The organism is Amycolatopsis keratiniphila, assembly GCF_000400635.2.
In the GTDB taxonomy this organism is placed as follows: Bacteria; Actinomycetota; Actinomycetes; order Mycobacteriales; family Pseudonocardiaceae; genus Amycolatopsis; species Amycolatopsis keratiniphila.
Genome location: NC_021252.1, coordinates 735,778 through 791,974, shown reverse-complemented (window position 1 = coordinate 791,974; position 56,197 = coordinate 735,778). Strand labels below are relative to the sequence as shown.

The 56,197-nt window shown below is 68.5% G+C and carries 56 protein-coding genes (2 of these 56 running past the window's edge); 26 read left to right on the top strand and 30 right to left on the bottom strand.

Going from position 1 to position 56,197, the window contains the following annotated elements; translation table 11 throughout:
- Positions 1-1,470, bottom strand: the 5' portion of a protein-coding gene (guaA, locus tag AORI_RS44865) for a glutamine-hydrolyzing GMP synthase (protein ID WP_016331177.1). 87 nt of this gene lie to the left of the window's left edge; only the first 1,470 of its 1,557 coding nucleotides appear in the window; its start codon is at positions 1,468-1,470; its stop codon lies beyond the left edge, outside the window.
- Positions 1,471-1,596: 126 nt separating this feature from the next.
- On the opposite strand from guaA, the gene AORI_RS44860 reads away from it, so the two are divergent.
- From AORI_RS44860 to AORI_RS44850, 3 genes are read left to right on the top strand one after another with little or no spacing between them, the layout of a single operon-like run.
- Positions 1,597-2,133 (top strand): DinB family protein, encoded by a 537-nt coding sequence (locus AORI_RS44860; RefSeq protein ID WP_043847895.1) that lies wholly within the window; start codon positions 1,597-1,599, stop codon positions 2,131-2,133.
- A 44-nt stretch (positions 2,134-2,177) separates the two neighbouring features.
- Entirely contained in the window at positions 2,178-3,212 is a 1,035-nt protein-coding gene (locus AORI_RS44855; RefSeq protein WP_016331175.1) for a zinc-dependent alcohol dehydrogenase family protein, read from the top strand.
- Positions 3,213-3,231: 19 nt separating this feature from the next.
- The gene (locus tag AORI_RS44850; protein ID WP_016331174.1) at positions 3,232-4,677 is read left to right on the top strand and encodes an aldehyde dehydrogenase family protein; all 1,446 of its coding nucleotides are present in this window, start codon (positions 3,232-3,234) and stop codon (positions 4,675-4,677) included.
- Here the strand turns inward: AORI_RS44850 and AORI_RS44845 are convergent.
- Genes AORI_RS44845 through AORI_RS44830 form a run of 4 tightly spaced genes read right to left on the bottom strand, consistent with a single transcriptional unit; the run spans position 4,674 to position 9,005 of the window.
- Positions 4,674-6,113, bottom strand: a complete 1,440-nt coding sequence (locus AORI_RS44845; RefSeq protein ID WP_043847894.1) for an FAD-binding oxidoreductase — start codon at positions 6,111-6,113, stop codon at positions 4,674-4,676. The two genes, AORI_RS44850 and AORI_RS44845, sit on opposite strands and share 4 nt — an antisense overlap.
- Before the next feature lie 38 nt (positions 6,114-6,151).
- The gene (locus AORI_RS44840) at positions 6,152-6,946 is read right to left on the bottom strand and encodes an ABC transporter ATP-binding protein (RefSeq protein WP_016331172.1); all 795 of its coding nucleotides are present in this window, start codon (positions 6,944-6,946) and stop codon (positions 6,152-6,154) included.
- The gene (locus AORI_RS44835; protein WP_016331171.1) at positions 6,943-8,001 is read right to left on the bottom strand and encodes a FecCD family ABC transporter permease; all 1,059 of its coding nucleotides are present in this window, start codon (positions 7,999-8,001) and stop codon (positions 6,943-6,945) included. The genes AORI_RS44840 and AORI_RS44835 overlap by 4 nt, the downstream gene beginning before the upstream one ends.
- Positions 7,998-9,005, bottom strand: coding sequence for a FecCD family ABC transporter permease (locus AORI_RS44830; protein ID WP_046199752.1), 1,008 nt, complete (start codon positions 9,003-9,005; stop codon positions 7,998-8,000). Before AORI_RS44830 ends, AORI_RS44835 begins: the two co-directional genes overlap by 4 nt.
- Positions 9,006-9,058: 53 nt before the next feature.
- Here AORI_RS44830 and AORI_RS44825 point away from each other — a divergent pair, with 53 nt between their 5' ends.
- Positions 9,059-10,042 (top strand): ABC transporter substrate-binding protein, encoded by a 984-nt coding sequence (locus tag AORI_RS44825; RefSeq protein WP_016331169.1) that lies wholly within the window; start codon positions 9,059-9,061, stop codon positions 10,040-10,042.
- Between the two features lie 19 nt (positions 10,043-10,061).
- Here the strand turns inward: AORI_RS44825 and AORI_RS44820 are convergent, their stop codons facing one another.
- Together AORI_RS44820 and AORI_RS44815 are read right to left on the bottom strand one after the other, a co-directional pair.
- Positions 10,062-10,784, bottom strand: coding sequence for a maleylpyruvate isomerase N-terminal domain-containing protein (locus AORI_RS44820; protein ID WP_016331168.1), 723 nt, complete (start codon positions 10,782-10,784; stop codon positions 10,062-10,064).
- Between the two features lie 9 nt (positions 10,785-10,793).
- The gene (locus AORI_RS44815) at positions 10,794-12,500 is read right to left on the bottom strand and encodes a GMC family oxidoreductase N-terminal domain-containing protein (protein ID WP_016331167.1); all 1,707 of its coding nucleotides are present in this window, start codon (positions 12,498-12,500) and stop codon (positions 10,794-10,796) included.
- Between the two features lie 77 nt (positions 12,501-12,577).
- On the opposite strand from AORI_RS44815, the gene AORI_RS44810 reads away from it, so the two are divergent.
- Entirely contained in the window at positions 12,578-13,141 is a 564-nt protein-coding gene (locus AORI_RS44810) for a DinB family protein (RefSeq protein ID WP_016331166.1), read from the top strand.
- A 120-nt stretch (positions 13,142-13,261) separates the two neighbouring features.
- On the opposite strand, the gene AORI_RS44805 is transcribed toward AORI_RS44810, so the two are convergent.
- The 3 genes from AORI_RS44805 to guaB form a co-directional block, all read right to left on the bottom strand.
- Positions 13,262-14,395 carry a GuaB3 family IMP dehydrogenase-related protein gene (locus tag AORI_RS44805; RefSeq protein ID WP_016331165.1) on the bottom strand — a complete coding sequence of 378 codons (1,134 nt, stop codon included), beginning with the start codon at positions 14,393-14,395 and terminating at the stop codon, positions 13,262-13,264.
- Positions 14,396-14,546: 151 nt separating this feature from the next.
- Complete coding sequence (locus AORI_RS44800) at positions 14,547-15,017, bottom strand: DUF3574 domain-containing protein (RefSeq protein ID WP_016331164.1); 471 nt, start codon at positions 15,015-15,017, stop codon at positions 14,547-14,549.
- An 81-nt stretch (positions 15,018-15,098) separates the two neighbouring features.
- Positions 15,099-16,610, bottom strand: a complete 1,512-nt coding sequence (gene guaB / locus AORI_RS44795; protein WP_016331163.1) for an IMP dehydrogenase — start codon at positions 16,608-16,610, stop codon at positions 15,099-15,101.
- Positions 16,611-16,745: 135 nt separating this feature from the next.
- On the opposite strand from guaB, the gene AORI_RS44790 reads away from it, so the two are divergent.
- Positions 16,746-17,132, top strand: coding sequence for a DUF5319 domain-containing protein (locus AORI_RS44790; RefSeq protein WP_005166667.1), 387 nt, complete (start codon positions 16,746-16,748; stop codon positions 17,130-17,132).
- 91 nt (positions 17,133-17,223) lie between these two features.
- On the opposite strand, the gene AORI_RS44785 is transcribed toward AORI_RS44790, so the two are convergent.
- The 5 genes from AORI_RS44785 to AORI_RS44765 form a co-directional block, all read right to left on the bottom strand.
- On the bottom strand, positions 17,224-18,171 hold the full coding sequence (locus AORI_RS44785) for an anti-sigma-D factor RsdA (protein WP_016331162.1): 948 nt from the start codon (positions 18,169-18,171) through the stop codon (positions 17,224-17,226).
- Entirely contained in the window at positions 18,172-18,744 is a 573-nt protein-coding gene (locus AORI_RS44780) for a sigma-70 family RNA polymerase sigma factor (RefSeq protein WP_026467317.1), read from the bottom strand.
- Between the two features lie 381 nt (positions 18,745-19,125).
- Complete coding sequence (locus AORI_RS44775; protein WP_003073605.1) at positions 19,126-19,722, bottom strand: response regulator transcription factor; 597 nt, start codon at positions 19,720-19,722, stop codon at positions 19,126-19,128.
- 140 nt (positions 19,723-19,862) lie between these two features.
- Complete coding sequence (locus tag AORI_RS44770; RefSeq protein WP_016331161.1) at positions 19,863-20,702, bottom strand: hypothetical protein; 840 nt, start codon at positions 20,700-20,702, stop codon at positions 19,863-19,865.
- Positions 20,703-20,711: 9 nt separating this feature from the next.
- The gene (locus AORI_RS44765; protein WP_016331160.1) at positions 20,712-21,626 is read right to left on the bottom strand and encodes a MerR family transcriptional regulator; all 915 of its coding nucleotides are present in this window, start codon (positions 21,624-21,626) and stop codon (positions 20,712-20,714) included.
- A 230-nt stretch (positions 21,627-21,856) separates the two neighbouring features.
- On the opposite strand from AORI_RS44765, the gene AORI_RS44760 reads away from it, so the two are divergent.
- The gene (locus AORI_RS44760) at positions 21,857-22,177 is read left to right on the top strand and encodes a WhiB family transcriptional regulator (protein ID WP_007031108.1); all 321 of its coding nucleotides are present in this window, start codon (positions 21,857-21,859) and stop codon (positions 22,175-22,177) included.
- 332 nt (positions 22,178-22,509) lie between these two features.
- Here the strand turns inward: AORI_RS44760 and groL are convergent, their stop codons facing one another.
- Both groL and groES read right to left on the bottom strand, forming a co-directional pair.
- Positions 22,510-24,123, bottom strand: coding sequence for a chaperonin GroEL (gene groL / locus AORI_RS44755; protein WP_016331159.1), 1,614 nt, complete (start codon positions 24,121-24,123; stop codon positions 22,510-22,512).
- Positions 24,124-24,223: 100 nt separating this feature from the next.
- A complete protein-coding gene (gene groES, locus AORI_RS44750; protein ID WP_007031106.1) occupies positions 24,224-24,517 on the bottom strand; it encodes a co-chaperone GroES in 294 nt (97 codons plus the stop codon).
- A gap of 809 nt (positions 24,518-25,326) precedes the next feature.
- Between groES and AORI_RS82745 the strand changes: the two genes are divergently transcribed.
- The 13 genes from AORI_RS82745 (at position 25,327) to AORI_RS44695 (ending at position 36,387) form a co-directional block, all read left to right on the top strand.
- Positions 25,327-26,817 carry a reverse transcriptase domain-containing protein gene (locus tag AORI_RS82745; protein WP_123798268.1) on the top strand — a complete coding sequence of 497 codons (1,491 nt, stop codon included), beginning with the start codon at positions 25,327-25,329 and terminating at the stop codon, positions 26,815-26,817.
- Positions 26,807-27,376: a hypothetical protein gene (locus AORI_RS83220; RefSeq protein WP_123798266.1), complete on the top strand. Its 570-nt coding sequence runs from the start codon at positions 26,807-26,809 to the stop codon at positions 27,374-27,376. Before AORI_RS82745 ends, AORI_RS83220 begins: the two co-directional genes overlap by 11 nt.
- Positions 27,377-27,446: 70 nt before the next feature.
- Positions 27,447-28,685 (top strand): helix-turn-helix domain-containing protein, encoded by a 1,239-nt coding sequence (locus AORI_RS44745; protein WP_043847892.1) that lies wholly within the window; start codon positions 27,447-27,449, stop codon positions 28,683-28,685.
- 5 nt (positions 28,686-28,690) lie between these two features.
- Positions 28,691-29,251: a flavoprotein gene (locus AORI_RS44740; RefSeq protein ID WP_043847891.1), complete on the top strand. Its 561-nt coding sequence runs from the start codon at positions 28,691-28,693 to the stop codon at positions 29,249-29,251.
- A 105-nt stretch (positions 29,252-29,356) separates the two neighbouring features.
- Positions 29,357-29,653: a hypothetical protein gene (locus tag AORI_RS44735; protein ID WP_016331156.1), complete on the top strand. Its 297-nt coding sequence runs from the start codon at positions 29,357-29,359 to the stop codon at positions 29,651-29,653.
- Between the two features lie 18 nt (positions 29,654-29,671).
- The gene (locus AORI_RS44730; RefSeq protein ID WP_016331155.1) at positions 29,672-30,133 is read left to right on the top strand and encodes a hypothetical protein; all 462 of its coding nucleotides are present in this window, start codon (positions 29,672-29,674) and stop codon (positions 30,131-30,133) included.
- Between the two features lie 294 nt (positions 30,134-30,427).
- The gene (locus AORI_RS44725; protein WP_016331154.1) at positions 30,428-30,685 is read left to right on the top strand and encodes a hypothetical protein; all 258 of its coding nucleotides are present in this window, start codon (positions 30,428-30,430) and stop codon (positions 30,683-30,685) included.
- Positions 30,663-30,917 carry an AMED_5909 family protein gene (locus AORI_RS44720; protein ID WP_016331153.1) on the top strand — a complete coding sequence of 85 codons (255 nt, stop codon included), beginning with the start codon at positions 30,663-30,665 and terminating at the stop codon, positions 30,915-30,917. The genes AORI_RS44725 and AORI_RS44720 overlap by 23 nt, the downstream gene beginning before the upstream one ends.
- Positions 30,918-31,225: 308 nt before the next feature.
- A complete protein-coding gene (locus AORI_RS44715; RefSeq protein WP_016331152.1) occupies positions 31,226-32,782 on the top strand; it encodes an FtsK/SpoIIIE domain-containing protein in 1,557 nt (518 codons plus the stop codon).
- Positions 32,779-33,165, top strand: a complete 387-nt coding sequence (locus AORI_RS44710) for a hypothetical protein (protein WP_016331151.1) — start codon at positions 32,779-32,781, stop codon at positions 33,163-33,165. The genes AORI_RS44715 and AORI_RS44710 overlap by 4 nt, the downstream gene beginning before the upstream one ends.
- Entirely contained in the window at positions 33,165-34,784 is a 1,620-nt protein-coding gene (locus AORI_RS44705) for a replication initiator (protein WP_016331150.1), read from the top strand. The genes AORI_RS44710 and AORI_RS44705 overlap by 1 nt, the downstream gene beginning before the upstream one ends.
- A 14-nt stretch (positions 34,785-34,798) precedes the next feature.
- Positions 34,799-35,002, top strand: coding sequence for a helix-turn-helix transcriptional regulator (locus tag AORI_RS44700; protein ID WP_016331149.1), 204 nt, complete (start codon positions 34,799-34,801; stop codon positions 35,000-35,002).
- Entirely contained in the window at positions 34,999-36,387 is a 1,389-nt protein-coding gene (locus AORI_RS44695) for a tyrosine-type recombinase/integrase (protein ID WP_043847890.1), read from the top strand. Before AORI_RS44700 ends, AORI_RS44695 begins: the two co-directional genes overlap by 4 nt.
- A 333-nt stretch (positions 36,388-36,720) precedes the next feature.
- Here the strand turns inward: AORI_RS44695 and AORI_RS44690 are convergent, their stop codons facing one another.
- Entirely contained in the window at positions 36,721-37,359 is a 639-nt protein-coding gene (locus tag AORI_RS44690) for an HAD family hydrolase (RefSeq protein WP_016331147.1), read from the bottom strand.
- A 142-nt stretch (positions 37,360-37,501) separates the two neighbouring features.
- Here AORI_RS44690 and AORI_RS44685 point away from each other — a divergent pair, with 142 nt between their 5' ends.
- Positions 37,502-39,397 (top strand): N-acetylmuramoyl-L-alanine amidase, encoded by a 1,896-nt coding sequence (locus AORI_RS44685; RefSeq protein WP_016331146.1) that lies wholly within the window; start codon positions 37,502-37,504, stop codon positions 39,395-39,397.
- Between the two features lie 15 nt (positions 39,398-39,412).
- Here AORI_RS44685 and AORI_RS44680 read toward each other — a convergent pair whose 3' ends face one another.
- The gene (locus tag AORI_RS44680) at positions 39,413-40,801 is read right to left on the bottom strand and encodes a glycosyltransferase (RefSeq protein ID WP_016331145.1); all 1,389 of its coding nucleotides are present in this window, start codon (positions 40,799-40,801) and stop codon (positions 39,413-39,415) included.
- Positions 40,801-41,304, bottom strand: a complete 504-nt coding sequence (xrtP, locus tag AORI_RS44675) for an exosortase P (RefSeq protein ID WP_016331144.1) — start codon at positions 41,302-41,304, stop codon at positions 40,801-40,803. Before xrtP ends, AORI_RS44680 begins: the two co-directional genes overlap by 1 nt.
- A gap of 430 nt (positions 41,305-41,734) precedes the next feature.
- Here xrtP and AORI_RS44670 point away from each other — a divergent pair, with 430 nt between their 5' ends.
- From AORI_RS44670 to wecB, 3 genes are all read left to right on the top strand, one after another.
- Complete coding sequence (locus AORI_RS44670; protein ID WP_043847889.1) at positions 41,735-42,511, top strand: choice-of-anchor P family protein; 777 nt, start codon at positions 41,735-41,737, stop codon at positions 42,509-42,511.
- Between the two features lie 21 nt (positions 42,512-42,532).
- Positions 42,533-42,712: an LPXTG cell wall anchor domain-containing protein gene (locus tag AORI_RS44665; RefSeq protein ID WP_007031099.1), complete on the top strand. Its 180-nt coding sequence runs from the start codon at positions 42,533-42,535 to the stop codon at positions 42,710-42,712.
- A 105-nt stretch (positions 42,713-42,817) separates the two neighbouring features.
- The gene (gene wecB, locus AORI_RS44660; RefSeq protein WP_016331142.1) at positions 42,818-43,969 is read left to right on the top strand and encodes a non-hydrolyzing UDP-N-acetylglucosamine 2-epimerase; all 1,152 of its coding nucleotides are present in this window, start codon (positions 42,818-42,820) and stop codon (positions 43,967-43,969) included.
- Here wecB and tsaD read toward each other — a convergent pair.
- From tsaD to tsaB, 3 genes are read right to left on the bottom strand one after another with little or no spacing between them, the layout of a single operon-like run.
- Positions 43,966-45,012, bottom strand: coding sequence for a tRNA (adenosine(37)-N6)-threonylcarbamoyltransferase complex transferase subunit TsaD (tsaD, locus tag AORI_RS44655; RefSeq protein WP_016331141.1), 1,047 nt, complete (start codon positions 45,010-45,012; stop codon positions 43,966-43,968). The two genes, wecB and tsaD, sit on opposite strands and share 4 nt — an antisense overlap.
- The gene (gene rimI, locus AORI_RS44650; protein WP_016331140.1) at positions 45,012-45,491 is read right to left on the bottom strand and encodes a ribosomal protein S18-alanine N-acetyltransferase; all 480 of its coding nucleotides are present in this window, start codon (positions 45,489-45,491) and stop codon (positions 45,012-45,014) included. The genes tsaD and rimI overlap by 1 nt, the downstream gene beginning before the upstream one ends.
- Positions 45,488-46,147, bottom strand: a complete 660-nt coding sequence (gene tsaB / locus AORI_RS44645) for a tRNA (adenosine(37)-N6)-threonylcarbamoyltransferase complex dimerization subunit type 1 TsaB (protein WP_016331139.1) — start codon at positions 46,145-46,147, stop codon at positions 45,488-45,490. The genes rimI and tsaB overlap by 4 nt, the downstream gene beginning before the upstream one ends.
- Before the next feature lie 346 nt (positions 46,148-46,493).
- Here tsaB and AORI_RS44640 point away from each other — a divergent pair, with 346 nt between their 5' ends.
- Both AORI_RS44640 and AORI_RS44635 read left to right on the top strand, forming a co-directional pair.
- On the top strand, positions 46,494-47,915 hold the full coding sequence (locus AORI_RS44640) for an acyl-CoA synthetase (RefSeq protein ID WP_016331138.1): 1,422 nt from the start codon (positions 46,494-46,496) through the stop codon (positions 47,913-47,915).
- Positions 47,912-49,243 carry a carboxyl transferase domain-containing protein gene (locus AORI_RS44635; protein WP_016331137.1) on the top strand — a complete coding sequence of 444 codons (1,332 nt, stop codon included), beginning with the start codon at positions 47,912-47,914 and terminating at the stop codon, positions 49,241-49,243. Before AORI_RS44640 ends, AORI_RS44635 begins: the two co-directional genes overlap by 4 nt.
- A gap of 73 nt (positions 49,244-49,316) precedes the next feature.
- Here AORI_RS44635 and tsaE read toward each other — a convergent pair whose 3' ends face one another.
- From tsaE to AORI_RS44600, 7 genes are all read right to left on the bottom strand, one after another.
- Entirely contained in the window at positions 49,317-49,781 is a 465-nt protein-coding gene (tsaE, locus tag AORI_RS44630) for a tRNA (adenosine(37)-N6)-threonylcarbamoyltransferase complex ATPase subunit type 1 TsaE (RefSeq protein ID WP_016331136.1), read from the bottom strand.
- On the bottom strand, positions 49,781-50,878 hold the full coding sequence (locus AORI_RS44625) for an alpha/beta fold hydrolase (protein ID WP_016331135.1): 1,098 nt from the start codon (positions 50,876-50,878) through the stop codon (positions 49,781-49,783). Before AORI_RS44625 ends, tsaE begins: the two co-directional genes overlap by 1 nt.
- Positions 50,875-52,014, bottom strand: a complete 1,140-nt coding sequence (gene alr / locus AORI_RS44620) for an alanine racemase (protein WP_016331134.1) — start codon at positions 52,012-52,014, stop codon at positions 50,875-50,877. Before alr ends, AORI_RS44625 begins: the two co-directional genes overlap by 4 nt.
- Positions 52,015-52,042: 28 nt before the next feature.
- A complete protein-coding gene (locus tag AORI_RS44615; RefSeq protein WP_016331133.1) occupies positions 52,043-53,134 on the bottom strand; it encodes an ABC transporter ATP-binding protein in 1,092 nt (363 codons plus the stop codon).
- A gap of 4 nt (positions 53,135-53,138) precedes the next feature.
- Complete coding sequence (xylB, locus tag AORI_RS44610; protein ID WP_016331132.1) at positions 53,139-54,566, bottom strand: xylulokinase; 1,428 nt, start codon at positions 54,564-54,566, stop codon at positions 53,139-53,141.
- Positions 54,556-55,371 (bottom strand): DeoR/GlpR family DNA-binding transcription regulator, encoded by an 816-nt coding sequence (locus AORI_RS44605; protein WP_016331131.1) that lies wholly within the window; start codon positions 55,369-55,371, stop codon positions 54,556-54,558. Before AORI_RS44605 ends, xylB begins: the two co-directional genes overlap by 11 nt.
- Before the next feature lie 266 nt (positions 55,372-55,637).
- Positions 55,638-56,197: the 3' end of a bifunctional ADP-dependent NAD(P)H-hydrate dehydratase/NAD(P)H-hydrate epimerase gene (locus AORI_RS44600; RefSeq protein ID WP_016331130.1), read on the bottom strand. It continues 880 nt past the right edge of the window; 560 of the gene's 1,440 nt are visible here — the last part of the coding sequence; its start codon lies off the right edge, out of view; its stop codon occupies positions 55,638-55,640.

Genomic DNA, 56,197 nt, shown 5'->3' with positions numbered 1-56,197 from the left:
CGAGATCCGCTCCAGGACCTCGTACGGCAGCCGCGTCCAGTCCGCGGTCATCGCGTCCTCCGACGACACCGGCCGCAGCACGATCGGGTGCCCGTAGGTCCGCCCGTCGCCCTGGACACCGACGCTGCGGACGTCGGCCAGCAGCACCACCGGGCACTGCCAGATCTCGCCGTCGAGCCCGGCCGCGGTGAGCTCCTCGCGCGCGATGGCGTCCGCCGCGCGCAGCGTCTCGAGCCGCTCGGCGTCGACGGCGCCGATGATCCGGATGCCGAGCCCCGGCCCGGGGAACGGCTGCCGCTGCACGATCGTCTCCGGCAGCCCGAGCTCCAGCCCGACGCGCCGCACCTCGTCCTTGAACAGCAGGCGCAGCGGCTCGACGAGCTCGAACTGCAGGTCGTCGGGCAGCCCGCCGACGTTGTGGTGGCTCTTGATGTTCGCCGCGCCCTCACCGCCGCCGGACTCGACGACGTCCGGGTACAGCGTGCCCTGGACCAGGAACTTGTAGTCGCCCTCGGCCTTGAGGTCACGCTCGGCCTGCTCGAACACGCGGATGAACTCGCGACCGATGATCTTGCGCTTCTCTTCGGGGTCGGTGACCCCGGCCAGCGCGTCGAGGAACCGGTCCCGCGCGTCGACGGTCACCAGGTTGACCCCGGTCGCGGCGACGAAATCGCGTTCGACCTGGGTGCGCTCGCCCGAGCGCAGCAGGCCGTGGTCGACGAACACACAGGTCAGCCGGTCACCGATGGCCCGCTGGACCAGCGCGGCGGCCACGGCGGAGTCGACACCGCCGGAGAGGCCGCAGATCGCGCGGCCGTCGCCGACCTGCTCGGCGATGCGCTTGACCTGGTCGTCGACGATGGACGACGTCGTCCACTGCGGCTTGATGCCCGCGATGTCGTGCAGGAACCGGCGGAGCACCTCCTGGCCGTGCGGCGAGTGGTGCACCTCGGGGTGGTACTGGACGCCGGCGAAGCGGCGCTCGACGTCTTCGAACCCGGCGACGGCGGCGCCGTCACTCGAAGCGGTCACGGTGGCGCCCTCAGGAGCCTTGGTGACGCTGTCGTTGTGGCTCATCCACGCGGGCTGGTTGCTCGGGAGACCGGCGTGCAGGACGCCGCCCTCACCGGCGACGCGGACCTCGGTGCGGCCGAACTCGCGGATCCCGGTCGGCTCGACGGTGCCGCCGAGGGCCTGTGCGAGCACCTGGTGGCCGTAGCAGATGCCGAGGATCGGCACGCCCGCGTCGACCAGCCCGGGGGCGAGGGCGGGCGCGTTCTCCGCGTACACGCTGGAAGGACCACCGGAAAGGATGATCGCGGCGGGGTCCTTGGCGAGGATGTCCTCGGCGGTGGCGGTGTGCGGAACGACCTCGGAGTAGACCTGCGCCTCACGCACCCGGCGCGCGATCAGTTGCGCGTACTGCGCCCCGAAGTCCACGACGAGTACCGGACCGGTGGGACTGGGCACCTGAAACCTCCAGATCAGAGCAGTACGCTTCCCCACCATCGTCCCAGGTGGGCCCGGTCACCCCGCCGCCAACCCCCTCACGATTCAGGACAGCGGATGACCGCGTGGCGGCCTAGCGTCCGGGACATGGGCATCGACTGGAGCAAGGAACTCTCCGAACAACTCGACTGGCACTGGAAACAACACCTGCGCCCTCGGCTGGAGACCCTCACCGACGACGAATACTTCTGGGAACCCGTCGAGGGCTGCTGGACGATCCGGGTAGGCAAGAGCGGAGAGATCGACATCGATTGGGCGTATCCGGAGCCGTCTCCGCCGCCGGTCACGACGATCGCCTGGCGCCTCGCCCACATCATCGTCGGCGTGTTCGGGATGCGGAACGCTTCGCATTTCGGTGGCCCTCCCGTCGACTACCAGACGTTCCCCTACGCGGCCTCCGCCGAAGAAGCGCTGGAGCAGCTCGACGACGCCTACGCGCGCTGGCGTGACGGCGTCCGCGGCCTCACCGCCGAAGACCTCGAACGCCCCTGCGGCGAGGCTGAGGGCCCGTACGCGGACTACCCCTTCGCGGCCCTCGTCCTGCACATCAACCGGGAGGCCATCCACCACGGCGCCGAAATCCTCCTGCTGCGCGACCTCCACCGATCGCGTTTAGCGGGCTAAACGCGACGCGCCCATACTGGGGCCAGCCGAGGAAAGGACCCGTCTTGCGAGCGACTCTCATCTACGGCGCCGGTGACGTACGCGTCGAGACCGTCCCGGACCCGAAGCTGAGCGAACCGACCGACGCCCTTCTCCGCGTCGTCCGCTCCTGCATCTGCGGCAGCGACCTCTGGCCGTACGGCAGCATGCCCGCACGCGACCGCGGCGTCCGGATCGGCCACGAGTTCCTCGGTGTCGTCGAGGCCGTCGGCTCCGATGTCACCACGCTCAAGCCGGGAGACCTGGCCGTCGCGCCCTTCGTCTACTCCGACAACACGTGCCAGTTCTGCCGCGAGGGCCTCCACACCTCTTGTCTTCACGGCGGCAACTGGGGCGCGAAGGGCGTCGACGCCGGCCAGGGCGAGGCCGTCCGCGTCCCGCAAGCCGACGGCACGCTCGTGAAACTGCCGCACACCGAAGACGACGATCTGCTCGCCTCGTTCCTCACGCTCTCCGACGTGTTCGCGACCGGCCATCACGCGGCGGTCAAAGCGGGCGTGAACGAGCGCACCACCGTCACTGTCATCGGTGACGGCGCCGTCGGTCTCTCCGCGGTTCTCGCGGCCAAGCGGCTCGGAGCCGAGCGCATCATCCTGATGGGCCGCCACCGGACCCGCACGGACCTCGGCCGCGAGTTCGGCGCGACAGACGTCGTAGCCGAGCGCGGCGACGAAGGCATCGAGAAGGTCCGAGAGCTGACGAACGGCGAAGGCACGCACACCGTCCTCGAATGCGTCGGCACGAAGCCCGCCTTCGAGATGGGCGTCGGCGCCGTCCGCCCCGGCGGCACGGTCAGCCGCGTCGGCGTGCCGCAGTACGCCGAGGGCCCGATCGGCCCGTCGCTCTTCCGGCGCAACATCACCGTCACCGGCGGCGTGGCGCCCGCGCGCCACTACATTCCCGAACTGCTCGACGACGTCGTCGAGGGCAGGTACCAGCCGGGCAAGGTCTTCGACCGGACCATCGGGCTCGAAGAGGTCCCCGACGGTTACCGGGCGATGGCGGACCGCGAAGCGCTCAAGGTGCTCGTCAAGCCCTGACTGGAATACCTTGTCACCCATGGACATGATCACCCCGGAGCCGCGCCCCGCCTGGATCGCCGGACGCCCCGAGCAGGGCGCTTCGACGCTCACCGTGCACCACCCCTTCGACGGAAGCGAAGTCGCCACCGTCGCGGTGCCCGGCCCTGATCAGGTCGAACGAGCGGTGAGCGCGGCGGTGAACGTCGCGAAGGAGTTCCGGGGTTCCTCGGCGCACAGCCGTGCCGCGGCGCTCGACCACGTTTCGCGGGTCATCGCCGGCCGGGCCGAGGAGATCGCCGAGGTCATCACCGCCGAGAACGGCAAGCCGCTCAAGTGGGCGGAAGCCGAGGTGCGGCGCGCGGTGTCGGTGTTCCGGATCGCCGCCGAGGAGGCCCGCCGGTTCAGCGGTGACCTGCAGCGGCTGGACACCGACCCGGCGGGCGAAGGCAGGCTGGCGCTCACCCGCCGCGTCCCGCGTGGCCCGGTGCTGGGGATCGCGCCGTTCAACTTCCCGCTGAACCTGGTGGCGCACAAGGTCGCGCCGTCGCTCGCGGTCGGCGCGCCGATCATCGTCAAACCCGCGCCGCGGACGCCGCTGGCCGCGCTGATCCTCGGCGAGATCCTGGCCGAGACCGATCTGCCGGAGGGCGCGTTCTCGGTGCTGCCGCTCGGCAACGAGGAGACGTCGGCGCTGGTCGCGGATCCCCGGCTGCCGGTCGTGTCGTTCACCGGCTCGGGTCCGGTCGGCTGGTCGATCGCGGACGCCGCGCCGCGCAAGCATGTCGTGCTCGAACTCGGGGGCAACGCGGCCGCCGTCGTGCTCCGCGACTGGCCGGATCCCGAGGGCGCGGCGGAGCGGATCGCGACCTTCGGCAACTATCAGGCCGGGCAGTCCTGTATCGCCGTGCAACGCGTCATCGTCGAACGCGAGGTCGCCGAAGAGTTCGTGCCCGCCCTGGTGGAGGCTGTGAAGGCCCAGCGGACCGGCGACCCGTACGACAAGAACACCGACGTGGGCCCGGTCGTCGACGAGGCGGCCGCGGAGCGGATCGTGGCCTGGATCGACGAGGCCGTCGCCGCGGGCGCGAAGATCCTCACCGGCGGCAAACGGGACGGAGCCACGGTGGAGCCGACCGTGCTCACCGACGTCCCACCGTCCACAAAGGCCTGGGCGGAGGAGATCTTCGGCCCGGTGCTCGCGGTGTCCATTGTGGATGGTGTAGACGAGGCTTTCGCGTCGGTCAACGAATCCGCCTACGGCTTGCAGGCCGGAGTGTTCACCCGCGACGTCCATCTCGCCTTCTACGCGTCGACGGAACTCGAAGTCGGCGGCGTGATCATCGGCGACGTCCCGTCCTACCGCGCGGACCAGATGCCGTACGGCGGCGTCAAGGGATCGGGCGTCGGCAGGGAGGGCGTTCTCGCCGCGATGCACGACCTCACCGAGGAACGGGTCACCGTCTTCACCGGCATCGACCTCTAATCCGGGGTGACGGCCTGCGCGAATCCGAAGACCTTGTCCGGGTCGTAGGTTTTGGCCACCTGCTTGAGACGGGTGACATTGCCGCCGTAGTACGCCGTCATCCAGTCGGGCAGGGCGGGGTCGATGTAGTTGACGTAGCCCCCGCCCAGCCCGAGCCCCGTCACCACTTCCGCGACGGAATCCGTTGCCACGGAACGGTTACGCGTGTCCGCCTGGCTGTAGATCTGCACACTGCCGATCGCCTTCCGATGCCAGAACGCGGTGGCGTCCGGCGCGACGTCGGCGACGGCGCCGCCGAGACCGTCGACCAGGAGATCCATTCCGCGCCTGCCCTTGAGCACGGAAGTCAGCTTCGCGGGATCGGCCGGTTCTCCGAGTATTCGCGATGAGGCCACAAAGGACTGTCGGCTTTCACCGCCGGAGAAGTACTTCATCGCGCCGAGATAGTCGAGCTGCTTGACCGAACGCGTCGCGCCGGGAAATCCGTCCAGTAACTTGCCCAAGGAAGCGGAATCGCCGACATAGCAACCTGAAACGCGCGCACCGACCGGCGATCCCCCGGACAGCACGACGTTCGCCCACAACTCCGGCGGCGCTTCGGGAAGCCACCGCTGCCACTCGGCGAGCACATCGTCCGCGCTGCCCGCCGGAAAGCGCAGCGAGAACACCGAAACGGCAGAAGGTGCCGGATCGGTGCGAAAGGTGAACGAGGTGACGACACCGAAGTTGCCTCCTCCCCCACCGCGCAACGCCCAGAACAGCTCGGGCTCGGACTCCGCCGACGCCGTCCGCAGTTTCCCGTCCGCCGTGACGACTTGCGCGGACACCAGGTGATCACAGGTGAGGCCGTATTTCCGGGCGAGGACCCCGATCCCGCCGCCGAGCGTCAGCCCGGCGATCCCGACACTGGGACAGGAACCAGCGGGCAGGCAACGTCCCGCGGCGCCGAGCGTCGCGTAGACGTTCTTCAGTTTCGCGCCCGCGCCGATCACGACCTGTTCACCTTGGACGTCCACTGAGGACATTCCACCGAGGTCGATCATCAAGCCACCGTCGGGAACCGAGTAGCCCGCGTAACTGTGGCCGCCGCTGCGAGCGGCGATCGGAACTCGCCGTGCCGCGGCGGAAACGGCTTCCTGCACGTCTTCCGGTTTGGCGCAGTTCGCGATCGCGGCGGGTTTGAGCCCGTCGAAGGCCGGGTTGAACACGCGTTTGGCGTTGTCGTAGCCGGATTCACCCGGCAGGAGAAGGGAGATCTTGTTCCGCAGCGCGGCCCAGTCCGGCGGGCCGGACGGTGGCGTGACCCCGGTACTCGGCGGCAACGACGTCCCGGGCGCGGAACTGGGCGCCGCCCCAGGAGGCGCGGCCGAGCACGCCGTCGCGGCCACTCCGGCCACGGTCGCACCGGCGAGTTTGAGGAACGCCCTTCTCTCCATGCCCGTTTAGACGCATCGCGGACGGGCAGGTTGCGACGCTACGCCCGAAGGTGTGCACTCACCGGCACGACCAGCGGTGTACCGGACACCGGATCCTCCATGACCTTCGCCGACAGGCCGAAGATCTCGTCGAGGAGCGGCTCGGTGAGCACTTCCGCGGGCGGGCCCTGCGCGACGATCCGGCCGCCGCGCATCGCGACCAGCTTGTCCGCGTACCTGGCGGCGAGGTTCAGGTCGTGCAGCACCATCACCACGGTGGTCCCGCGTTCCTTGTGCAGCCGGTAGACCAGGTCCAGCACGTCGATCTGGTGCGCGAGGTCGAGGTAGGTGATCGGCTCGTCGAGCAGGAGCAGCCCGGTCTCCTGGGCGAGTGTCATCGAGATCCACGCCCGCTGGCGCTGCCCGCCGGACAGCTGGTCGACGACCCGGCCCGCGTACTCGTCCATCCCGGTCAGCCGCAGCGCCCGCTCGATCGCCTCGTCGTCGGAGGAGGACCACTGCCGGTACCAGCTCTGGTGCGGATGCCGACCGCGCCGGACCAGGTCGGAGACGGTCAGTCCTTCGGGGGCGGACGGCGTCTGCGGCAACAGGCCGATGATCTTGGCGACCTCACGCGTGGGCAGCTTGTCGATCCGCTCGCCGTCCAGCAGTACCGCGCCCTGACGTGGCTTGAGCAACCTCGCCAGCGCACGCAGCAGCGTGGATTTGCCGCAGCCGTTGGGGCCGATGATCGCGGTGACGGTCCCGTCGAGGACGTCGAGGTCGAGCCCGGTCACGACGGGCGTTTCGCCGTAACCGAGTTCCAGCTCCCGGGCACGCAGTCTGGCGTTCACGCGCGCTCCTCCTTACGGCTGCGGATGAACAGGAAGATCAGGTACGGCGCACCGAGGATCGCCGTCAGCACGCCGACCGGGAGCCCGGACAGGACCGGGGTCACCCGCACCACGAAGTCCGCGCCGACGGTCAGCAGCGCGCCGAGGATCATCGATCCGAACAGCGGCGGCTGCGCCGAGCGGACCAGCCTCAAGGCGATCTGCGGGGTGGCCAGCGCGACGAACGTGATGGGCCCGGCGGCCGCGGTGGCGACGGCGGCCAAGGCCGCACCGAGCAGCAGCAAGGTGCCTCGGGCGGCGTCGACCCGGATGCCGAGGCCGCGCGCGGTGTCGTCGCCGAACTGAAGCCCGCCGATGGTGTGCCCGGCGATCAGCGTGACCGGCGCGAGCACGGCCAGCGCGAGCAGGACCGGGCCGACCGATTCCCAGCCGACGTCGGCCAGGCTGCCCACGATCCACGTCGTCGCGCGTGCCGCGTTGTCGACGTCTCCGACGGTCAGCAGCCAGTACACGAGGTTGTAGCCGACGGCGGACAGCGCGATGCCGATCAGGACCAGGCGGTAGCCGTCGATCCCGCGCCGCCACGAAAGGGCGTACAGCAGGATTCCCGCGATCACGCCGCCCGCCAGGCCGGCGAGCGGGACGCCCAGCGTGCTCGCCAGGCCGCTGACCTGGCCACCCGTACCGCCGGCGACGATCACGCCGACCGCACCGACCCCCGCGCCCCAGGTGATCCCGAGGATGTCCGGGCTGGCCAGCGGATTCCGGGCGATGGTCTGGAAGAGCGCCCCCGAAAGGCCGAGGGCGGCGCCGACGCCGATCGCGGTCAGCGTGCGCGGCATCCGCAGGTCGAAGATGATCCCGCGTTCGCGCGCGGTACCGCCGCCGAACAGTGTCTTCAGGACGTCGCCGAGGCCTATGTGTGAGGTGCCGATGCCGATGTTCAACGCCGCGACCAGCACCAGCGCGATCGCCGCGAGGGTCGCGACGGCGAGCGTCCTCGGCCGGACCGTCCAGGCCGCCGGGCCGAGCGAAATCACCTTGGGAGCCGTCATATCCGTGCCAGGCCCTTCTTGCGGACGAGGTGGACGAACACCGGCACGCCGAGCACCGCCAGCATGATGCCGACCTCCAGGCTGTCCGAGGCGACGACGCGGCCGAGAAGGTCCGCGGCGAGCAGCAGGATCGCGCCGAGCACGGCCGAGAACGGCACCAGCCAGCGGTAGTCGGGTCCGCTGATCGCCCGCGCGAAATGCGGGACGAGCAGCCCCAGGAACGCGATCGGCCCGCAGGCGGCGACGGCGGCTCCGGTCAGCAGCGTGATCGCGGCGACCCCGAGCAACCGCGTCCGGCCGACCCGCCGCCCGAGCGCGACCGCGACGTCGTCACCGAGCGCGAGCGTGTTCATCCCCGGCGTGTTGATCACCGCGAGAAGCAGGCCCGCGGCCACGAAGGGGGCGATCTGCCCGATCATCGCGGGATCCCGGCCCGCGATCGAACCCACATGCCAGAAGCGGTACGTCTCCATCCCGCGGTCATCGCCGAGCACGATCGCGGAGATGACGCCGTTGAGCAGAGCGCTCACCGCGGCGCCGGCCAGCGCGAGCGTCACCGGTGTGGCGCCCCGGCCGCCCACGGCGCCGAGCAGGAACACCACGGCGCTCGCGACGAGGGCGCCCGCGAAGCCGAACCAGATGAACGCGTAGAGGTCGTCGATGCCCAGCACGACGACGGCGAGCACCACCGCGAACGCCGCGCCCTGGGTGACGCCGAGCAGGCCGGGATCCGCGAGCGGATTACGGGTGTGGCCCTGCATGAGCGCCCCGGCCGCGCCGAGCGCGAGTCCCGCTAGGACACCAAGCAGCGTGCGAGGCACCCGCAACGAACGGACGATCAGGTGATCCGGCACACCGGTGGGATGGAAGATCGCGTCCCAGACCACACCCAAAGGAATCGAACGCGCACCGAGGGCGACACTCGCGACGCAGATCACAGCCAGAAGGGTGACCAGCAGTGCTCCCGCTGTCGCCTTTCCAACACGAACTTCCACTGTGGACATCCGCCATCCTATGCTCCGGTTAGGAAAGCCTAACCGCAGAGAAAGAGTGCCCCATGACCCCACCCCGGCGCGCAGTCGTCGCCTTCGCCGTGACCGCCTGCCTGGCACTCTCCGCTTGTGGTGGCGGAGCACAGGAATCCGCCTCCACCGGCACCGGCCAAAGTGGATTCCCGCGCACCATCGACCACGTGATGGGCTCGACCACGATCGACAAGCAGCCCGTCACCGTCGCGGCGCTGGACTCCAGCTACGTGGACGCGACGCTGGCGCTCGAGACGAAGGTCGTGGCGTACACCAAATATCGCAACTACGACAAGCTGCCGGACTACCTGGGCGACGACCGCAAGTACGCCGAGGGCGCGAAGGAGATCGGCGCGCTCGAAAGCCCGGACATCGAGAAGCTGTACGACATCAAGCCGGATCTGATCGTGTCGGCGAAGGTGCGCCACGAGAAGTTCTACGCCGAGTTCGGCAAGGTCGCGCCCACGGTGTTCAGCCAGACCACCGGCGCCACCTGGAAGGACAACGTCCGGATGCTCGGCAAGGCGCTGGGCAAGGAAGCCTTGGCGGAGCAGAAGATCAAGGCCTACGAAGAGCGTGCCCGCAAGGTCGGTGACGCGATCAAGGCCAAGCTCGGCAAGCCCGCCGCCGTGTCGGTGGTCCGCTTCGTCGAAGGCGAGCCGACCGTGCGGCTCTACAGCAGCGCGTCGTTCCCCGGGACCGTGATGGCGGACGCCGGGTTCCAGCGGCCCGCCGGACAGCCGGACAACAAGACGAAGATCTCCAACGACCTGAGCCAGGAAGAGATCGGGAAGCTCGACGCCGAATCGATCTTCGTCGCCACCTACGCCGACGAGACGAAGCAGGCCGAAAGCCCCAAGACGAAGTTCCAGTCGAACCCGCTTTGGGGCACCCTCAAGGGAAAGGTGATCGACGTCAACGACACCACCTGGTTCACGTCGGTCAGCCTGCAGGGCGCGCACGCCATGCTGGACGACATCGCGAAGCAGTTCGGCGTGGATTCGTTCCGCGCTTAGTCCTTTGTGGACCGCGCCGTCACAACCAATGCGGCAGCGGCGGCGCGGTACCGTCCAAAGTGGATCCATCGCTACGGCCGGTGATCCACGCCAGGACCTCACCCGGGGAGCCGGTCAGCGTGACCGGCTCTCCGGTGCCCATCCGCCATTCGTGACGCGTCCCGTCTTCGCCGACGGCGACCAGCAGAACCGAGGGCAGTTCGCCGCCGTACATGCCTATGGCGTTGCCGACGACGATCTCGAACTCGTCGCCGAGCAGCTCCGCGACGCGCGCGAAGTCGTAGCCGAGATCGAGATCCGCCAAGTGGATGGCGGTCTCGGAGAGCCTGAGCCACAGCACGAACTCCGCCGGGATCTCACGCCCCTGCCGGGCGCGGACGCGGACCGGCCACGCGTCGTCCGGCATGCTCGCCGCGACTTCGACGAACCGCGCCGCGGACGCGACGACGTCTTCGGCGATCTCCTCGGCGGACCGGTACGCACCCTTCTCGATGTCGTCGTCCCTGGCCGCCTCACCGGCGTACATCGGCGTCTCGACACCCGATTTCGCCCAGGTGAGCAGGTTGACCAGGCCGTCGGCGTTGCGCGCCAAGTGGGACAGCAGATGCGCACGCGTCCAGCCGGGCAATCCGCTGGGAGCGTGGACGGCCTCCTCATCGAGCCCGCGCGTCAGCCGCGCCCATTCGTCGTGCAGGGCGCGGACGCGGTTCAGCAGCGCGTGTGCGCGTTCGGAGGCGGTCATTCCCCCAATTTAGCGCCGAAGCGCCGCCGGCGCGGCCGCCGGAACCGCGGGATTCTTCGGCGCGATCGGTTCGAGCCGCGCGTACGGTGAGTCCTGCGACGGCCTGCTGTCCGTTTCGCCCTTGTTGGGCCAGAACGAGAAGGCCCGCTCGGCCTGCGCGGTGATGGTCAGTGACGGGTTCACGCCGAGGTTGGCCGTGATCGCCGATCCGTCCACAATGGACAGGCCGGGATAGTTGAAGACCCGGTGGTACGGGTCGATCACGCCGTTCTCGGGCGCCGTGCCGATCGGTGCGCCGCCGATGAAGTGCGCCGTCAGCGGGATGTCGAAGATCTCGCCCCAGGTGCCGCCCGCCATACCGCCGATACGCTCCGCGGTGCGGAGGTTGGCCTCGTGCCCGGCGGGGATGAAACTGGGGTTCGGCTCGCCGTGGCCCTGTTTGGACGTGTACTTGCGACGGCCGAAGAGCCCGCGCTTGGTGTACGTGGTGATGGAGTTGTCGAGGCTCTGCATCACCAGCAGGATCACCGTGCGTTCGCTCCAGCGGTAGCCGTTGAGCAGCTTCACGGTCTGGACGGGGTGCTTGACCATGAAGTTCACGGCCTGGCGCCAGCGCGGGACCGCCGAGTCGCCTTCGGTGGCGATGGTCTGGAGCAGGCTCATCGCGTTGCTGCCCTTGCCGTAGCGGACGGGCTCGATATGCGTGTTGTCGTCGGGGTGGATCGACGACGTGATCGCGACGCCGCGGCTGAAGTTCCGCTCCTCGTCCACCGAGGTGCGGGCGGCGCCGATGATGGCCTCGGAGTTGGTGCGGGTCAGCTCGCCGAGACGCGGCGAGAGCTTCGGCAGCTTGGCGGTGTCGCGCATGCTGTGGAGCAGGTTCTGCGTGCCCCACGTACCGGCGGCGAGCACCACCTGCGCGGCGGTGAGCTTGTGCCGGAACCTGCGCGAGGTGGTCCCGGTCTTCTTGATGCTCACCTCGTACCCACCTGCGTTTAGCGGGCTAATCGCGCTCACGGTGGTGAGGGGGATGACCTTCGCGCCGTCCTTCTCCGCGAGGTACAGGTAGTTCTTGACCAGCGTGTTCTTGGCGCCGACGCGGCAGCCGGTCATACAGGAGCCGCATTCGGTGCAGCCGGTGCGCGCCGGGCCCGCGCCGCCGAAGTACGGGTCCTCCGCGCGTTCGCCCGGCTTGCCGAAGTACACGCCGACGGGCGTCGGGTGGTACGACTCCGGCACGCCCATGTCCTCGGCGACACCCTTCATGACGACGTCGGATGGCGTGACGCTGGGGTTGGTGACGACGCCCAGCATCCGGCTGGCCTGGTCGTAGTGCGGGCCGAGCTCGGCCTCCCAGTCGGTGATGTGCGACCACTGCGGGTCCACGTAGAACGGCTTCAGCGGGCGGTACAGCGTGTTCGCGTAGACCAGCGAGCCGCCGCCGACGCCCGCGCCGGCGAGCACCATGACGTCCTTGAGCATGTGGATGCGCTGGATGCCGTAGCAGCCGACCTGGGGCGCCCAGACATAGCGGCGAAGGTCCCAGGAGGTCTTCGCGAACTCGTCGTCGGCGAAGCGGCGCCCCGCCTCGATGACGGCGACGCGGTAGCCCTTTTCGGTCAGGCGCAGGGCGGCGACACTGCCGCCGAACCCGGAGCCGACGACGATCACGTCGTAGTCGAAGTCGTCTTCAGTGGTGGTGTTACTCGCAGTCACACCCTCGACTGTAACCCCGGCCACCCCTTCTGACCAGAGGTAAGTTACTCGCCGGTTACCTTCCACTCGGATGGTGCATGCTCGGAGTCGTGATCGACGATTTCGCGAAGGAATACCTGCACAGTGATCTGCGAGAGATCCGTGAAGCGATGCTCCGGAAGCTCGACGGACTCTCCGAATACGACATCCGGCGTCCGCTGACGTCGACGGGGACCAACCTTCTCGGCCTGGTCAAACACCTGGCGGCGTGGGAGGCCCGCTACTTCGGCGAGGTCTTCGATCGACCGTTTCCCGGGGCGATCCCTGAGCGCGGGACCGACCTGTGGGCGACCGAGCGCGAAACCCGCGAGGAGATCATCCGTTACTACCGGCGCGTCTGGGAGCACTCCGACGCGACCATCGCCGCCCTTCCCATCGACGCGCCCGGACGCGTGCCGTGGTGGCCGAGGCCCGACGTGATGCTGTTCAACATCCTGGTCCACATACTCACCGAAACCAGCCGCCACGCCGGGCACGCCGACATCCTGCGAGAGCAACTCGACGGCTCCGTCGACCTGGCCCCCGCCAAGGACCCGGCCTTCTGGGAATCCCGCCGCGCCGAAATCACCCGCGCCGCCCAGGCTGCCTCAGAGCGCCTTTAGCGGGCTAAACGCGAAACTGGTGGGGCGCATGGGGCGGTTGTGACTACTGGGGCACGTGAGCACAGACCGGCCCGGATCGCGTTTAGCGGGCTAAACGCGATCCGGGCCGGGGAGCGAGCGTCAGCGGCGAACGGTCAGGCCCACCCGCTGGAACTCCTTCAGGTCCGAGTAGCCCGTCTTCGCCATCGCGCGGCGAAGCGCGCCGAAGAGGTTCACGACGCCCTCGGCGTCCGAGGACGGCCCGAACAGCAGCGTCTTCAGGTCGACTGCGTAGTCCGGCCCCAGTGCCACGCGCGAACGCGGCAGCGACGGGTGCGCGGCCGCCGACGTCCAGTACAGCCCCTGCCCCGGCGCCTCGGAGGCGGCGGCCAGCGGCGCGCCCAGCATGACCGCGTCGGCACCGCAGGCGATGGCCTTGGCGATGTCGCCGGACGTGCTCATCCCGCCGTCGGCGAGCACGTGGACGTACCGGCCGCCGGTCTCGTCGAGGTAGTCGCGGCGCGCGGCCGCGGCGTCGACGATCGCGGTCGCCATCGGCGTCCCGATCCCGAGCACGCTGTCGGTGCTCGTCACGCCGCGGCTGGCCCCGTGGCCGACGATGACGCCGGCCGCGCCGGTGCGCATCAGGTGCATCGCGGTGCGGTAGTCGCTGACGCCGCCCGCGATCACCGGGACGTCGAGCCGTCCGATGAAGTCCTTCAGGTCCAGCGGCTCGGCGTCGCGCTGGACGTGCTCGGCCGAGATGATCGTGCCCTGCACGACGAGGATCTCGACGCCCGCCGCGAGCAGATCCGGCGTGAGCTCGGCGGCGTGCTGCGGGCTGACCCGCGCCGCCACGGTGACCCCGGACTCGCGGACGGTCTTGATCGCCTCGGTCAGCAGGTCCAGCCGGATCGGGGCGGAGTGCAGCTCCTGCAGCTCACGCACGATCGCGGTCGGGTCCTCGGTGTCCTCGGCGGCCCGGACGAGGCGGAAGATCGCGTCCTCGACGTTCGGGTGCCGCGCCCAAAGCCCTTCGGCGTTGATGACGCCCAGCCCGCCGAGCTCGCCGACAGCCACCGCGGTTCCCGGCGACACGATCGCGTCGGTGGGGTGCGTGACCAGCGGCAGCTCGAACCGGTACGCGTCGATCTGCCAGGCGGTGGACACGACCGAAGACGACCGGGTGCGCCGCGACGGCACGATCTCCACGTCATCGAGGTCATACGCCCGCCGCGCGGTGCGGCCCATGCCGATCTCGACCAGATCCCGCACGTCAAGTCCCTTCTCACCGACGACCGTTACACCCCATTGTCGCTAGGCCGCGTGGGTGACCTGCGCACGGGGCACCCGAACCGGGCCGGAAGTCACACCAGCCCCAGGTGCCCCACCCGTTTCGCGTTTAGCCCGCTAAAGGCGCTCCGGGTCAGAACGAGACCTTCTCCACGGAGTCGGTCCGCAGGACGGATTCCTGCGAGAAGGCCTTCTTGTAGTCGGTCCGGATCTCTTCGATCTCGCGGTTCGCGTCGCGATCGCTGAAGGGGTACACGACGACGATCACCTTCGACTTCTCCCGCGAGATGACACCGTCCGAACCGCGCCACTGCCCGCGTCCGGTCAGCTCGGTGAACCCGTCCGGGAACCTCGGCGTGACGGCCTTGTCGGTGAACGCGGTGAACTCGGCGTCGGTCAGCTCCCCGCCGCCCGGCTTCGTCGTCCCGAAGTACAGCTCGGTGCGCTTCCACAGCTCACCCGGCGACGACTGGAGAGCGGCCGCCTCGGGTGCGGAAGGCGCGGCGGAAGCGGTGGGGACGGCGGAAGCCGCCACCCCGCCACCGAGGCCGAGGGCGGCGGCGGCGAAGACGGCGAGCGCGGTCCGGCGCGACGTGAAAGACATCGGGTTCCTCCCAGGAGACTTGATCAGCGGGCCAAGTCTCCCGGGAACGGAACCGGATGGGTAAGTGTCCTAAGGGGCGGACTAACGGGTGGTGTAGTTCGGCGCCTCGACGGTCATGGTGATGTCGTGCGGGTGGCTCTCCTTGAGCCCGGCCGCGGTGATCCGCACCAGCTGCGCCTCCTGCAGCTCGGGGATCGTCGACGCACCCGCGTAGCCCATACCCGACCGCAGCCCGCCCACCAGCTGGTGGACGACGTTCGCGAGCGGCCCGCGGAACGGGATCCGCCCCTCGATGCCCTCGGGGACCAGCTTGTCCTCGCTCAGCACGTCGTCCTGGGCGTAGCGGTCCTTCGAGTACGACTTCGCCTCGCCGCGCGACTGCATGGCGCCCAGCGAGCCCATGCCGCGGTAGGTCTTGAACTGCTTGCCGTTGACCAGGATCAGGTCACCGGGCGATTCGGCGGTGCCGGCGAGCAGGCTGCCGAGCATCACCGTGGACGCGCCGGACGCGATCGCCTTCGCGATGTCACCCGAGTACTGGATGCCGCCGTCGCCGATCACCGGGATCCCGGCCGGGCGAGCCGCCTGGTCGGCCTCGTAGATCGCGGAGATCTGCGGCACGCCGACCCCGGCGACGATGCGGGTGGTGCAGATGGAACCGGGACCGACGCCGACCTTGATCCCGTCCGCGCCCGCGTCCACCAGCGCCTGCGCGCCGGCCCGGGTCGCGACGTTGCCGCCGACGATGTCGACGGTTTCGCCCAGTTCCTTCTTCAGCAGCGCGACGGTCTCGACCACGGCGCGGGAGTGCCCGTGCGCGGTGTCGACCATCAGCACGTCCACCCCGGCATCGGCCAGCGCCATCGCGCGCTTGTGCCCGTCCGGGCCGACCCCGACGGCGGCACCGACGATCAACCGGCCGTTGGTGTCCTTGGAGGCGTTGGGGTACTGCTCGGTCTTGACGAAGTCCTTGACCGTGATCAGCCCGCGCAGCTTGCCGGCACCGTCGACGATGGGCAGCTTCTCGATCTTGTGGCGGCGCAGCAGCCCGAGCGCGGCCTCCGCGGTGACGCCGACCTGCGCGGTGACCAGCGGCGGCTTCGTCATCACCTCGTGCACCGCGCGGGTGTGGTCGACCTCGAACCGCATGTCGCGGTTGGTGATGATGCCCACCAGCGTCCCGGCGGCGTCCGTGACGGGCACGCCGGAGATCCGGAACCGCGCGCACAGCGCGTCGACCTCGGCGAGGGTGTCCTCGGGCGAGCACGTGACCGGGTCGGTCACCATGCCCGCTTCGGAGCGCTTCACGACCTCGACGGCGGCCGCCTGGTCGTCGATCGGGAGATTGCGCTGCAGCACGCCCATCCCGCCCTGGCGGGCCATCGCGATGGCCATCCGGCCTTCGGTGACGGTGTCCATGGCGGCGGAGACCAGCGGGATGTTCAGGGTGACGTTGCGCGAGAGCCGGGTGCGGGTGCTGACCGCACTGGGCACCACGTCGGACTCGGCCGGCAGCAGCAGCACGTCGTCGAAGGTCAGCCCGAGCATGGCGAACTTGCTCGGGACGGGGGCGGTGACGCTGTCGCTGGTCATAGCAGGCGTAGGGCCTTCCTAGCGGTGATAAATGGGAGCCGCCGTGGCTGGTGGCCTCGTGGCGGGGGCCTGCCCCTCATGATATCCGGGCCGGGCGGCCGCCCGGCCCGGGTGGGCGCCCGGTAGCGTGCAGGCGTGCCGCAAGATGCGTTGCCCCCAGACCCGTTCGCGGATGACCCGGACGACCCGGCCCGCGCGTTCATCGACGACGCCGACCGGCTCGACGAGCCGATCAGCGACGAAGAGCGCACCGAGTTGCTGGCCGACCTCTCCGATCTCGCCGTCTACCAGGCGCTTCTCGAACCGCGCGGAGTACGCGGGATCGTGGTCGACTGCGGTGAATGCGACGAACCCCACTACCACGACTGGCATCTGCTGCGCGCCAGTCTCGAGCAACTGCTCGCCGACGGCCGTATGCGGCCGCACGAGCCCGCGTTCGATCCGAACCCCGGTGACTACGTGAGCTGGGACTACTGCCGCGGCTTCGCGGACGGTGTCACGGCCAACGAGAGCGCCTACTGAGCGCGTTTAGCCCGCTAAACGCGATTTGAGCCGGACAGAGAGAGGGCCTGGTGAGAGGGATCTCACCAGGCCCTTTCGGCGTTCTGGGGTGTTACGGCGTCTCGACCGCGCCCGCGGGAGCCTGCGCTCCGGCGCCCGGCGACGGCTCGTTCCGCGAGCCGCCCGGGTCGTTGCCCGAGGCCGGCGGCGTGGTCGACGTCGTGGGCGGCGGGGGCTCGCTGGTCGTGGTCGGCGGAGTCGGCGAGGGGGTCGTGGTGCCCGGCAGGCTCGTGCCGGGGTTGCCGCCTCCCGGCAGCGAAGTCGGCGGAGCCGTCGGCTGCGTGGTGGGCTGCGGGGTGGTCGCGACCGGAGTCTGCGTCGGCGGCTGCTGATCCGGCGGCAGCGGCTGCTGCCCGGGGTTCTGCAGCTGAGCGCTCAACTGACGGTGCTGTTGGAGCAGCTGATCGCGGTTTTCTTCGTCGGTCACCTGGTTCAGCGCGGCCTGAGCCTCGTCGAGCGCCTTGCGGGCGTCGTCGAGGCGCCCGCCGGCGAGCGCGAGGTTGGCCTTCTCGAGATCGAGTTTGGCCGCTGCGGCGGCCTCGACCGACCGGGCGTGGTCGGCGTAAAGCACCTTGGTCAGGCCCCAGAGAGTGTCACCAGGCTGCGCGTCCTTCGCGGCGAGACCGGTACCGGCGAAGGCGATGGCCAGGACGGCCGCGGCGGCGGCCACCGGGACCAGCAGCCGGCGTCTTCCCCCGTGTTTGCGGGCGATCGCGGCGCTCTTCACGGTGACGACGGCGGTGTCGACGTCGACGAGTTCCGCGAGCGGTTCGCTGTCGATGTCGCGCCGCCAGGCCAGTAGCAGGGCGTTGAGCTCTTGATCGCCGAGGTCGTCGGCCATCTTCGGATCCGAGCCGCCGAGAGCGTCGAGCAGCGCGTCGTCGGCCTGGACGGCCGAGAGATCAGCTGCGAACTCGGCTTCCGAGGGCGTCAGCCCTCTTTCGAAAGCCGTCAGTTCACGATCGGTCCCAGGGGAGAACCGACGGTCGCGATCGGTCACTCAGATCACCTCCTCAGCGGCCAGAACCTTACGTAGGCGCGCGAGGGCGCGATGCTGGGCCACCCGGACGGCGCCGGGGGTGGACCCCACGGCCTCTGCCGTCTCTTCGGCGGACAATCCCACGACAACCCGCAGGACCACGATCTCACGCTGTTTGTCGGGAAGGACGCGCAGCAGCTGCGACATGCGCTCGTTCAGCTCGCCTTGGAGAGCACGCTGCTCGGGACCGACGCCGCCCTCGACCTCGTCGGGGACTTCGGCGACCGGCTCGGCGCGGTTGCGGGCCGCGGCGCGATGCGCGTCGGCCACCTTGTGCTGGGCGATCCCGTAGACGAAGGCCAGGAACGGGCGGCCCTGATCACGGTACGAAGGCAATGCCGTGAGCACCGCGAGACACACCTCCTGAGCAACGTCGTCTGCGGAAGCGAACGAACGCTCCTGCCTGCCAACCCGAGCGCGGCAGTACCGCACTACCAAAGGACGGATGGCCGCCAGCAACCGCTCGACCGCTTGAGGATCACCCTCAACAGCAGCGGCGACCGGCTCATCCAGTCCGTCCCCCACATTGGCCATCGCAGACAACAGTCCCAGTGTTACGTATAGGCGTGCAAAGAGTCCGGCGCGTGACTTCGGAGACCACTACCGGTGACAGCTACCGTACCGCCCGGGTCCGCCGCCTTCACTGACGGCCGTCATCGGCGCGCCGCCCTTCCGGCGAGCGCGCTGAACCCGGGTCTTCCTGGTTCCCTTCGCTCGTAGTCGAACTTTCAACGAGCCGGAACGCAGTGGGGTACGACGGTCCGCCCGGAGGCGGACTCGCTCGGGCAAGAGTGCCTGAGCGTCGAACATAAATGCGCGAAGCGTGACAGGGAACACAGGTACGGGCCAGGGGTACTCCCCCGGCCCGTTCGTCACCCGTTGTGCAATCTGACCGATGAAATCAGGAAAGCGTTGTCAGGAAACAAGTCCACGGCGGAATCCGTGGGCGACCGCCTGTGCGCGGTCACGAACGCCGAGCTTGCGGAACAAGCGGCGCGCGTGGGTCTTCACGGTGTCTTCGGACAGGTACAGCTCGCGGCCGATCTGTCCGTTGCTCTTGCCCTGGCTCATCCCGCGAAGCACCTGGAGCTCGCGCTCGGTGAGCTGGACACCGGGGTCGGACGGCTGGCGCGGCGCCGGCACCGAGGTGCTGGCGAGCGTGTGCGCCAGTGCGGCGACCAGTTCGGGACGCGAGGCGTCCCAGCGCAGGTAGCCGCGCGCGCCGCCGGCGATGGCGGCGGCGATGCTGCCCGCGTCGTCCGGGGCGCCGAACACGATCACGTTCGCTTGGGGGTTCGCAGAGACGAGCCGCCGGGTGGCTTCGACGCCAGTCGGGACAGCGCGCTGGGTTCCCACCAGCACGACGTCGACCGGCTGACGGGAGTACCGGGCCAGCAGCTCGTCACCGTGCGCTACGCAGTCGATGCGACTGACCCCTGGGACCGCGGACATCACTCGAGTGAGCCCTTCGCGGACACTGCGTCGGTCGTCGCAGATCAAGACCGTCGTCACGGGGTTTCCTTCCTGCAGCCGGGTGACATTCCACTTCCCCTATCGGACGCTTTAGCCCGAACCTTGACACGATCCGGTGGCTTTTTTTGAAAGTTCTTAGCCCGGTTGCCGGAATGGGCCCTCCAACAGGCTAGACGCCCTCAGAGGGGGACCCACGGAGATTCCCGGGCAAGCCACCTCCCGCAAGGATCCGCATGCCGTAACACTGCGTGCAACAGTTCGGCACTTCTGGATCGATACTCATCGGCGTGTCCTGCCCCGAAGTCCGCCTCGAGCAGGCACGCCACCCACAGAAGTGAATTGAATTCGTATTTCTCGGCGGTTTCGCGCGCGCTCTCTACCAGCGCTTTCGCGCGATCCCGCTCAGCGGAACCGCGATTCGCGATCGTCACGGCGAGTACAAGGCTCGATTTGACGACATGTCGGCACGCGCCCCTGGCACGCGCGGTTTCCAACGCCATTTCCGCGGGCGCGACGGCCGCCCCGGAAATGTTACCCGCCAGTTCGATTTCCGCGCCCACCCAACCGGCCCTGGTCCGGGTCCGCCAGTTGCCGCAGTGCACGCCCGCACGCGCGAGCAACCGCCGGGCCGCGGTCAGCCTGCCGCGCCCGAGGTTGTCCGCCGCGAGCCCCAGGAGGGCGTCCGCACGCGCTCCCTCGGCGTCCAGACCGTCGGGGTCGGGCTCACCTTGCGGCTCCGTGATCACCAGAGCGAGCGCCTCGCCGTCGAGGACGAGGGCCGCCGCGTGCCCGCCGAGCTGCCGCCGATGCGATGCCAGCGTGCTCGCGGCCAGCGACGCGAACACCGGGCTGCCGCTCGCGCGCAACCCGTTCAGCAGCGTGGCCGCCGCCGCGTACCGGCCGCGGGCTCCGAGCCCGATCGCGGCGAGCAGCCGTCCGCGAGGCGACGCGGGCACCGCGAACGGGTTCGGCGGCGGCACGCCGTCACCGAACGCGGCGGACCGCAAGGACGATTCCATGCGTCCTTTCTATCGCCTCGCACCGACAAGAACGTGCTCGATCCGGTCGGCTGCGGTCGTCAGTTCGCCGAGCAGTTCGATCTTGTCCGGGAGGGTGGCGGGATCCCAGCCGGGACCGCACGCGAACAGCCTGCTGCGCTGACGGCCGCGGGACACCCTGGCGAACAGGCGCGGGTCCGCGGTCGCACGACGGCCGGACCACAGGACGACCGCCGCCGGGACGCTGCGGCGGACGGTCACGGCGAGCACTTCGGCAGGCAGGGAGGCTCCGAACAGCTGGGTGCCGATCCGGCGTCCCGCCAGTGCCGCGGCGAGCGCGTACATCGGCATGTTGTCGCGCTCGTCCGGGACGCAGGTCAGCAGGACGGGTCGTTGGTTACGCGGTTCGCGGAGCACCGGCGTGGCGCGGACGAGGGCGGCGTACACGCATTCGGCGAGCAGATACTCGACCTCCGCACCGGCGCTCACGCCGCGCCAGCGCGCGCCGAGCGCGGTCAGCACCGGCGACACGACGCCCGTCCAGGCGGGCAGGACGCCGAGTTCGCGGATCGTGTCGGCGAGCATGCGCTGCACCGCCCCGAAATCCATCGCGAGCGCGGCCGTGCTCAAACGTCTGGCGAGGCGGGACGGGACGTCGTGGTCCTCCGCGGCCGGTGCGGTGGTCTGCTCCGCCACTTGGACGACGGCGGTCTCCTGAGGCTCTGTCGCCGTCCTGGGCATTTGCTCGAGCGCGTACTTCGCCGCTTCGGCCGTCGAGGCGCCGCGAAGGAGGGCTCGCTGCATCAGTTCGAGACGGCCGATGTCGGAGCTGCCGTAGCGGCGGTGACGGCCGTTGGTGTGGCGACTCGGTCCTACGCCGTATCTGCGATCCCAGGTGCGCAGGGTGGACGGTGCGACCCCGAGCCGGCGAGCGACGGAGGCCACCGGCAGGGTGGGTTCTTCACTGCTGGTCCGAGATCCCACTCGACCCAATATCCAGGCAGGCCGGGGCAGGGGCAACCGGAGCGGAAAGTACGGCTCACACATCCGGGGGATGCCTAACGGCTGAATCGTCTTGAATCTCTTGAACAAGTATTGGCGCGCTTCTAACGTTACCGCCGTTGCACCGAATGGAGTATCCGCAGCGCAGCAGAGCAGGTAAACGCTTCGACCGGATGACGGAGGCGGTCAGGATGGCGGACACACGCAGGCTCCCGGGGCCCAACGCGGATGTATGGGACTGGCAGCTCGAAGGGTCGTGCCGAGGCATGGACAGCGCGTCCTTCTTTCACCCTGACGGCGAGCGCGGGCCGGCCAGAGCCCGTCGCGAGGCGCGGGCCAAAGCCGTGTGCCTGGCTTGCCCGGTACTGGCGATGTGCCGGAACCACGCACTCGCCGTGCACGAGCCGTACGGGATCTGGGGCGGGCTGTCGGAATCGGAACGCGAGCACATCATCAAGGCGGACAAACGCACATTGAGCATGTCGAACGGCTGATCCGGCCGAGTCGGCAACGCGGAAGGGCGGCATCCGGGTGGGGTGCCGCCCTTCCGCATCTCCGGGCCCCGGATCGCGTTTAGCCCGCGAAACGCAGGTCGGCGCGGCCGGGCACCCGCGCGACCCCGGATCGCGATTAGCCCGCGAAACGCAGGTCGGCGCCGGGGGCCCGTCAGATCGCAGTTAGCCCGCGAAAGTCGCCCTGCCCGCGGTCGCACCCCCACGCGGCCGGATCGCAGTTAGCGGGCTAAACGCGATCCGGGCTGGGGAAGGGCGGGCAAGCAAAACGGGGCGGCACTCCGACTGGAGTACCGCCCCGCTTCAGGGTGGAACTAGTGCGCGTGGCCGTGACCGGCCGCGGCGGGCTCCTCCTCGGCCGGCTTCTCGACGACGGAGCTCTCCGTCGTGAGCACGAGCCGGGCGATGGAAGCGGCGTTCGCCACCGCGGACCGGGTCACCTTGACCGGGTCGACGATGCCGGCGGCCAGCAGGTCGGTGAGCTCACCGGTGGCGGCGTTGAAGCCGTGGCCCCAGTTCTGCTCCTGGACCTTGTTCACGATGACCGCGCCCTCGTGGCCCGCGTTGGTCGCGATCCAGAACAGCGGGGCGGTCAGCGCGTCGCGGACGATGCGCACACCGGTCGCTTCGTCGCCCTCGAGGCCGAGGCCACCGTCGAGCGCCTTGACCGCGTGCACGAGCGCCGAGCCACCGCCGGGCAGGATGCCTTCTTCGACGGCCGCCTTGGTCGAAGCCACGGCGTCCTCGATGCGGTGCTTGCGCTCGTTCAGCTCGGTCTCGGTGGCCGCGCCGACCTTGATCACCGCGACACCGCCGCCGAGCTTCGCCAGCCGCTCCTGCAGCTTCTCGCGGTCCCAGTCGGAGTCGGTGTTCTCGATCTCCTTGCGGATCTGCGCGACGCGCGCCGCGATGTCGTCCTTGGTGCCGGCACCGTCGACGAGCGTGGTGTCGTCCTTGGTGACGACGATCCGGCGGGCGTTGCCCAGCTGGGCCAGCGTGGTCTCGGACAGCTTGTGCCCGATCTCGGCCGAGATGACCTCACCACCGGTGACGACCGCGAGGTCGTCCAGGAACGCCTTGCGGCGGTCACCGAAGAACGGCGCCTTGACCGCGACGGCGGTGATCGTCTTGCGCAGCGAGTTCACGACGAGGGTGGACAGCGCTTCGCCGTCGACGTCCTCGGCGATGATCAGCAGCGGCTTCTTGGCCTCGACGACCTTCTCCAGCACCGGGAGCAGGTCGGCCAGCGCCGAGATCTTCTCGCGGACGAGCAGGATGTAGGCGTCCTCGAGGATCGCCTTCTGCTCCTCCGGGTTGGTCGCGAAGTGCGCCGACAGGAAGCCCTTGTCGAACTGGACACCCTCGGTGATCACGAGCTCGGTCGCCAGCGTGGACGACTCCTCGATCGTGATGACGCCGTCTTCACCGACCCGCTCGACGGCCTCGCCGAGCAGGGCGCCGATGGCCGCGTCACGCGAGGTGACGGTGCCGACCTGGGCGATGTTGTCGCGCCCCTTGACCGGGGTCGCCTTCTCCTTGAGCACCGCGATGACCTTCTCCGCGGCGGCCTCGATGCCACGGCCGACCGAGGTCGGGTTGGCACCGGCGGCGACGTTGCGCAGGCCGACCTTCACCAGCGACTGCGCCAGCACGGTCGCGGTCGTGGTGCCGTCACCGGCGACGTCGTTGGTCTTGGTGGCGACGCTCTTGGCGAGCTGGGCGCCGAGATTCTCGAACGGGTCGTCGAGCTCGATCTCGCGAGCGACGGTGACGCCGTCGAGGGTGATGGTCGGGCCACCGAACTTCTTGTCGAGCACGACGTGGCGACCGCGCGGGCCGAGGGTGACCTTGACCGCGTCGGCGAGCTTGTTCACCCCGCGCTCGAGCGCGCGACGAGCGTCCTCGTCGAAACTGATCTGCTTGGGCATGGCCTGTTCCGCTTACCTTCCAGTTCTAAAGCTCGGAAAACACGAACGCCCCGTTCCCCGGCAATGCGGGGCCCGGGGCGTCATGCGCTGAGAGCGGACGTCAGTTGATGACGGCCAGCACGTCGCGAGCGGAAAGGATCAAGTAGTCCTCACCGTTGTACTTCACTTCGGTGCCGCCGTACTTGGAGTAGATGACGACGTCGCCGACGGAAACGTCGAGCGGGACGCGGTTGCCCTTGTCGTCGATGCGGCCCGGGCCCACGGCCAGAACCTTGCCCTCCTGGGGCTTCTCCTTGGCGGTGTCGGGGATGACGAGGCCGGAAGCGGTCGTCTCCTCGGCCTCACTCGTCTGGACAACGATCTTGTCCTCGAGCGGCTTGATGTTCACGCTCACCGGGTTGACCTCCACGGTCGTCGAAAGCGTTGGCAGGATGAGTTACGGCTCCTACCACCCCCGCCGTCGCGGGTGCCGGGGCGTGTTCGGGCCGTGCAATTAGCACTCTAGCCATGTGAGTGCCAGCTTCGCAAGGAGGGCCCCCTCACCCTGCGGAAACTTTGCCTCCGGGCGCCTGACCGGCCGTTTTGTTCCGTCAGGGTTCCGTGCCGCTCTCGATCGCGCTCGCCTGCTCACAGTCAGTATGCCCACTGCCGGAGCAGCCTCGGCCCGCTGTCTGCCGGTCTCCTACTCGCTCCTGAGCGTCTGCCGCCATGCTCCTGACTGGGCTGCGAACGGTCACAGATGAGCGGCGGCTCTCCTCCTCCGTCTTCCTCGCCCCTGCCATCGTTAGCGCCGGGTCGACGGTGTCAAGGGTGGGCGAAGCTCATCGCGAAGCGACGCCGTAGGCGCCCTTGATGGCGGCGGGTCGGGGTTAAAGGATCGCGTGCGAGGGATGGCCGCCGAAGGGGACGCGTGCCGTAACGCTGATCGACTTCGCCGCGACGTTCGCCTCATGTGGTTCGACGTCTGCGCCGCTGTCGGCGGTGCGTGCACCTGGCCGAGCTTCCGGCGGGCCGCCCGGCGACCGGCGGCCGAAGCGGAGCGGCAGGCCGTCCGTGTCGCCTCTCGGGCGAGCCCGCCGAACGCGAGGTGACGTACGCGCCGCCGACGGCGGCGCCTTGATCCCATAGAGCCAAGTTCGGCAGGTGTCGCGGCCATCTGACCAAACGACGCCTCGCAAACATCACGAACGAAAGGGACCTCGATTGAAGGCCTCCGAAGAGACTCTCGGAAAATTAGAAATCAAAGCTAGCGCCGAAAAGGTCGCCAATGGACATTTTGACCGGTTTCCACCGCTGGTCATGGATCGCTGCCTATCGAAGGATGTAAGCTCATTAGCCAACCACGTACACAGCCAGGCCGGAATGGGATACCCAATAGCGGCTGAAGTTTTGGCGATGCCCCGCCGCCGATTTGGCGCAAGACCCGTAACCATGACATCACCAACAGTTCGAACACTCTACAATTCCTTGGTCGATTTTTTGACGAAAGAGTCGAATGTTTCCGATCGCACCAACGATAAATGGACAAGTCATGAACAGTTCGGTGTTCCCACTGGGAGCACCGATGACTTTTATCTAGTCGACATCGATATAGCCTCCTGCTACGAATACGTTGAGCATGACTCGCTCGCCAGGCAACTCTCGATGGAAAGCTCAGATGTCGCAGAGATAAAGACGCTTACCTCCCTTCTCGGCGAAATCATGGAGCGTCCGCGAGGGCTTCCGCAATTAAGCCCACAGAGTGACGTCCTAGCCGACATATACCTCAGCGTTATCGAGCGAGAGATTGCACGAGAAGGTTACCGCGTCTCGCGAATTGCCGACGACTTTAAGATCATGACCGGAAGCTGGAGCGACGCAAATCAGATAATTGAGGTCGTAGCCGAGCGTGCGCGAACACTGGGACTCGTACTCTCTACAGAGAAGACCAACATACGCCGATCCCATACAGTTCTTGGCAGCCGCCAGGAGGAGGCAGAATTTCTCAACAAGCACTTCGATATGGCACGAACCCCCACCGTCGACTTTATTTTTGGCCCATATGGAGAACCCGAAAGCGTGGAGATTCCCCAGGGAACATTGGACGTAATACGTGGCGCCATGTGGTACATAGTCGACGAGTGGTACCGGAAACGGAATACGACAGCAACCACCTTGCATGCAAAGCACATAGGGAACGCATTGACGCTCTTGTCGCGACACGTCGACAGACTGGACGACGACATCCTAAAGGAAATCGTTTTTCGCATGCCCATTCGACTCGACAGCGTTTGCCGCTATCTTATGTCTCGCCAGAATGAGGTTGAGGAGAATTGGAAGTCACTTCGGACTCTAGCTTCGATGGGCAGACAGAGCGCTTGGGCAAAGATCTGGCTACTTCACACAGCAGACTCACTGACAGTCCCCAGTCAAGGGGCAGGCCGGTGGGCCATCGACTGGACCAAGACTTTGGCTAACGACCGACACGAAACAGTCCGATCCGAAGCGGCCTGGACCCTGAGCGGCTGGAAGTCTATCGACCAATCAGAAGTTGCGCGCTTATTTGGTCGCGCCTCAGGAATGACCAGGCCCGCTATCGCCGCCGCAGCCGGTCGCATGAAGGTCAAGCTACAGAGTCCAGTGGGTCAAGCCATTCTAGGAGACTCGCGACTTATGAACCCAGCCTACAAGTGGGGCGAAAACGGTGGAGCCTGACGAAGTATTAAGCAGACGTGCCGAGTTGTCACTTCAACGCATCGGCCATCTAGCGTACGTTGCAAAAGCAAGCAGCGAGATGCCCATCGGCGCACTCAGTTTAGCAATAGCAACTGAGGTTGAAACGTTTACCGACCACCTCCTGGAAGATCTAATAGAACTTTCCTCACTAAAAAGCACTGGCTTTGGCGCCCAATTGGTAAAGTCGGTGGGTAGCCAGTTCTATCAATCATGGCCAGAACGCAAGAAGTGGCTCAAGAGCTTTGGCGTATGGGTCAGCCCGGACCGCGAACAGGAGTTGTTCTCCTTAGCAGACTTGAGGAATTCCATGGCGCATGGAGCGGGGAGATTGACCAAGTTTCAGAAGCGGGAATTCTCTAGCCAAATGTCCCTAGAGTCAAATCTTCACAAGAACCTTGATTTCATAGTTGAAGGCGGACAACTTCATTCAGGATACAAATCAATGGATTATATCGTCAGAGTTGGGCGCGCATATTTGACCGAGCTTGACGATAAGTCCTGCGCGAAATTTCCAGCGCTTCGCAAGGCGAGCTATTAGCGTTAGTTTTGACTGCATAGCGACAATCTTCGATCGCCGCCGAGAGTCACCTGCTGTTAGCCTTGAGGGCATGCGTGGCGCGGGTGATCAGCTCAGCATCGGGGAGCGTATTGCCTTCTACCGGCGGCGGCGTGGTCTGTCGCAGGCGGTTCTTGCTGATCTGGTGGGCCGCACTGAGGACTGGCTGAGCAAGATCGAGCGCGGGGAACGCGAGATCCGGCGCTTGGACGTGCTGGCCGACGTGGCGCGGGGCCTGCGGGTGACGCTGGGAGACCTTCTCGGCGAACCGGTGCTGATGGAGGACGAGGACAAGAACGACGACGTCCCGGCCATCCGCGATGCCCTGATGGCACCGAGGCGCCTGTCCCGCACCTTGTTCTCTTCGGCCATGTCGCCGGAGTACATCGACCCGGCCCCGGTGGCTCAGCTCGTGGAAGGTGCGTGGTCCAGCTATCAGAAGGGCGACCTCGGTCGCGTCGTCGCGGCTCTGCCGGGTCTGATCAAGACCAGTCAGGGCATGGAGTCCGCCTCGGCCGATGACGCGGCCTACCGGCGGGCCTGCGCTGCGGTGTCGGCACGCGTCCACCACCTGGCCGCAACCACGCTGAGCAAGATCGGTGAAGCCGACCTCGCGTGGATCGCGGCAGAACGCGCCATGCAAGCGGCCGACGAAGCGGATGACCCGCTGGTCCTGGCCTCCGCTGCCCGTTCCGGCACACACGCGCTCCTGGCCGTCGGCCGGTTCGACGACGCGCTTGAGCTAGGCGACGTCGCCGCGAAGTGGCTGGTCCCGAGGATGCGCGACGGTGATCCAGCGGCACTGAGCCTCTACGGGATGCTCTACCTGCGGACGGCCGTCGCCGCTGCCCGGCAACAAGACCGAGCGACAGCCAACGAGCTGCTGTCTCACGCAGGCCACGCGGCTGATCAGCTCGGCGTGGACGCGAACCACTGGCAGACCGGGTTCGGCCCGGCCAACGTCGAGCTACACCGACTGTCGGCCGCGCTGGATCTCGGCGATATCTCGCAGGTGATCGAGTCGGCTCCGAGGATCAGCGTCGACCATCTGCCGGTGGAGCGGCAGGTCACGCACTTGATCGACTTCGCGCGGGCGTTGAGCCTGGTCGCGAAGGATGACGAGGCGTTGTCGGCGCTGCTGACGGCGGAACAGAAGGCACCGGGGATCGTCCGACACAGCACGGCGGTGCGGGAGGTCGTGCGGTCGATGTATCGCCGTGCCCCGGCGACGGCTGGTAAGAAGTCCTCGCCCTTGTTGGCGTTGGCTGAGCGCTGCGGCGCGGTGAGGTAGGTCGGGTGGCGTCGCGTGTTCTGGGCCTGGTCGGCTCGGGTGCTGGTGGTGTTGAGGACCTTCTCCCGCGCGTGATCCAGCCCCTCCAAGAGGACGGCTGGACGGTCGCGGTGACCCTGACCCCTACGGCTGGGCGCTGGCTGGACGAGAACGGCGGCCGCGCTGAGATCGAGGAAGCCACCGGATTGCCGGTCCGGGTCGAGCCCCGCACGCCGGCCGAAACCAGCCCGCATCCCGCCCCGGACTGCTACCTGGTCGCGCCCGCCTCGGCGAACATGGTCGCCAAACTCGCGATGGGCATCGCCGACAACCAAGCCCTCACGCAGGTCAACGAGGCCATCGGAACCCTGAACCTGCCGGTCGTCGTCTTCCCGCGCGTGAACGCCGCGCACGCTCGTCACCCGTCCTGGGAAACCCACATCAACGCGCTGCGGCGTGCTGGCGTGCGACTCGTGTACGGGGACGACGTGTGGCCGCTGCATGAACCGCGGAGCGCTCCGGGCCGTGAGCTGCCCTGGTCAGAGGTGCTTTCCGCGGTGAACGAGGCCGTTCCTCTCCCCCGCTAGTACCTACCCGGACAGTTTGTCCGGGGTGAGGCTCCTCACTGGGTGTCTCCTGTGTTCAGCGCGCCCGACCGGGCTCGCCGAGACCGAGACATCGGGAGAGCACACATGGGCATTCACGTGGTGATTCAGCCCCTCGTCGGCTACGGCGCGGCGGTGGTTTCACCCTCTCCTGGCGTTCGTCAGCTTGTCGCCGGAAGCGAAGAGACCTCCTTCATCGTCCAGGTGCCCGCCCGTATCGGCGGCCTGATGGACACCGCACGGTTCGCGCAGAGTCTCGCGGCCGCTGCCAGCGAGTTCAGCGAGTGGTGCGAAACCCAGCACCGCACGCGCTCGCATTCCTCTTCCTTCCATGACCAATGGTCCGACGCTGCCGACGACGCCGTCACGCGCAAGAACGACTGATCACACACAGGAGCAAAAATGGCTATCTACAAGGGTTTCCGGTTCCCCATCGATTTCGACGACGCGTTCGGTCAGGGCTTGGTCATGGTCGGTGAGGTGTCGCCGGACAACGAGTACCAGTCGCGAGAGGACCGGGCTGCGGGTCGTCCGGCTCGGCAGCGGGTCGACGAGGTGACGGGCAAGCGTCAGTGGAAGGTCACCGTGACCGACCCGGACGAGGTCAAGGCGAAGCGCGCGTCGTTCGAGATCACGTTGCTGGCCGATGTGCAGCCGGTGCCGACCACGTCGGAGGTGCTGCCGGGTATGCGGCCGATCGAACTGGAGGGCCTGACGGCTGAGCCGAAGGTGGCCGGTCAGGGCGAGTTCAAGTACCAGTCCTACACGTTCCGCGCGACCGGCTTCAAGGCCGCTGCTTCGGGCGGTGCGTCGAAGTCGGGCCGGGCCTCAGGTTCCGCTGAGTCGACGCCCAAGGCTGCGTGATGCCGGGCGGGGTGCCGGGGAGCCACCGTGTGGCCGTGGTTCCTCCGCACCTGGTCCAGGCGTGGGAGATGGCCTACCACCACTACGGCGCTCTGCGGGCGCACGCGGTCGACCCCGTGGCGGCGCATGACCTGGCTGTTGCTTCCCTCGCGGTGGCGTCGGCCTGGCGGGACCTCGCTTCGGAAGGCCAGTTGCCGTGGTGGGTGCTCGCGGCCGTGACAGCGGCGGCTGAGGGATTCGAGGAGAACGCGCGGTCGTGGGAGATCCGCGCTCACAGTGAGGAGGGACAAGGCCGTGGCGTTCAACGCGATGTGGAAGCCGGGGCCGCAGGCGGTCGCGGGGATGCAGGGCAATGGTTCGGCGAACCCGGCCCTGGTGATCTACCTCGATCCGGACAGCCTGGCGATCCTGCCGCCGTCCGACCCGGCCGAGTGGCCGGAATTCATCCGGCTCCTTCGCCAAATCCGCGACAGCGCGGACGAACTGGCCGTGTTCCTCGGCAAGCACGCGACGGCCGAGGAGGTGTGCGGTGACGACCCCGGGCCGGAATGAGCCGCAGACGCTGGCGGACGCGCACGCCGTCGCTTCCGCTCGTCGTCCACAGCCCGGTTCGAACCTGGCGACGTGGCTGAAATTCCACAAGGAGAACGCGCGCATGTACCGCGCTGTGTCCGATGTGGACCGAGGTCACCACCACGAACTCCGCTACTGGGTCGGCTACGAGGAACGCAAGGCCGAGGAGGTGGCCGAGAAGATCCAAGAGGGAAAGTCGAAAGCCAGCTAAGAACTGAATGACAGAGCGAAAAACGCACGTGGGGACGTGCGGCGTACGAACACGTCCTCAAACGCTTTTCTTGTCCTGTAAGGCGCAGAAGCGGAATCCGGCTACCAACCTTGCCGCTCCTGCGCTGTCCACAACCTCTGGAAGTGAACAATGACAACGCTAAACGATGGCAACAAGCGGGCGCTAGACGGGATCACCCGAACGCGCTGCACGGTCTGCAAGCGGTTCGCGAAGCTGCTTCCCGGCGAGAAGGAATGCGCTCCCTGTCAGGGAATGCTTCCGCTGGACCTGACCGGCGGTGGTCGTCGATGAACGGGATCGGTGTCCTTCTCGTCGGCGGCGGAGTGCTCGGCGTGGTGGTGTGGCTGCTGCACAAGATCGGTCGCGCGCTCGCCACGATCTTGGAAGTCCTGGCGGCGGCCGCACTGGTGTTCATCGCCCTCTGGTGGCTGCTGAAATCGTTGCTGTGGCTGGGAAAGCAAGTCGTCACGCGCTGGCGGACCAGCCTCACCGTGGTAGCGGTCTTGGCGTGGTGGCAGTGCCTCGGGTGGCTGTCCCTGGCGGTCGTGACGAGTTCGGTCATTGCCGTGCTGACGTCGTGGCGGCTGCTCGACGTGGTGTCCTATGACCACCACTGCGGCCGGTTCCTCCGGTCTTGGTGGATGCGGTGGGCGGTCTACGCGCGCAAGCTCCCGGCCTGGCTGCACGCCTGCGGGCTGAGCATCCGGGACGAGACGCTACCGGTGGAAGTGACGGTGAACTTGGTCGGCCGTCGACGTTTGCTGTCTCGCAAGGCCGCGTCGGCATCACGGGCCGTTCAGGTGCCCAAGGTGCTCAAGGTCCGATCGGGGCCGTCGTGGGATGAGGTGCGGGTTCAGCTCGTTCCGGGACAGAAGCCCGAGGACTTCGACGAGGCCGCTCGGGCGCTGGCGGTGGCGCGCAAGGTCAAGCGGTGTCAGGTGCGGGAACTGGAGCCCAACGTGGTCTCCATCGACTTCCAGCGCCGTGACCTACTCAAATCCGCGGTGACTTCCCTGCCGGTTCCCGACTTGGTGTCGCCCGATGGGCTCGGTGTGGATCTGCGGCATGTGTGGTCCGGGACCACGGAGTACGGCTCGGACTGGCGGGTTCCGCTGGTCGGCTCGGGTGCGCACTGCCTGACCGCTGGCGCGACCGGATCGGGCAAGAACTCGGTGATGTGGTGCCCGCTGGTGTCGGCCGCACCTGCGATCCGGTCCGGTGTGATCCGGGTGTCCGGCATCGATCCCAAGGGAATGGAACTCGCCTACGGGCGCGGGATCTTCGCCCGGTACGCGGTGACCGGTAAGCAGGCGGTCGAACTCCTCGACGGCCTGCTTGAGGAGATGGAAGGCCGCAAACACGAGTTCGCCGGACGCGTGCGGATGATCCCGATCAGCGTCGAGCATCCGCTAGAGGTTCTGGAGTTCGACGAGATCGGCGCGCTGACCAAGTACACCGACCGCAAGACCCGAGACGCGATCGTGGAGAAAGTCGCGCTCCTCACCACACAAGGCAGGGCCTTGGGAATCACGGTGCGCGGCTACGTCCAGGAACCCACCAAGGACACCGTCCCGGTTCGTGAGCTGTTCCCGCGCCGCGTGTGCTTGCGGGTGACCTCCAAGACCCACGTCGGCATGGTCCTCGGCGACGGCGCGTACGAACGAGGCGCGTGGGCGAACCGCATCGGCGATTCCGAAGCCGGTGTCGGCTACGTCTGGGGCGAAGGCGTCCGCGAACCCCTGCGCGTCCGGGCCGGATGGGTCGCCGACGAGGAGATCAAGGCCCTGGAGACCTACGTGACCAACGGCGGCGCTCACATCATCTCCGAGGGGAGGGCGGCATGAATCGGCTGATGGTCTTCCTCGACGCGATCCGCGACCACCTGGACTCGTTCGCCCTGCCTCCGGCTGCTTCGGTCCGGGTGGGGGTGGGTCCTGATCCGATCACGGTGCAACTCGACTCCGACCGCCTGGAGGACGTCGCCCGTGGCCTGCTCACCTGGGCCGCCTCGCTCGACGACGTGACGGCCTCGCTGTGGCGTCCTGCGGGCGGCGGGTCGGTGCACCTGGAACTCAGCGGCCGGACTCCCTGCGGCATCCCCGTGGTCGTCTACGGCGGCGTCTGGTTCGACGAAGCCACGTTCCCTGATCTGCCTGCGGGGATGCGGCAGGAGATGCCGGTGTTCGTGCTGCGGCAGTGGAACACACCCGGGGAGGTGGCGGCCTGATGAGTACCGAGGAATCCGCGGTGACCATGCCGGCCAAAACCCGGGCAGCCCGGATGCGGGAGCCCCTGGCGTCAGACGTGGTGAAAGCGACCGCTGAGAAGCACGGCGTCTGCGTCCGGCCGTTCACAATGGAGGTCGGCGACACCGACACCGGAGAACTCCGCTACGTCCCCGTTCCCTGCGGCTCGACGGTCGAATCGGTCTGCCTGCCCTGTGCCCGCAAGGCGAAGGCGCTGCGACAGGCCCAGTGCCGCGAAGGCTGGCACATGACCGAAGAACCCGACTTCACCGCACAGCCACCGAGCGAGACACAGACGGAGCTACTGGCTTTCCGGGCCGACCTGGTTGCGGCCTACCGGGAAGTGAGCGACCAGGCGGAGGCCGAGGAGCTGAGGGAAGAGATCCAGAGTGTCGATGAGGAACTTCGGCAACTTGGGATGCGCGGCCATCTCCCCTCGATCGACCTCCCGGCCAAGAGGGCGGTGAAGCGGTCGACGAAGCGGCGGCAGGACGCGCCGAACCTGCCTCGGCGCAAGGTCGCGAAGACCACTGTGGGCCGTGAGTACGCGGGGCGGTTTCGGCCGTCGATGTTCGTCACGCTCACCTGCGACACCTACGGCCCCGTTCGGTCGGATGGTGCCCCGGTCGATCCGTCGACCTATAACTACAGGCGGGCGGCTCGGGATGCGGTGCACTTCTCGGCGCTGGTGGATCGGTGGTGGCAGAACCTGCGGCGGGTCGTGGGCTGGGACGCGCAGTACTTCGCGACCGTGGAGCCTCAACGGCGGGCGGCTCCGCACCTGCATGCGGCGATTCGAGGTTCGGTTCCGCACGACGTCATCCGCCAAGTCACAGAAGCCACCTATCACCAGGTCTGGTGGCCTGCGCACGACGAAGTGGTCTACGTGGACCGGATGCCGCTCTGGGACGGCGACCGCCGGGTGTTCGTCGACCCGGACACCCGCGAACCACTGACCGCCTGGGACGACGCGATAGAAGCCGTGGAAGCCCCAGCGCATGTGGTCACCTTCGGGCGACAGGTCCACTCCAAGGGCATCCTCGGCGGCACCGAAGAAGCCGGACGGCACATCGGCTACCTGACCAAGTACCTCACAAAATCCACCGGTGAGGTCGTCGAAGCCGACACCACCCGGCAGAAAGACCACCACGACCGGTTACACGCGGAACTGTCGGTGACACCCTGCTCGCCTCGCTGCGCGGTGTGGCTGCTCTACGGTATCAACCCCAAGGGCGCCAACGGAAAGACCACACCAGGGCACTGCAAAGGAAGGGCGCACCGGCGGACCACGCTCGGTCTGCCAGGTCGACGAGTGCTGGTGTCGCGCAAGTGGTCGGGGAAGACGCTCGTCGACCACAAGGCGGACCGGAAGGCGTTCGTCCTGGAGGCGCTGGCGGCGGTCGGGATCGAGAAACCGGCACCGGACCCGGCTCGGTTGGTCTGGCGCAAGGTCGACTCCGGGGATCCGTCCGTGCCACCTCGGGACCACCTGGTGATGCACGCGATCTCGGAACGCATCACCTGGAAAGCCGAGTACGACAAAGCACTACTGGCTGCGCAGAGTCCGCCGGATCTTTCGGCAACTCCGCTCGCTGCCTGACTTTGGGGGACGACATGAACGACAACGTTGCACGACTGGACACCCTTCTCAGCACTCCTGAGCTCTGCGATTTCCTCGGCATCAGCCGGGACACGCTCTATGAGTGGCGGGAGATCAACACGGCTCCTCCTGCGATCAAGCTGCCCAATGGTCATTTGCGGTTCGCACTGTCGGCGGTGCGTGAGTGGTTGAACGGCAGGCAGGAGCGCGCCGCATGAAACCGACGCATCAGGTCCGACTGTGGGAAGTCACCACTAGGCCGCCAGATAACAAGACCGGCAAGAAACGGCGACGTCCCTACGGCGTCCGCTGGATCACTGCTGGTCGAGAGCACTCACAATGGTTCACTACCAAGGCTTTAGCTAAGGCCGAGCTGTCCAAGCTCCAACAGGCCATGAACCGCGGTGAGGCGTTCGATATCGAGACCGGGCTTCCGGAGTCGATGTACCGGAAGGAGCGATCACCGACGTTGCTCCGGGTCGCCCGTGAGTACCTGAATCACGTTTGGCCCGACCTGTCACCGAACTCGCGCGGGCGTCTTGTCGACGGGTTAGCCGTTGCGGTACAAGGGTTTCTGACGGAGGAACCGGACGCTGAACCTGCCGTGATTCGGCGCTTGCTGACTACGTTTGCGCTCCCTCCGGACGGGGCGACCATTGAACCGACACCGGAGGGACTGGAGCTTGCGGCGTGGCTTGCGGACCATTCGCGTCAGGTCGTCGAACTGGCCGATCAGGACGGCGTGACAGAGGTCGGGCGAGCGCTTCGGACCAACCTGGACGGCAAGCGAGCAGCGAACAGCACGGTGGACACCAGGAAGGGCGCGCTTGTGCAGGCGCTCGGGTTCGCGGTCGACAAGACGTATCTCGGTAAGAACCCGTTCTCTGGGCTGAACCTGGTCAAGTTCCGGGATGTGCAGGCCGTTGACCCCGGCGTCGTCGTGAACCCGCTTCAGGCTCGGGAGCTGCTTGCCTCAGTGAGCTACGTCCGGCCGCGCGGCCGGAACCGATCGTGGCGGCCGTTCTTCGCGGCGCTCTACTACGGCGGTATCCGTCCGAGCGAGGCTCGGTTTCTGGCGGAGCAACATTGCGAGTTGCCTCGGACCGGATGGGGCGCGCTTGTGCTTCCAAACTCGCTCGGTCGGTCAGCAGCGCGGTACAGCGACGACGGACAGACGTACCAAGTTCGATCGCTGAAGCATCGGGCGGACACGGCGACCCGGACTGTGCCGATCCCGCCAGTACTCGTCCGGCTCTTCCTCGATCATTTGGACGAGGTCGGGACCGGGCCGGACGGGCGGCTGTTCTGGGGCAAGGACGGTGCCCCGATCAGTAACGCTTCGTACACGGATATCTGGCGCCGGGCTCGGCTGCTGGGTCTGCCGCCTCGCCTGGCGGGTTCGATGCTGGCCGGACGCCCATATGACTTACGTCACGCTGCCGTCTCGTCGTGGATCGCGGCCGGTGTACCGCTCCCTGACGTGGCGGACCGGGCGGGGCACACGGTGGACATGCTGACGAAGGTCTACGCGAAGTTCGTCCACGGAACCCGGTCGACGGCGAATCGCAAGATCGAGATGTTCCTAGACGATGACCTCGACTAGGCGCGGTACGGTGGATGTGCCCTCGGATGAAACACCAGGTCCGGGGGCACGTTCGCGCTCCGGACTTGTTCCGTGACTGTTCCGTGGACACCACCAATCGGTCGGTGATCGTCACAGACAGTCCCAGACGCCCATTCTTCGGCAATCTGCCGTTTCGCCTGGCAGACGCCCGAAATATGCCTCAAGCAGGCGTCCTTCATATCACCTTGAGTGACCAAAATTCCGCGAGACTTCTAGCCATGTGAGTGCCAGCTTCGCAAGGAGGGTCCGCTCACCTTGTCCGCGAGCCCCTGACCGGCCGTTTTGGTTCCGCCCCGGACCACCGGATCGCGATTAGGGGGCTAAACGCAGGTCGGCGAGGTCGGTCACCAGGGCATCGGGGTCGAGGGCCGCGAGGGCCCGGCGCTTGGCGGGCGTCTTCGCCAGGGCGATCGAAGCGACACCGGCGGCGCGAGCGGCCAGGATGTCGGCGGCCGAGTCGCCGACCATGACGCACCGTCCCGGCGACGTGCCGAGCGCCTTCATTGCGGCGTCGAGAAGCGCGGGTTCGGGCTTCAGCCGCGCCGGGTCGCTCGTCGTCCGCGCGCTGATCCCGCGAACGAGCTCGGCGAGTTCGTGCAGCGCCAGGAACGCCCGGACCGCGTCGACGGAGTTGTTGCTGACGATCGTCACCGTGAAGCCCTGCGCACGCCAATCACGCAGCAAGTCCGCGACACCGGGCGACGGCGGGACCTGCGCGACGGCCTCCCCTTCGAAACGGCTGAGCTGCCGCTCGACGACGTTCGCGGCGTTCGGACCGCACGAGGCCGCGAACCGGAGCACGTCGAACGGATCGGCCGAGGCGATCACTTCGGGCTCGACGAGACGTTTCAGCCTGTCGGCCACCTCGCTCGCCGGAAGCCGGGCGAACACGTCGCACACCGGGCCGTCGAAGTCGAGGAAGACGTGGTCCTTCTCCTGGAGAAGCTCCATGACTCCCACCTTGCCACCGACCTGCGTTTAGCCCCCTAATCGCGATCCGGAGGGGCCTTACGGACCAAGCCGGATTCTGGTTAGGTTCCGACCATTGGGGTCGGTCCTGTTCAGCAGACCTAGTCACTGGGGGTATACGCCCATGCCGCGTCCCTTCCGTCCCGTAACCCTCGAGCCGCTCCGGCGCCGGTCCAAACGGACCGCCGGGCTCGCGGTTCTCAGCCTCGCCGCCGGGCTTCTCGCCGCTGTCCCCGCTGAAGCCGCTCCGGCGGATCAACAGCGTCAACGGGACTTCGCGGCCGCCGCGCAGGAGTTCGGCGTCCCCGAGAACGTCCTGCTCGGCGTCTCCTTCCTGGAGTCGCGCTGGGATTTCAACGCCGGCACCCCGAGCACCTCCGCCGGGTACGGCCCGATGCACCTCACCGACCTGCGTGAAGCGGGCACGGGCACGCATCACGACGAAGGCGAGGAGGATCCGCGCGGAGACGACGCCCGCAAGGCGAAACTCCCGGTGACGCCGGCGCCGAAGCCGCCCCCACCCGGTCTCCAGACCATCGACGAGGCGGCAACGCTGATCGGCCAGGACGTCGCGACGCTGCGCACGAACACCACGCAGAACATCCGCGGTGGCGCCGCTCTGCTGGCGAAGTACCAGCGCGAGACCGGCGACTGGAGGGCCGCCGTCGCGCGCTACAGCGGCGCGAAGGACGCGGAGGGCGCGCAGTCCTTCGCCGACGAAGTGTTCGACACGATCTCCAAGGGCGTCAGCCGGAGGACCGACGACGGCCAGAACGTCACCCTCGCCGCGTCGCCGATGAGCCCGGCACGCACCCAGGCGGAAACCCCGAAGACGGAGTGCCCGAAGACGGTCTCGTGTCTTTCGGTACCGGCGCCGTACCAGGAGCTGCCGGACAACGACTACGGCAACCACGACAAGGCGGACCGGCCGAAGAGCCAGAAGGTCGAATACATCATCATCCACGACACCGAGGGCTACTGGGACACGGCGATGGACCTTGTCACCGACCCGACGTACGTGAGCTGGCACTACACGATCCGCTCCTCCGACGGCCAGATCGCGCAGCACGTGCCGACGAAGGACGTCGCCTGGCACGCGGGCAACTGGTACGTCAACGCGAAGTCCGTCGGCATCGAGCACGAGGGCTTCGCCGCGAAGGGCACTTGGTACACGGAGGCGATGTACCGCACCTCCGCGAAGCTCGTCGGCTACCTCGCGCGGAAGTACGACATCCCGCTCGACCGCGCGCACATCCTCGGCCACGACAACGTTCCCGGCACCATCCCCTCGACCATCAGGGGCATGCACTGGGATCCGGGCCCGTACTGGGACTGGGCGCACTACTTCGACCTGATGGGCGCGCCGCTGTCCGGGTTCGGCCGCCCCGGCTCGCCGCTGGTGACCATCACGCCCGACTTCGCCACGAACCAGCCCGCGTTCACCGGCTGCGAGACCGCCGGGAAGCTCTGTCCGGCAAGGGGTTCCGGTTCGGTCGTACTGCGCAGCGAGCCGAACGACACCGCACCGCTGCTCAAGGACATCGGCCTTCGCCCGGACGGTTCGGCGAGCACGATGGCCGTTTCCGACATCGGCAGCCGCGCGGAGACCGGCCAGCGCTACGTGGTCGCCGAGCGGCGTGAGGGCTGGACGGCGATCTGGTACCTCGGCCAGAAGGGCTGGTTCCGCGATCAGCGCACGACGAGCCCGGCGTTCGGCCTGGTCGTCACGCCGAAGCCCGGGCTGGCGACCGTGCCCGTGTTCGGGCGCGCGTATCCCGAGCCGGAGGCCTACCCGGCGAACGTGCCGGTGCAGCAGGTGATCCCGCTGCCGTACACGTTCTCGGCCGGGCAGCGGTACTCGCTCGGCAACGTCCTCGGTTCCGAGTACTACTCGGCGACGACGTTCGACCCGGCGAACCACGTGGTCGTCAAGGGCAAGACGAAGTACGTGCAGATCCAGTTCGGACACCGCATCGCCTTCGTGAAGGCGGACGACGTCCGGATCCTGCCCGCGCTCTGAGACCGTCCTCCGGGGTCAGGAGTCCAGCGCTACCTTGACCCCGGGGGCGTGCTCGGTGTTCCGCCGCGTCTTCGACCAGCCGTTGCGCCCGCGCACCAGCCGGAACAGCGCCCGCCACGACGTGATGTAGAACGTGTAGATGTACAGCGCGTAGGCGAAGCCCATCCCGAGTCCACGTAGGACATTGCGGCTCTTCAGGCATTTGAACTGGTAGATCGGGCCCCACACGATGAACGGCAGCAGCCCGAACGAGCCGTAGATCGCGAACAGGATCCACGCGCCGTCGTCGGCGAACCAGGTCCACACCTGCGCCGGATCCCCGGCGGTGCTGAAGAGCAGCAGGATGAACGGGATCGGGTACAGCAGCGAGCCGAGCAGCTGCATCCACGGCTGCGCGAGGTAGTACATCATCTCCGCCGCGCCCAGCGTGCTCACGTGCGGCGAATCCCAGATCCGCCGGAGATACCGCGAACACTGCATCGTGCCCTGGCCCCAGCGCGTGCGCTGCACCAGGAATCGCCGCAGGCTGTACAGACCTTCCTGTTTCACATGGGAATCCGGCGTGTAACCGGTCCGCCAGCCCGCGGTCAACAGATGCACGCCGAGTTCGAAGTCCTCCAGCAGCGAACCGCGCCATGGCTGCTCATCCGGCCCGGCGATCGAGTCCAAAGCGGACAGTCGCGTGAACTGGCCGTTGCCGCCCATGGAGATCGTGCCGGTGAACCCGCGCGAGGTCTGGATGGCCGCGATGGCCGTGCGGAACTCGAGATCCTGCATCTGCGCCAGCTTCAGCCCGAAGGCGCGCGAGAACCAGTTCTTCCCCGGCGGCCGGGTGCCCGCGTTGCCCATCCAGACGTCGAGTTGCACGGCGCCGATCGTCTCGTCGCCGAAGAGATGGTCCGCGGCGCACACCTCGAGGCAGTTCTCCGCCGGCCGTCCGTCCGCGTCGACGACCACGACGACCACGTCGTCACGGCTCGCGTCCGGGCCCATCCAGTCGTTGAGCGCCTGATAGGCCGCGTTGAGCGCGTCGCCCTTGCCCGTCCTCGCTTCCGGACGGCGCCGGGGGACGAGGTGCAGGTACGGGTCGTAGCCGCCGTTGCGCCGCCAGATCGACCGGACCACGCGGGCCGTGCGGTCCTCGGAGTCGTCGTCGACGACCCAGACGTGCGCCTGCCGGAACGTCGAACGCAAGTACCGCACGGTTTCCCGGATGACGGTCTGTTCGTCCCGGCACGGAACGAAGAAGTGCCAGGTGAAGTCGCCGGCGTCGCCGACGGGAGCGGGCTTGCGCCGCAGGTACGGCACGACGATCACGACGACGTACACGATGAACGCCACGCTCATGGTGAGCGCGAAGGCCTGCGTGATCGCGAGAAGGATCTTGATCGAGCCGCCGCCCATCAGGCGGTCCCGCGTTCGGCGCGGGACTTACGGGTGCTCAGCCAGACGAACAGGACGAGCGCGACCGCGCCGCCGAGGACGCTGACCATCGAGCCGAGCAAGGTGTGACCCCAGTAATAACCCTCGTCGATACCCATCACGTTCACGAGACCGACGATGGCCAAAACCCTCATCTGATTGACAAGAATGACGACGATCGCGGAAATGAGCAACGAAGTGAAGAGCCTCTTCGCATTTCCCGGACGGAAATACAACATGACGGCGGTCACCAGCAGCAGTGGTAGCAACATGAATGCCGACGAGCATTCCGGAGTCATTCTTAACCCGAGTGGAGTATCGCCCGACAACCCAAAGTAGACAGTCTCGCGTTCGCCGGCGACGAAGACACCCGATGTGGTGATGACCCTCAGTATCAGGCCCGAGAGCTGGACTTCGAAAACCCGGTACAGCCGCTCGGCCAGCACCAGGCCGACCGCGACGGCGAGCACCGCCAGCACCGCCATACGCAGCGGAAACCGGTTGGAACTCGGCAAAGGAGCGCTCGCAACGGCCACGGTGACCCTCTCAGGAAAGACGCAGCAGACGACGGGGATCCGGCGCAGCGGACAGGAACTCGCCGACGAGAGTAAGTCAGCGGGAACCGGCCCTTTCGACCGGGGTTCGCATTTCCAACGTGATCATGGGCCCTTTCGGCACGATCGTGGAGAAACTGACTAGGCCGAAAGAGTGACACGTTCCGCGACCTGCGAAATTTTCTCCGAGGACCACCCGATCCGGTGATCCTCGCAGTTTTCCGTTCAATTTAAGAAACACTCGGCGATAGACGATCCGCGAGCCGAGTCAGGCCAGCTGAGGATTCGTCCGCGACGGTTGTGCCCTCGTGCCGACCGCAGATCCAGAGAAACTCCCCCACGAATCAATTCGGAGGACCAGTTGAAGAACACGCACCTCTTGCGACGAGGCGGAGTACTCGCCGCTGTGGTGGCGAGCGTGGCTCTCGCCGGTGCGGTGCCCGCCTCGGCGGCCCCCGGTGACGGCTCCGCGTATGGCGTCAAGGTCGATGTGAAGCTCCTCGGCCTCGACGCGGTGAAGGCCGGGCCGCTCGCCGAGGCGAAAACCTCCGGGCCGACCACCAACAGCCTCGCGAAGGCCAACCTCACCGGTGTGCTGACCGCGGGCGCGATCAACACCGAGGCCAAGCGCGACGACAACTCCGGTGCCGTGACGGCCAAGGCCAGCACCGCCGATGTCGGCTTGCCGCTGCTGAAGGGTGCCCTCGGCGACGTCGGTATCAAGGTCGTCGAAGCCACCTGCACCGCGACCCAGAAGGGTGTGCAGGGCGCTACCAACCTGGTCGGCGCGAACTTCGGCAGCGCGGGCGCGGTCGACGCGACGCCGGCCCCGAACACGCAGATCAAGGTCGGGCTCGGCACCGTCAACGTCGCGACGATCATCCTGAACGAGCAGATCAAGAACCCCGACGGCAGCCTCACGGTCAACGCCATCCACGTGAAGCTGCTCGGCGACGCCCTCACCCCGCTCGGTTCCGGCGACGTGATCGTCTCGTCGGCCACCTGCGGTCCGGCCGGTCTGCCCGTGCCGCTCGCCTCGGGCGCCGGGCTGTGGATCGGTCTCGGCCTGCTCGGTGCCGTCGCCATCCCGGTCGGCATCCGCGTGGTCCGCAACCGGCGTCCGGCGACCACCGCCTGACCTGGGTGAAGTGAGGTCGAAATGTACAAGTTGCCTGGCGCCGGAGTCGGCGTCGCCGGTGGCGGGGTGGGTGCCCTCGCCGCCACCGGGGCCGATGTCGGCTGGTGGCTGGCCGTCGGCGTGATCCTGCTGGTTCTCGGAACCATCGCGGTGATCGCGGGCTACCGCCGCACGAAACGGCTCGGCGAGATGGGGAGCTGACGCTCCTCTTGACGGAACGGCCGCCGGCGTGGGCCCCTCGCACGCCGGCGGCCGGCACCCGCGTTGTGCGGGACACTCGGAAACGTGGATGAGGAGCGCGAACGCGTGGATGTGATGTTGCTGGCCGGGACGCGGCCGGAGGCGGTCAAGCTCGCGCCGCTGGCGCTGGCACTGGCGGACCACCCGCACCTGCGGCCGTTCTTCGTCCACAGTGGACAACACCCGGGCATGGTCGAACAGGCGCTGATCCCGTTCGGCCTGCCGGTCGACGCCTGGCTCGACACCCCGCCCAGGGCCACCGGCACCCAGGCGGAACTGGTCTCCGGCCTGCTTCCCGCGCTCGACGAGGTGCTGCGCCGGGTCGCACCGGCCGCGATCGTCGTCCAGGGCGACACGACGACGGGACTCGCGGGCGCGCTCGCCGCGTTCTGGCAGGGAATCCCGGTCGTGCATCTGGAAGCGGGACTGCGCACCCACGACCTCGCCGCGCCGTTCCCCGAAGAGGGGACGCGCCAGATGATCTCGCGTATCGCCGCCCTGCACCTCGCGCCGACGCCCGGCGCCGCGGCCGCGCTGCGCACGGAAGGTGTTCCGCGCCAGCGGATCGCCGTCACCGGCAACACCGTCGTCGACGCCGTGATCGCGATCGCCGAACGTGATCTCCCCGCGCGGGACACCGCGCTCGCCCTGCTGGAGATGGAAATCGCCGAGGCGGGTGAGCGGCTCGTCCTCGTGACGTCTCACCGGCGCGAGTCATGGGGCGAGCCGTTGAGCCGCACGCTCGCGGCCATCGAACTGATCGTCGCGGAACACAGCGACGTCCAGGTGCTGTTCCCGGTGCATCCCAATCCGGCCGTGCGGGACCAGGTGACGGCCGCGCTCGGCGGGACGCCACGGGTGACGATCACCGAGCCGCTCGAATATCCCGATCTCGTCCGCGCGCTGCGGATCGCCGAGCTCGTCCTGACCGATTCCGGTGGCATCCAAGAGGAAGCGCCGACCTTCGGCACGCCCGTCCTGGTGCTGCGCGACGTCACCGAACGACGCGAAGCGATCGAGGCGGGCTGCGCCTGGCTGGTCGGGACGGACACCGGTCTCATCGCCGACACCGCGGCGAAGATCCTGCGTGGCGATCTGCATCCGACGCACGCCGGAAACCCTTATGGGAACGGCAATGCCGCCGCCTTGTCGGTGGCGGCGCTGGAGGAGCTGCTCAATCTCGCCCCGGCGCCGCGCACCGCCGCCGAATCCCGCTAGATCGAAACGATCTGCACCGGCAGGGCCGGGTTGGCGGAGAAGTCGAGCGAGGCTCGCGGCCGTCCGGCGGCGACCACGTGCGCACCGAGCGCGGCGATCATCGCACCGTTGTCCGTGCACAGGCGCGGCCGCGGGACACGCAGGGTGATCCCGGCCTCGGCGCAGCGCTCGGCGGCGAGTTCGGACAGTCGTGAATTCGCCGCCACGCCACCGGAGATCACCAGCGTGTCCACGCCGTGTTCCTTGGCCGCGCGGATCGCCTTCATGGTGAGGACGTCGGCGACGGCCTCCTGGAACGACGCGGCGACGTCGTCGACGGGAATGTCCTCGCCACGGCGCTCCGCGCTCTCCACCCAGCGGGCGACCGCGGTTTTCAAGCCGGAGAAGGAAAAGTCGAACTTGGCGTCGCGCGGTCCGGTCATCCCCCTGGGGAACGCGATGGCCGCACCGTCGCCGTTCTTGGCGGCCTTGTCGATGGGCGGGCCGCCCGGGTACGGCAGGCCGAGGACGCGGGCGACCTTGTCGTAGGCCTCGCCCGCGGCATCGTCCACAGTGGACCCGAGCTCGGTGATCTCGGAGGCGATGTCGTCCACCAGCAGCAATTGCGTGTGCCCGCCCGACACGAGCAGGGCGAGGCAGCGCTCGGGCAACGGGCCGTGCTGGAGCGTGTCGACGGCGATGTGCCCCGCCAGGTGGTTGACGCCGTAGAGCGGGATGTCGAGCGCGGCGGCGTAGGCCTTGGCGGCGGCGACGCCGACCAGGAGCGCACCGGCGAGACCGGGTCCGGCGGTGACCGCGATGGCGTCCACATCGGACAGCTTCAGCCCGGCCTTGTCGAAGGCCCGTTCGACCGTCGGGACCATCGCCTCCAGGTGCGCGCGGCTGGCGACCTCGGGTACGACGCCGCCGAAGCGGGCGTGCTGGTCGACGCTGGAAGCGACCTCGTCGGCGAGGAGCTCGACCGTGTCGTCGTCGTGCAGGCGGACGAGGCCGACACCGGTCTCGTCGCACGAACTCTCGATGCCCATGATGATGCGCGGCATCAGCCCGCCACCTCGTCTCGGACCTGGGCCCGCGGGCGGGCCATCGTGTAGGCGTCGGCGCCGGAAGGCTGGTAGTAGCGCTTCCGGAGGCCGACGCGTTCGAAACCGTGCCGCTCGTAGAGCGTGATCGCCGCGTCGTTGTCGGTGCGGACTTCGAGGAAGACGGGCGCGGCGAGCTCGTCCGCGCGGTCGAGGAGCGCTTTCAGCAGGACGGTGCCGATGCCGTTGCGCTGGTGAGCCGGGTCGACGCCGATCGTGTGGATGCTCGCCTCGTAGTCGCCGCGGCGGCCGACGACGGCGAGCCCGGCGTAACCGATGACCTCGTCGCTTTCCTCCGGACGGGCGACCAGGTAGAAGCCACCGGCGTCGAGTTCCGCGTGGAAGGCGTAGGCGGTCCAGGGCGAATCGCCGGGGAAGAGGATCTTCTCTATCTCGACACAGCGCGGGATGTCCTTGCGGCGTAAGGATTCCAGCCTCACGGCGTGGTCACCTTCTTGCGCGCGGCCGGTTCGACGGCGTCGGGGCGGCGGAGGTAGAGCGGGGTGAGCGGGGCGGGCTCTTCGCCGAAATCCTTGCGGGCGGCCTTCACCAGTCCGAGGGGCGACGGGAAACGCGGCTCGATCGGCTGGACGCCGAGAGCGTCCGCGTAGAGGAGGGCGCCGTCGCCCGCCGCGACCTTGATGGTGGTCTGGAGGTCCGCGGGCCGCTCGACGTGGGGGCCGTCGGTGCGGGCGCCGTCGGCGGCGTACGCGGCCCAGTAGACCTCGCGGCGCCTCGCGTCGGTGAGGACGAGGAAGGGCGCTTCGCCGGGGGCGACGTCGGCGGCGATCGCGTCGAGACTGCACACCGGGTACGCGGGGATGCCGAGGGCGTGGGCGAGCGACGCGGCGGTGGCCATGCCGGCGCGAAGGCCGGTGAAGGGGCCGGGGCCGACGCCGCAGACGATGGCGTCGAGGTCGCGAAGGGTGACGCCCGCGGCCTTGACGGCTTCGAGGGCGTGCGGCGTGATCAGCTCGCCGTGGGCGCGCGGGTCGACCGTGACGCGGTCGCCGCGCGATTCGAGGGCGTCGCCGTCCAGGGCGACGAGGCCCGCGGTGACCGCCGGGGTCGAGGTGTCGATGGCCAGTACCAGCACGGTTACCCAGCCTACGACCAGTGGCCCGGAGCGCGTTTAGCGGGCTAAACGCGATGCGCACCGAGGCCTGCCGCCGGCCCCGACACCCCGCCGTCGGATCGCGATTAGGGGGCTAAAGGCGATCTGGCTCCGCCGCCCACCGGATCGCAGTTACCCCGCTAAAGGCGATCCGGCGGGGCCCTCGTCTCCCGGACCCACAGATCGCGATTAGGGGGCTAAACGCAGGTCGGCGGAGGGGTGTGAAGCAGGTCGCAGGGCCCGGGCGGCTGGCGCGGGTACGGTTTCGGAAGCGGGGTTCCTTGGCTCCAAGCGCCCCGGCCGGCGGAGTCGAGCAGGAGGTCACACGGTGCCCGATCGGTTGTTCCCCACGCTGGCGAGCGGCTCCGACAAGGAGGCGCTCCGCTTCGGCGACACCTCCCTCACCTACGCCGACGTCGCGGCCATCGCCGGCACCCTCGCCCGCGACCTGCCGAGCGGCCGCGTCGCCGTCTGGGCGACGCCCACGGTGCACACCAGCGTCGCCGTGATCGCCGCCCTGCTCGCGGGCGTCCCCGCCATCCCGCTCAACCCGAAAATCGGCGAGCGCGAACTCGCGCACATTCTCACCGACAGCGAGCCCGTCCTCGTCCTCGCCGAACCGGGCACCGACCTGCCCACCGGTCTCGACGACCTGCCGCGACGCGACATTGTTCTCGAAGGCTCACCCGTCGATCTCCCCGCGGAACCGGACGCCGAAGCCCCGGCGCTGATCGTCTACACCTCCGGCACCACCGGCCCGCCCAAGGGTGTCGTCCTCCCCCGGCGCGCGATCGCGACCACCCTCGACGCGCTCGAAGACGCCTGGGAATGGACCGCCGACGACGTCCTGGTCCACGGTCTCCCGCTGTTCCACGTGCACGGCCTGATCCTCGGCATCCTCGGGCCGCTCCGGCGCGGCGGCTCGGTCCGGCATCTCGGTCGCTTCTCCACCGAAGGCGTCGCGCGCGAACTCGCCACCGGCGCGACGATGATGTTCGGCGTCCCGACGATGTACCACCGCATCGCGGGCGAGGTCGGCGAAGACCCGTCGCTCGCCGAGGCGCTGAGCAGCGCCCGGCTGCTCGTCTCCGGATCGGCCGCGTTGCCCGTCCACGACCATCAGCGCATCACCGCGGCGACCGGCAGGCGCGTCATCGAGCGCTACGGCATGACCGAAACCCTCATGAACACCAGCATCCGCGCCGACGGTGAGCACGTTCCCGGGACCGTCGGTGTCCCGTTGCGCGGCGTCGATGTGCGCCTCGTCGACGAGTCGGGCGTGCCTGTCGAGGAGGTCGAGACCGTCGGCGAGATCCAGGTCCGCGGGCCGAACCTGTTCACCGAGTACCTCAACCGCCCAGACGCCACCGAAGCCGCTTTTGACGACGGCTGGTTCCGGACCGGCGACATGGCGACCCGCGACGTGGCCGGCTACGTGAAGATCGTCGGCCGGAAGGCGACGGATCTGATCAAGAGTGGCGGCTACAAGATCGGCGCGGGCGAGATCGAGAACGCGCTCATGGACCATCCCGGTGTCGCGGAGGTCGCGGTGACCGGCGAGCCCGACGACGACCTCGGCGAGCGCATCGTGGCCTGGGTGGTGCCCGAGGGAGAGCGGCCGGCGGAGTCGGAGCTCGCCGACCACGTCGCCCGCCTGTTGTCGCCGCACAAACGGCCTCGGGTGGTCCGCTATCTGGAAGCGTTGCCGCGCAATGACATGGGCAAGGTCATGAAGCGGGCACTCGGATGAACAGGCCCTCGGCGCGGGCTGTCATCAAGGAGATCACCACCGGTTTCGAGGATCTGGACGTTCCGCGTTCCGAGGAGCCGAACGACGGGCCGATCGGCTGGCCGGGCTATCGATCGGCACGCGAAACCGCCGAGGAGCGGACAGGCGAGAGCGAGTCTGTGCTCTGCGGGACCGCCAAGATCGGTGACGTCGAGGCGGTGGTGATCGCTTTCGAGTTCGGCTTCCTGGGCGGTTCGATCGGCAGGCGGACCGGTGATCGCGTCGAGGCGGCGTTCGCGCGGGCCGTGGAGTCACGGTTGCCGGTGGTGTCGCTGATCGCGACCGGCGGCAGCCGCATGCAGCACGGGATGCTGGCGCTTTCGCAGTCGCAGCGCATCGCGCGGGCAGCGGCCGGGGCCCGGTCGGTGCCACAGATCTCGGTGTTGCGCGATCCGACCACGGGTGGCGGATGGGCGACGCTCGGTGCGAGCGCTGACGTCGTCCTCGCACAGCCCGGGGCACAGGTCGGCTTCGCCGGTTCTCGCGTGCGGCCCGCCGGCGCGTCCACGGAGGCGTACACGGCCGAGGCGAAGCTCGCTTGGGGCCAGGTGGATCAGATCGTGACGCCGGCCGAACTTCCTTCGACGCTGGAACGGTGGCTGCGCTTACTGACTTCGTCGACGACGGAAGCCGCCGAACCACCTGGAGCGCTCGGGTCCACGGACCTGCCTGAAACCGGTTGGGATGCGGTCCAAGCGGCGCGCTCCGCTGAGCGGCCGAGGGCTGCGGAGTATCTCGACGCGTACTTCGACTGGCGCGAGGAGGTCTCGGGCGACAGGTGCGGCGGAGTCGACTCCGGAGTCTCGTGCGGCTTCGGCTGGCGAAGCGGCCGAGCGATCGCGTACGCGGCGCAGTGCGGAACGGCGACGCTGCCCGCGGGGTTCCGGACCGCGGCGCGTCTGGTGCGGCTCGCGTCGAGGCTCGGGATCCCGGTCCTCACCCTCGTCGACACTCCCGGAGCGGCGAACGACGAGGCAGCCGAGCGGGCCGGTGCGGGCGCGACGATCGCGGAGTTGTTCGAGGCGGTCGCGAGCGCGGCCGTGCCGATCACCACGCTGGTGATCGGGGAAGGCGGTTCCGGGGGCGCGCTCGCGTTCGCGGCGCCGGGGTCGACCTGGGTGACGCCCAGCGCTTACTTCTCGGTGACGTCGCCCGAGGCGGCCGCGGCGATCCTCAAGCTGCCCGCCGACGAAGTCCCCGCTCTCGCCGACCGGCTGCGACTACGCCCCCAAGACCTGGTGGCCCTGGGAATCGCGCGTTCCGTCGTGCGCCCTGCGGATCGCGTTTAGCCCGCTAAACGCAGGTCGCCCCGCACAGATCGCGATTAGGGGGCTAAACGCAGGTCGGGCGGCCGGATCGCGTTTAGCCCGCTAAACGCAGGTCGGGCGTGCGGGTGGCCCAGGTGCCGTGCGGCTCCAGGGTGACCAGGCGGACATCGTCTTCCCGGCGCTCCAGGCGTACGACGAGGTAGTCGTCCGACAGGCGCTCGGCCGCTCCCTCGCCCCACTCGACGACCAGGGCCGACCGCTCCAGTTCGGTGTCGAGGTCCAGGTCGTCCAGCTGCGAGAGATCCCCGCCGAGCCGGTACGCGTCGACGTGCACCAGCGCGACCCCGGCCGCACCCGCCGGATGCACCCGGGCCAGCACGAACGTCGGCGAGCTGACCCGCCCGCCGACGCCGAGACCGTCCGCGATCCCGCGGGTCAGCGTCGTCTTGCCCGCCCCGAGCGGCCCGGCGAGCAGCACCAGATCGCCCGCGCGCAGCGAACGCCCGAGCTCACGCCCGAAATCCATGGTCGCCTCGGGAGTCGGGAAAGCGAAATTCATCAGCGTTGCCACCACCAGGTCCGCCGTTCGGAAGTCTCACCATCGGTGCCCGTGCATCGTTGCACCAAGTCGATCAGGTGGCTGTTCACCAGTTCGGGTTGTTCCAGCTGCACCATGTGCCCCGCGCCCCGGACGCGCACCAGCTCCGCGTCGGGCAGCTCCGCCGCGATCCGCTCGGCGTGCGCGATCGGCGTGAACCGGTCGGAATCCCCGCCGACGACCAGCACGTGCGCGTGCTTCAGCCCGGCGAGCGCGGCGTACCGGTTGTGGCTGCCGAGCGTGTCGACGAAGTTCACGAGCCCGCGCACCGGCGTCACTTCGAGCATTTCCAGCATGAAGTCGACGAGCCGCGGCGACACGTCACGGCTGCCGAAAGCCAGCCTGCGCACGGCTTGCCGGGTCAGCTGCCCGCCCGCCGCGCGCACGAACTCGACCAGGCCGGGCTGCCAGCCGGCCAGCCCGCCGACGCCTCGCGTGAGCGGGTTGTACTTCGACAGCAGCGAACGCGGCAGCCCCCGGGCGCCGACCTCGCCCGCGGCGGTCGCGATGAACGCGACGCCGCAGACCCGGTCGTCGAAGAGTTCGGGATGCTCCGCGGCGAGCTCCATGATCACCATGCCGCCCATCGAGTGCCCCATGAGCACGATGGGCCCCTCCGGCACCACCGAGCGCAGGACCATGTCGAGGTCGCGCGCCAGCTGCTCGATGGTGCTGGTCTCGGCGGTCGCGGCGCCGGATTGCCCGTGCCCGCGATGGTCGTAGTAGATCTGACGCACCCGCGGCAGCTTCAGCGACGCGAGGTCTCGCCGCTGAAAGTGCCAGCAGCGCTTCGACAACGCGAAACCGTGCACGCCGACGACGGTCAGCTCCGGTTCTCCCCCATCGGCCGGATCGATCTCCTCGACCGCGAGCGGCGTGCCGTCCTCCGCCGCCACTGTCGACGTCCGATCCGGTGCGAGGTCCCCCAACGGCTCGTCCACGAACGGATCCTCACTCTGCCGCCGCTGCTGTGCGGCGACGGCGATCGCGGCGGCGGTGCCGGTGGCCACCGCACCGACGCCGCCGACGATGGCCAGCAGTCTTCGTGAAGGTGTCACGAGCCTGCCTCCAGATACGTCCGGTGGACCCGCGGGCGGTACATCGAAGTCACGATCTCGTAGTCGATCGTGCCCAGCTTGTCGGCCCATTCCCGCGCGGTCGGCTCGCTGAACGTGCCTTGGCCGAAGAGGATCACTTCGCTGCCGACGGCCGGTTCTTCGTCTCCGCAGTCGACGATCAGCTGGTCCATGCAGACGCGGCCGACGACCGGCCGCCGCTTCCCGGCGAGCCATACGTCCATGCGGCCGGACAGCGACCGCGGCACACCGTCCGCGTAGCCGACCGGGACGAGGGCGAGGGTGGTATCGCGCTCGGCCGTCCAGCTGTGGCCGTAGGAGACGGATTCGCCGGCCGGGATCCGCTTTGTGAGCACGACCGACGATTTGAAGGTCATCGCCGGGCGGAGATCGTCTTCGGTGGGCACCGGGTTCAGCCCGTAGATTGCGATCCCGGGGCGCACGAGGTCGAAGTGCAGGTCGGGCCTGGTCAGTACGGCGGCGGAGTTCGCGATATGCCGCATCGGGTTCAGGCCGGCCGCGCGGGCGATGTCGTAGGCCTCGTCGAACCGCTTGGCCTGCGCGTCGATGGAGGGGTGGCCCGGCTCGTCGGCGCAGGCGAGGTGCGACCAGATGGCGACGACCTCGATGAGCGGCTTCGCGGCCGCCGCGGCCTTGACCAAGGCCGGCCATTCCGCAGGTGGGCAGCCATTTCGGCTGAGCCCGGTGTCGATCTTGAGGTGAACCCGGCAAATCGCGTTTAGCCCGCTAAAGTCGCGTGCCCGGCGCGCGCCGTCGGCCACGCGGGCGAGCTCGTCCAGGGAGCTCACGGCGACGTCGATGTCTTCGGCGACAGCGGGCGCGAAGTCGGTTTCAGGAGTGTCGAGCCAGCTGAAGAGCCGGACCCCGATCCCGGCCCGGCGCAGCGCGAGCGCCTCGCCGAGGGAGCAGGTGCCCAGCCAGGTGGCCCCGCCCTCGACGGCGGCCCGGGCGACCTCGAGGGCGCCATGCCCGTAGCCGTCGGCCTTGACCACGGCCATCGTCTGGGCCGAGGGGGCGCGGGAAGCGAGCAGGGCGACGTTGTGCCGGATGGCGGACAGGTCGATGACGACCTCGGCACGCGGGAAACTGGCGGTCATAACGACCACCAGTTTCCCACGAACCGGCTCAGGACAGGCGCGCCCCGTCGGTGGCGGAGAACACGTGCAGCTCGTCGGGACGGATCCGCAGGTGCAGCGTGTCGCCCATGGTCGGCGGCGTGCGCGGGTCCACCCGGGTGACGACGTTCGACTTCGAGCCCTCGGCGTCGGTCTCGGCCAGCTTGCCGTAGACGTACGCGTCCGAGCCGAGCTCCTCGACGAGGTCGACCTTGATCGGCAGCGTGCCGTCTTCGCTGGTGGTCACCTCGAGCGACTCGGGACGGAAGCCGAGGGTGACCGTGTCGCCTTCGGCCTTGGCGAGGATCTCGCGGGTCAGCGGCACCCGGGCGCCACCCAGCTCGGCACCGTCTTCGGTGAGCTTCGCGGTGACGAGGTTCATCGCGGGCGAGCCGATGAAACCGGCGACGAAAGCGTTTGCGGGCTTGTCGTACAGGGCGCGCGGGGTGTCGCACTGCTGCAGGAGACCGTCCGAGAGGACGGCGACCCGGTCGCCCATCGTCATGGCCTCGACCTGGTCGTGCGTGACGTACACGGTGGTGACGCCGAGGCGGCGCTGCAGCGCGGCGATCTGCGTACGGGTGGAGACACGCAGCTTCGCGTCGAGGTTCGACAGCGGCTCGTCCATGAGGAAGACCTGCGGCTCACGCACGATGGCGCGGCCCATCGCGACGCGCTGGCGCTGACCACCGGAGAGAGCCTTCGGCTTGCGGTCGAGGTACTGCTCGATGTCCAGCAGCTTGGCCGCGTCGAGCACCTTCTGCTTGATCTCCGAAGCCGGGCGGCCCGCGATCTTCAGCGCGAAGCCCATGTTCTGGCCCACGGTCATGTGCGGGTACAGCGCGTAGTTCTGGAACACCATCGCGATGTCGCGGGCGCGCGGCGGCAACTGCGTGACGTCGCGGTCGCCGATCCACACGGCGCCTTCGTCGATGTCCTCAAGGCCGGCGAGCATCCGCAGGCTGGTGGACTTGCCGCAGCCGGACGGACCGACCAGCACGAGGAACTCGCCGTCGGCGATTTCGAGGTCGAGTGCGTCCACGGCGGGCCGCTCGGAGCCCGCGTAGCGCCGGGTCGCCTTGTCGTAGGTGATCGTGGCCATCGGTTCAGTCCTCTTTCGGTTTCGCGGAAATGCCGTGCCCGAGTTCGCGGGCTTCGAGGTGCCGCTGCTGGATCCGGCGCCCTTCGGCGCGGTCCGCTTCGGTCGGCTCGAGTGGGGTGCAGCCGTGCTGTTCCTGCCAGCGGGGAGGTTCCGTGCTGGAAGCGAGGGCCCAGGCCGCCTGCCGCGCGGCACCGACCGCGACGTACTCGGCGACTTCGGGGATGACGACGGGCACGCCGAACACGATCGGCGCGACCACGCGGACGGCGGCCGACTGCGCGCCACCGCCGATCAGGAGGACGCGACGGACTTCGAGCCCCTGCTCGCGCAGCGCGTCGAGGCCGGCGGCCAGACCGCACAGCATGCCTTCGACGGCCGCGCGCGCGAGGTTTTCGGGCGTCATGTTCGCGCGGGTCAGGCCGGAGAGCGTGCCCTTGGCGTCCGGAAGGTTCGGCGTCCGCTCACCGTCGAGGTACGGCAGGAAGGTGGGGCCGCCGGAACCGGGCGTGGCGGCGAGCGCCAGCTTGTCGAACTCGGCGAGTTCGACGCCGAGCATCGCGGACGTGGCCGTGAGCACGCGGGCCGCGTTGAGGGTGCAGGCCAGCGGGAGGAACCGGCCGGTGGCGTCGGCGAACCCCGCGACGATGCCGGAGGGGTCGGCGCTCGGCGTCTCGGAGACGCCGAACACGGTGCCGCTGGTACCGAGCGAGACGACGACGTCGCCGGGGACGAGTTCGAGACCGAGCGCGGCGGCCATGTTGTCGCCGGTTCCGGCCGAAACCAGGATCCCGTCCGGGGTGTGGCCTGCGGCTTCGGCCGGGCCGATGACCCTGGGCAGCTCGGGAGTGCGGCCGCCGAAGGCGTGCGCGAGGAGGTCTTGGCGGTATTCGCCGGTGGCGGGCGAGAAGTACCCGGTGCCGGAAGCGTCGCCGCGGTCGGTGACCGGCTCGGCGCCGTCGCCCAGCAGCCGCCAGGTCAGCCAGTCGTGCGGGAGCAGGACACGGGCGACGCGATCGGCCAGCTCGGGCTCGTTCTCCGCCATCCAACGCAGCTTCGTGACGGTGAAGCTGGCGACCGGGAGAGAGCCGACGGACTTAGCCCAGTACTCGGCACCGAGTTCGGAGCCGAGGTCTTCGGCCGCCTTCGCGGACCGGGTGTCGTTCCACAGCAACGCGGGCCGGACGACCTCGCCGGCCTCGTCGAGGGTGACCATGCCGTGCTGCTGACCACCGATGCCGATGGCGCCGACGCCATCGAGAAGGCTGTCCGTGGCCTCACGGAACGCGTCCCACCACGCGGCGGGGGCGACCTCGGTGCCGTCGGGGTGCGAAGCGCGGCCGGTGCGGACGATCTCGCCGGTGTTCGCGTCGCAGACGACGACCTTCGTCGACTGGGTGGACGAGTCGATTCCGGCGACCAGGTCAGAACTCATATTCCGGCCCCTCCGGTGCGCATTCGACCTGCTCGATGGCGGTGCCCGCGGTCAGCGCCGCCTCGATCTCCTCGGTCGGCGTCTCTTCGTCGGTGATCAGGAGGTCGTAGTCGCCGATGTCGCCGTACGCGTAGGTGGCGGTGCGGCCGAACTTAGAGTTGTCGACGACCAGGACGTTGCGATCGGCGGTGCGCAGCGCGGCCTTCTTGAGCTCGGCGTAGTCCTGGACCGGGTGGAACAGGCGGCCGACCGCGACCGCGGCGACCGAGACGAACGCGATGTCGGCGTGCGTGCGGTCGAGGAACGCGACTACGTCCGGGCCGGCGCATGAGTCGAACTCGTGGTGGTAGCGCCCGCCCGCCAGGACGACCTCGACGCTCTTGGCCGGCCCGAGGATGCGGGCGGCTTCGAGCGAGTTGGTGAGGACGGTGAGGTCCTCGACCTGGCCGAGGCGGCGGACGAGCGGGAAGAGCGTCGTCGAGTCGTCGACGAAGACCGTCTGGCCGGAGTGGACGTGCGCCGCGGCGGCCTCGCCGAGCGCGTCCTTGGTGGCCTGGTTGAAGGTGTCGCGGAAACGGGCGGCCGACTCCATGGTCGTCGCGGGGTAGGCCTCGACCTTGCCGCGGAGTTTGCGGAGGAGACGGCGGTCGGCGAGGTCGTCGAGGTCGCGGTGCATCGTCATCAGGCTGACGCCGAAGCGGGTGGTGAGGTCGTCGATGCGGACCTCGCCGGTGGCGATGACGTGGTCGAGGATCTCCTGGCGCCGGTGCTCGACGGCGGCGTCCGAGGGCCTGGTCTTAGACATGGGCGACACCGTTCACGACCCGGACCATCGCGGTCTCGGCGGGGTGGGTGTCGGCGCTCACACCTGCTTCTTACCAGATTATTCGCCCGGAGTTAACACGTAACTCGATAACTCCCGCATTTTTTCCCACTCGCGCCGCCTGCCCCGCCGACCTGCGTTTAGCCCCCTAATCGCGCTCTGATGGCGCCCGCCCGCAGAATGTGGATATCTGACGGCGCCCGCCCGCAGAGCGCAGTTAGGGGGCTAAACGCAGGTCGGGGCCGTGGTCAGGAGGTCAGGGAACGGACGGACCGGAGGGCATCGGGGATCGCGCCGAGGATGCCGGAGGCCGAGGTGGGGGCGTCATCGGCGGCGAGCGAGCCGGCGAGCGAGTGGACGTGCGCGGCCGCCCCGGCCGCCAGCCACGGATCGAGCCCGGACGCGAGCAGCGCGCCGAGCAGACCGGACAGCACGTCCCCCGAACCCGCCGTCGCGAGCCACGACCCCCGCGGCGTGTTCACCAGCGCGCGCCCGTCCGGCGCCGCGACCACCGTGCAGTGTCCTTTCAGGAGCACGACGGCGTCGTACTTCCGCGCCGCCGCCCGCGCCGCCGCGACCCGGTCCGCCCCCGGCGGCGAACCCATCAGCCGCTCGAACTCCCCCGCGTGCGGAGTCAGCACGAGCGGCGTGTCCGGATCGCGCGCGTCCAGCACGTCGGGTGAGCGCGCGATGATCGTCGTCGCGTCGGCGTCCGCGCACACCGGCACGCCGCGACCGAGTACGAACCTGAGCACGTCCCGTCCCTCGTGCCCGGTCCCGATCCCCGGCCCGACGACCCACGCCTGCA

What these genes read in the sequence shown, in the direction of transcription:
- AORI_RS44860 (WP_043847895.1), top strand. Translation starts at nt 1,597, where the DNA reads ATGGGCATCGACTGGAGCAAGGAACTCTCCGAACAACTCGACTGGCAC.
- AORI_RS44850 (WP_016331174.1), top strand. Translation starts at nt 3,232, where the DNA reads ATGGACATGATCACCCCGGAGCCGCGCCCCGCCTGGATCGCCGGACGC.
- AORI_RS44845 (WP_043847894.1), bottom strand. Translation starts at nt 6,113, where the DNA reads ATGGAGAGAAGGGCGTTCCTCAAACTCGCCGGTGCGACCGTGGCCGGA.
- AORI_RS44835 (WP_016331171.1), bottom strand. Translation starts at nt 8,001, where the DNA reads ATGACGGCTCCCAAGGTGATTTCGCTCGGCCCGGCGGCCTGGACGGTC.
- AORI_RS44830 (WP_046199752.1), bottom strand. Translation starts at nt 9,005, where the DNA reads ATGTCCACAGTGGAAGTTCGTGTTGGAAAGGCGACAGCGGGAGCACTG.
- AORI_RS44825 (WP_016331169.1), top strand. Translation starts at nt 9,059, where the DNA reads ATGACCCCACCCCGGCGCGCAGTCGTCGCCTTCGCCGTGACCGCCTGC.
- AORI_RS44820 (WP_016331168.1), bottom strand. Translation starts at nt 10,784, where the DNA reads ATGACCGCCTCCGAACGCGCACACGCGCTGCTGAACCGCGTCCGCGCC.
- AORI_RS44810 (WP_016331166.1), top strand. Translation starts at nt 12,578, where the DNA reads ATGCTCGGAGTCGTGATCGACGATTTCGCGAAGGAATACCTGCACAGT.
- AORI_RS44800 (WP_016331164.1), bottom strand. Translation starts at nt 15,017, where the DNA reads ATGTCTTTCACGTCGCGCCGGACCGCGCTCGCCGTCTTCGCCGCCGCC.
- guaB (WP_016331163.1), bottom strand. Translation starts at nt 16,610, where the DNA reads ATGACCAGCGACAGCGTCACCGCCCCCGTCCCGAGCAAGTTCGCCATG.
- AORI_RS44780 (WP_026467317.1), bottom strand. Translation starts at nt 18,744, where the DNA reads ATGGCCAATGTGGGGGACGGACTGGATGAGCCGGTCGCCGCTGCTGTT.
- AORI_RS44770 (WP_016331161.1), bottom strand. Translation starts at nt 20,702, where the DNA reads ATGGAATCGTCCTTGCGGTCCGCCGCGTTCGGTGACGGCGTGCCGCCG.
- AORI_RS44760 (WP_007031108.1), top strand. Translation starts at nt 21,857, where the DNA reads ATGACGGAGGCGGTCAGGATGGCGGACACACGCAGGCTCCCGGGGCCC.
- groL (WP_016331159.1), bottom strand. Translation starts at nt 24,123, where the DNA reads ATGCCCAAGCAGATCAGTTTCGACGAGGACGCTCGTCGCGCGCTCGAG.
- AORI_RS44745 (WP_043847892.1), top strand. Translation starts at nt 27,447, where the DNA reads ATGCGTGGCGCGGGTGATCAGCTCAGCATCGGGGAGCGTATTGCCTTC.
- AORI_RS44735 (WP_016331156.1), top strand. Translation starts at nt 29,357, where the DNA reads ATGGGCATTCACGTGGTGATTCAGCCCCTCGTCGGCTACGGCGCGGCG.
- AORI_RS44730 (WP_016331155.1), top strand. Translation starts at nt 29,672, where the DNA reads ATGGCTATCTACAAGGGTTTCCGGTTCCCCATCGATTTCGACGACGCG.
- AORI_RS44715 (WP_016331152.1), top strand. Translation starts at nt 31,226, where the DNA reads ATGAACGGGATCGGTGTCCTTCTCGTCGGCGGCGGAGTGCTCGGCGTG.
- AORI_RS44710 (WP_016331151.1), top strand. Translation starts at nt 32,779, where the DNA reads ATGAATCGGCTGATGGTCTTCCTCGACGCGATCCGCGACCACCTGGAC.
- AORI_RS44705 (WP_016331150.1), top strand. Translation starts at nt 33,165, where the DNA reads ATGAGTACCGAGGAATCCGCGGTGACCATGCCGGCCAAAACCCGGGCA.
- AORI_RS44700 (WP_016331149.1), top strand. Translation starts at nt 34,799, where the DNA reads ATGAACGACAACGTTGCACGACTGGACACCCTTCTCAGCACTCCTGAG.
- AORI_RS44695 (WP_043847890.1), top strand. Translation starts at nt 34,999, where the DNA reads ATGAAACCGACGCATCAGGTCCGACTGTGGGAAGTCACCACTAGGCCG.
- AORI_RS44690 (WP_016331147.1), bottom strand. Translation starts at nt 37,359, where the DNA reads ATGGAGCTTCTCCAGGAGAAGGACCACGTCTTCCTCGACTTCGACGGC.
- AORI_RS44685 (WP_016331146.1), top strand. Translation starts at nt 37,502, where the DNA reads ATGCCGCGTCCCTTCCGTCCCGTAACCCTCGAGCCGCTCCGGCGCCGG.
- AORI_RS44680 (WP_016331145.1), bottom strand. Translation starts at nt 40,801, where the DNA reads ATGGGCGGCGGCTCGATCAAGATCCTTCTCGCGATCACGCAGGCCTTC.
- xrtP (WP_016331144.1), bottom strand. Translation starts at nt 41,304, where the DNA reads ATGGCGGTGCTGGCGGTGCTCGCCGTCGCGGTCGGCCTGGTGCTGGCC.
- AORI_RS44665 (WP_007031099.1), top strand. Translation starts at nt 42,533, where the DNA reads ATGTACAAGTTGCCTGGCGCCGGAGTCGGCGTCGCCGGTGGCGGGGTG.
- tsaD (WP_016331141.1), bottom strand. Translation starts at nt 45,012, where the DNA reads ATGCCGCGCATCATCATGGGCATCGAGAGTTCGTGCGACGAGACCGGT.
- AORI_RS44635 (WP_016331137.1), top strand. Translation starts at nt 47,912, where the DNA reads ATGAACAGGCCCTCGGCGCGGGCTGTCATCAAGGAGATCACCACCGGT.
- tsaE (WP_016331136.1), bottom strand. Translation starts at nt 49,781, where the DNA reads ATGAATTTCGCTTTCCCGACTCCCGAGGCGACCATGGATTTCGGGCGT.
- alr (WP_016331134.1), bottom strand. Translation starts at nt 52,014, where the DNA reads ATGACCGCCAGTTTCCCGCGTGCCGAGGTCGTCATCGACCTGTCCGCC.
- AORI_RS44615 (WP_016331133.1), bottom strand. Translation starts at nt 53,134, where the DNA reads ATGGCCACGATCACCTACGACAAGGCGACCCGGCGCTACGCGGGCTCC.
- xylB (WP_016331132.1), bottom strand. Translation starts at nt 54,566, where the DNA reads ATGAGTTCTGACCTGGTCGCCGGAATCGACTCGTCCACCCAGTCGACG.
- AORI_RS44605 (WP_016331131.1), bottom strand. Translation starts at nt 55,371, where the DNA reads ATGTCTAAGACCAGGCCCTCGGACGCCGCCGTCGAGCACCGGCGCCAG.